We start from the raw sequence: 57,671 nt of genomic DNA on the forward strand, positions 1-57,671 counted from the left end.
GATGTTATCGCTACAAAAGTGGAACACCATGTCATGGTGGAATGCAAGTTCCATAACCGCCAGGGCTTTGTAAGCGATGTCAAAATACCACTCTATATTCAATCAAGATTTCTTGATGCGGAAAAAAAATGGCAGGATAGTGGTTGTCACGGCCCCCAGTTTCATCAAAGCTGGATAGTGACAAACGGACGCTTTTCCGAGGATGCGATACAATATGGCAACTGCATGCAAATGCAATTGCTTGGGTGGGATTTTCCAAGGGGCAAAGGCTTTAAAGATCTTATAGATCGCGCCGGTCTTTATCCGGTTACCTGCCTGGTTACCTTAACTGAAAGAGACAAAAAATTCTTATTGGCAAATGATGTTATTCTCTGTAAGTCCCTGTTGCAACGTAGCGAAATATTAGAGAAGTCGGGACTATCTGCTGCGAAGATCAGGTCAATCGTTAATGAGTGCCGTATGCTCTGCGAACCATCAAAATAGTACAAAAAATGGATGTCATCAACCATAAAGAAATAAAAACAAACTGGTATGTAATTACAGGAGGGCCATGCACTGGAAAAACTACCGTGGTGGAACTGCTGGCAAAACGGGGATATGTGACGATTGCAGAACAGGCAAGACACTATATCGATACCCAAAAAGTTGAAGGTAGAACAGTTGAAGAAATAAGGAGTAACAGGGAGCAATTCCAGTTGGAAATACTGAATCTTCAGATCAGGGAGGAATCAACACTGGACGTGAACAAAGTCGCTTTTTTGGATAGAGCACTTCCCGATGCTATGGCCTATTACGAATTTCTTGGACTGAAATATGACGATAGGCTTATTGTGATGTGCAAGAAATTTTGTTATCAGAAAGTGTTTGTACTGGACCGTCTTCCGTTAATCAATGATTATGCAAGACTGGAGGATGAACAAGAGCAGATTAGGATACATAATTTGATTATTGAGGTCTATAGCCGTTTCCCGTGTCCGGTCATCCAGGTTCCCGTACTACCTCCTGATCAAAGGGTCGATTTTATCCTTCAGCATCTTTGAGAAATATTCATTAGTTGCAGGATCAAATGAGATTATTGGGCTGTTCTTTTGTTGATTTCACAGGTGTGTGGGGTTTAAACATACATATTGGAGGACTAACAATTCAGCTAAAATGAGAAAGAACAAAAAAGCGAATAATAAAAAACCGGTTGCTCCGATCTATAGCATCAACAGGAAGTTGACACCTAAGCGGCGACCTAAAAAAAAATGGTATGCTGTTCTCAGGATAATATTCATCATAATAGTGAGTGCAATACTTATTCTTGCAATTATAGCACAGGTGAGGCATTATTACCTTCATGTTTCAGGTGAAGGGCACAAAAAAAGCGTGGAAAAGCAAAAGTAGGCTGTTACCAAGCCGCATTGTTAGGAACTTAGTGGCATTGTATTTGTCTCCATTATAATATTCATAGAATGTAAGCATATAGTATTCACTTTAAACTTAAAATGTTATGAACAACGAAGAACAAAAAAAGGAATCACACAAGCATCCTGAACACCACGAACATCAGGAACACCATCCACACAAGGAACATCATGAGGGACCGGAACATGCCAATGAGCCGGAGCATCATAAAGAAAAAGAGCATCATCCGGAGACTGAACATCATGATGAAAAAGAGCACCATGATACTAAAGAAAAAAAGTAAGCTGAAATTGGAAATTAGATTGGATCTTAGTCAGATCATAATCTAATTTCCATTTTATTTAATAATCTAACCTTCCATTTCTTATCCTACGTGATCCCTCACCATATTTTTACCGAGTTGTAGATAAACAGGCTGTATCAATGGCAGCAACAGACCGTTTTTTCTGTTTACCTATGGTAACCCAATTGCCCTGTGTCTATAATACTCCTTCCATAACCTGATATAAGTCAAGGGGGATATTGAAGATTACCGCATATACTCAACTGATCCTAGACCTTTACCCCGAATACTCCATGATTATTACGCTTAGCCGGATTGGGGCTTTCCGATAAGGCAATAGATATATAATTCCCCAAGTTGGGTTCTACTTGGGGAATATTTTCGTTTATAATTATAATTTTTGTGATTTAATTAGGAAAGTTTCAACTATAAAGTTTGCTAATCCTACAAAAATTATAAGCTATGAAATACTCTCTACAAACCATTATCCTGGAAATTCACAATAAAGAGGACAAGGTTTCCTTACAAAATAAAAGGTTAATCGATGAGGCTTATGAGATGACCTTGTATCTCCAGGAACTACTTTTTTCCGTAAAAGAGTTTGTCATTAAAGAAGGTTTTAAGGACGAAGCAGAGGAAACCCATTTCTTCCGGACAGTGAAACCCCAGATATTGGGAAAATTGATTTATTATAACAAGGTATTTCGCATAGAAACTACCTGTCCCGTAAGCAATGGAAAAATGTACTACAGTTATTTCTCTACACAGTTAGCCCATTTAAAGCGGGAATATATTGAGCACATTTGCAATACGGATTTTTACCGTTATTATCGTTCGGGTCGTACAGATCGGGACGATACTTATTTTAAGCGGGGCCATATAAATTACCATGATGGCCTTAACAGCATAGTTTTTGAAATTGATCCAGCATTTTCAACCTTCTACGACTATAAAATAGCAAGAATTATCGCAAACGAATTGCTTTATACTTATCTGCTTTCTAAGATCAATCCCGATGAAAATCCCGATATGGTCATGCAAAAGCCAGAATCAACGAAGGATGTATTCTGGACAGAATCAAAAAATGCATTGATCGAATTGATTTACGCCCTATATGCTTCCGGGGCCATTTCACATGGCAAAATCGGTATCCGAAAAATAAGCCTCATGTTCCAGATACTGTTCCGTATTCCACTCGGAGATCTGCATCATGCTTTCCACCGGATGAAAACCCGTTCCGGCTCAAAGACAGCATTTTTAGATCAGCTCAAACAATCACTGGAAGAATACATGGATAAGAATTTATAGGAATATAGCTATCCCTAAACAGAAGCAGTACGTTATCCGTGCTGCTTTTTTTATGCCCATCATTTTGCCCATATATGCCAATTGGCAAAGTCAGGGTTATAATAGACTAAAAGTGCCTCCAAAGCAAGGAAATACCTCTACAACAACGGTTTAACCGGATTGCAAAAAAAATAAAAAATCCGCCTTTTCAATTGGCATGACTTGGCAGACAACGAGTGCCAAACTGTTCAATTTTGTCCTGTGATGTTTGAATGATGTATAGACAAAATCGTAGCCAATGAGTGCGTGTAATACAGGCACCAGGCAAAACGATGATTGAGGCAAGACAAATCATGAACATAATAAACGTATCCGTATGAATATTGACAGAATGGAATTTATCGCGTGGATGGAACGCATCATGGATCGTTTCGACATTCTTAACGACCATATTAATAATATACACAAAGACCGAAATAGTATAGACGGTGAAGAGCTGCTCGACAACCAGGATCTTTTGCAAATGCTGAAGATAAGCCAACGCTCCTTGCAGCGCTATCGCTCTTCGGGGAAATTAGCCTATTACACGATCAGTGGCAAACTTTACTATAAGTTGTCCGATGTGCATCAGTTTGTCCGGGATAATTTTAATGCTCCGCTGCAAAGAACAAAGGACAATAAGTGACAAATAGTGCCACGGAAAGCCAACTACAACATACGCTTCAATGCTTCTCCTACTTTCGGACTATTACAATCTTAAATAATCAGGATCATGAGTGAACAGACTACGACAACGCCACAATATCCCGAACAGCTATCGGACATTCTGTTGGTGCTGGATAAAGAAAAAAAGAAAATCCAGGCTGTTACAGGTATCAACAAAAACGGAGAGCTGGAGACCGTGGACCCGGATAAGAAAAACCAGAGCCAGTTTATGCGGGTTGATAAGAGCGGGGACATATTCTCCAATTTCTTTTCCAATTTCTGGAGGCAGCTTAAAGACCCGACACGTTTCTCCTTCTTTAAAATTCCCGCTGCTGAAGCCATTGACGCGGCTCAAAAGATGCAGCAGCAGGTAGACCAGCCTACCAAAGAGGGCGAAGCAGTAATGGCAAAACTTGCAGTAAAGGAGCCACAGGATCAGCAACAAGAAAATAAACAAGAAAACAAAAAAGATATGGAAACAGCACAAGCAACACCGGTAACCAGCGAATACCGCTACAAACCGGAACAGATCGATTGGGAAACAATGAACAACCTCGGACTGAGCAAAGAGTATCTTGAAAAGAAGAACCTGCTCGACCCGCTATTACGGGGATTCAAGACCAATGAACTGGTTCCCGTAAGCCTTAACCTCGGTACGGCCATTACGCGTATGGATGCCAGGCTCGCACTTCAGACCAATGAAAGCGGCGATGTAGTAGTTGCTATTCATGGCATTCGCAGGGAACCAAATTTAAACTTCCCCTTCTTTGGACACGAATTTAGCAAAGAGGACAAAGAGAATTTGCTAAAAACAGGAAACATGGGTCGTGTGGTTGATTTGACCAATCCTAAAACCGGCGAAAAAATGCCGTCCGTAATCAGCATTGACAGGTTGACAAACGAAGTGATCGCATTGCGCCAGGACTGGATGAAAATACCGGATGAGATGAAAGGCATAAAACTGAACGAACAGCAGAAGCAGGCCCTGATGGAAGGCAAACCACTTTACCTTGAAGGAATGATTTCAAAAAAAGGGGAACCGTTCAATGCACCGGTACAGTTCAATGCCGACAAGCGTTTTGTAGAGTTTCTTTTTGACCGGAATGTTAACCGCGGGCAAAACCAGCAAGCAGAACAGCAGCAGGGGCAATTGCAGGAAGCACCCCGGACATTCAGAGGAAAAGAACTTACCGACCAGCAATACGATAAGTTCAAAGAAGGTCAAACGGTTTATGTGGACGGGCTGATTGACAAAAAGGGACAGAAATACCAGGGCTATATCACTTTTGATAAAGAGACAGGAAAAACAGGATTTTCTTTCAACAATCCTGATAAGCTAAAGGAGAAAATCCAGCCCAAAGAAGAAAACAAAACGCAGGTAGCTGTTAACTCCGATGGAAAGACCAATGAAGCTACCAAGAATATCAAAGAGCCTTTGAAAACCGGCCAGCAACAGCCTAAGGACAAAAAGCAGCAGCAACAGCAGGATGCTACCAAAGCTCCGGAAAAGTCCAGGGGTAGAAAAAGGTAATCACTAAAACGACTGTATTATGAAAGCAGTAATTGCAGAAAAACCAAGTGTAGCCCGCGAGATTGCAGCCTTGTTAGGCGCAACAGAAAAAAAAGATGGATACCTGGCAGGTAACGGTTACCTGGTAACCTGGGCGTTGGGCCATCTGGTGGGATTGGCGATGCCGGAAGATTATGGGTTGTTGGGGTTTCAAAGAGAATCCCTGCCCATAATTCCGGCTCCCTTTTTATTAACGGTACGAAAAATAAAAAAGGACAGATCGTATGTCGCCGATGGCGGAGCTGTAAAGCAATTAAAAGTCATTGAACAGGTTATTGGCCGCTCGGAAAGCATTATCGTGGCTACTGATGCGGGCCGTGAAGGGGAACTCATCTTCAGGTATATTTATCAATATCTGAAGTGCAGCAAACCTTTCGAGCGTTTATGGATCAGCTCACTTACGGAAAAAGCCATCAGGCAGGGCTTCGACAAACTCAAACCCGGAAGTGATTTTGATGGTCTTTACGAGGCCGGGCAAGGCCGGAGCCGTGCCGACTGGTTAGTGGGCATCAATGCATCGCAGGCATTGAGTATTGCCGCTGGCAGTGGCGTGTATTCGCTGGGCCGGGTACAGACACCCACGCTGGCCCTTATCTGTAAACGCTATCTGGAAAACAAGAGCTTTACCATTCAGAAATACTGGCAGATTCAATTGGAGCACCGCAAGGAGTTCATGGATTTCAAAAGCCTTTCCAAAACCAAATGGGATGAACGCAAACTCGCCGATGATACGCTTAAATCCATCCAGCGAAACGGATCGGCAACGGTAACGGGGGTTGATAAGAAAAACGTTTCCGAACAGCCCCCCTTGCTGTTCGATCTTACCGGTTTGCAGAAAGAAGCCAATAAAAAGCTGGGGCTTTCTGCCGAACAAACCTTAAATATTGCCCAAAGCTTGTATGAAAACAAATTCATTACTTATCCCCGCACTGGAAGCAAACATATACCGGAAGATATATGGGCCGAAATTCCGGGACTAATCAGGGCGCTGGAGGAGAAACCTTCCTGCAAAGAAGCCGTTTCAAAGGTGAAATGGGGACGGTTTACGAAACGTATTGTCAACGATGTGAAGGTTACCGATCATCACGGACTTTTGATTACGGAGAAAATCCCGCTGGGATTGACGGGAAAGGAAGATGCGATCTATGATATGATCGCCCTGCGTTTACTGGAGTCAGTTTCACATGCCTGCTCTAAAGAAATTACCGAAATCAGCTTGCTGGCACTGCACTATGACTTTTCGCTTAAAGGATGTAAGATCCTGGAACCGGGATGGCGTGCCATCAGGGGAAATTTTACGGAGGAGGATGGTGAGCCGGTACAGGAACTGCCGGAACTAAAGGCCGGTGACAAACTGAAGATCAAAGAAGCCCAGGTACTTGAAAAGAAAACCAAACCGCCGGTGCTCTATACGGAAGCCGGGTTATTGTCTGCTATGGAAACCGCCGGAAGGGAAATAGAAAATGATGCCGAACGCAAGGTCTTACAGGGTATTGGTATTGGCACACCGGCAACAAGAGCTGCTATTATCGAAACTCTTTTTAAAAGAGATTACATCCAGCGTGAAAAAAAGTCGCTGTTCCCTACTGACAAGGGGTTACAGGTGTACCACACAGTAAAGGATAAAAAAATTGCCGACGTTGCCATGACCGCAGAATGGGAAATGGCCCTGCAAAAAATTGAGAACAACGAGGCTGATGCGGCGACTTTCCTTAACGAAATGGAAGTTTATGCAACGGCAATAACAAAGGAACTTCTGAACATGAATATTGCAAAAGAAAAACAGCCGGAACTCGCCTGCCCGAAATGTAAAAGCCATGCCCTGCTTATCAGGGATAAAGTAGTAAAGTGTCCCGATGAAACCTGTAATTGGATACAGTTCCGTACCATTTGCGGGGTAACCCTTACGACGGCGGAGATTGAGAAACTGGTGAAGGAAGGTAAAACGTCTCTTATCAAAGGAATGAAAAGCAAGTCGGGCAAAAAGTTCAACGCTTATATCGTTATAAAGGATAATGGAGAATCCTCTTTTGAATTTGAAAATACTTCACAAAAAAAGTAATGACAGAAAACACCATCATAACCCGGAAGGAAATTGAAAATTTAATTTATTCAGTACGAGGCAAACAGGTCATGTTTGATAAGGACCTGGCCTCCCTGTACCGGGTAGAAACCAAAATATTGAACAAAGCCGTAAAAAGGAATATGGAACGATTTCCGGAGACGTTTTGCTTTCAGTTGACCGAAGCGGAAAGCGAAACTTTGAGGTTCCAAATTGGAACCTCAAACGCCGGACGGGGCGGGCGGCGATATTTACCTCATGTATTTACAGAACAGGGCATTGCGATGTTATCTGCCGTATTGCGCAGCGAAGTGGCCGTAAAGGTTAGTATAGAGATTATGAATGCGTTTGTTGAAATGCGAAAGATGCTGATAGGCAATGCTGCGCTGTTTTCAAGATTGGATAAAATTGAACTCAAACAACTCGAAGCCGACGGAAAATTTGAAGAAATTTTCAGAGCACTGGAAAGCGGTAAGCTCCATAGCGAAAAGGGCATCTTTTATAACGGACAGATATTTGATGCTTACGCATTTGTTTCGGATATTATACGCAGTGCCGAAAGATCAATTATTCTCATAGATAATTTCGTTGATGACACGGTGCTTACATTGCTCGGGAAGCGTATGCAGTTTGTAACTGCCACCATTTATACAAAGAACATATCCAGTCAATTGCAACTTGATGTGCACAGATACAACAGCCAATATCCACAGATCGACGTTCAGATATTTACGCTTGCACATGACCGGTTCCTCCTAATTGACGGAACAGAACTTTATCATATCGGGGCGTCCTTAAAAGACTTGGGCAAGAAATGGTTTGCCTTCTCAAAGATGAATACAGAAGTCAGTAGAATGCTAACTTTCCTGAGCGCTAACAACATTTGATTACACGAATTGCTCTGTGACATCGCTGCCCAACTTTTCAGCCCATTGTTTCAAAAATTTAAAAGCAACATTTTGGACGATCGACAATTGGGCAATCACGTTCTCAACATATTGTACATCCACTGTTACGCCGCCGTGTGCAATTTTGTTTCGTATGTCATTATTATCGTTAATCCATCTTTCATTACCGTTTACGTATTCCCAATCAATACATTCACCCCATAGAGTAATGAAGCAATCCCATATCTTATTTATAATCCCCTGCCTGGTCCGTTCATTGTCGTTACAATATCCGTCTGCTATGACACTTATCGCATTCCAGAATGCAAGAAATTTATCAAATGGATCTTCAGTATATAGCCCTTTTCTGTACCAGCTAAATGCTCTCAACAGCTTGTTTTCATTAAGATTCAAATCTCTTGCAAGTCTGAAACAAAACATAAATTCTTGCCTTTCAACAATTGCTCTTACCGGATTTCTGTCATTCACTTGATGGTATTCATTCAAACTAACATTTAGTGCCGAGTTAGTTCTTAAAGCTAAAATATCAAGCATCTTGCCTATAAAAAGAAGCGCTACTTTATAGGCACGATCCTGATCAGCAGTATAAACGGTGGACGAGATCAGAAAACCATTTTTGTGAGGTCGTATGGAAATATCGCTTTGGAAGATATTTCCGAGGTCCAATTCCTTGTCTGTTCTGAAATCTATTGTTCTCCTAATAGTTACAGGACCGGAAACTAATAATTCTACATTATATATTCTCATTGTTTGGTTTGCATTAAGACCGGGCTTTTACTTTAGCCGTCTGCTTTGTAAAAATAGAAATTAAACTTCAGGAAATATCCAATCAATAAGCCAAAAACTGCCACCCAACGCCAATGGCTACTGCTTTAGGTGTAGGGCATTGTTTCCATTATATTTTAGCCCATCATAAAATTCAAAATAAAATCTGTATGGATACACCGCAAAAAGATCTCTCCTATTTTACACTCAGGCTTCAGGAGTTACTGTACACCAGCTTTCCCGAAAAGGCACACGACCAGAAATTCATTAAGCAACGCTCCAGTTGGGCAGCCAATGCCTACGAGGGTGCCTTCCGGTCGGGAAATGCGATTGAGCAATGCGACCATATTGCTGATTACATATTATTTGAAGGACTGCACTTCTCCCGGTTTGACACCATATTCCAGGTGGTGTGTAATGAGTTCGATACGATTATGGCGGATGAAGAACTACGCCCTTTTGCCTTAAAGATGTTACCTGTATGCAGTTCGCTGTTCGCAAACTACGAACTGACGGATGATTTTGCTTACAGCGAAGCATACGGCCTGCTCTACACGGAAATAACGGGAACCATAGCAATCTGGATCGAGGAAAATGGCCTTCAGTAAGCGTCAACATCTCCAATGGAATATTGATGCCCTGCAAATAGCTTTTAAACTGGAAAAGGAGAAACGCAACGCTACCCAGGGAGAACGGCTGCTAATGAAGCAATATAGCGGATTTGGCGGTCTCAAATTCGTGTTGAATCCCGTAGAAAACCCCACAGATATAAAGCAATGGGCGGAATATGACCGGGGACTGTTTGAAATGACAAGGGAGCTGCACCGGGTGCTCAAAGAAAATGCCGGTGATGAAAAACAATACAAGCGGTATGTGGACAGTATGCGAGGCTCGGTACTGTCCGCCTTTTATACCCCACCGGAAATCATCCATACACTTTCAGATGTACTGACAGAAAACGGTATAGAAATCCGCAATTTTCTCGAACCGTCTGCGGGCGTTGGTGCATTTGTCGATCCCTTTGCTAATAAAGGAATCGTCCATGTTACGGCTTATGAGAAAGATCTGCTTACAGGTAAGATGCTGGAGCAACTCTATCCGGACAGGGAAATCCGAATTAAGGGGTTTGAAGAGCTGCCTGAAAGCGAACTGAACCATTACGATGTAGTTGCCAGCAATATTCCTTTTGGCACCAGTTCAGTTTTTGACCTTTCGTATTCGAAGGGAAAAGATCCGGCAAGGGTTCAGGCTGCCCGCAGCATTCACAACTACTTTTTCCTAAAGGGAACCGATGCGCTCCGGAATGGTGGCATCCTGGCTTTCATTACCTCGCAAGGTGTATTGGATAGCCCTGCCAACCAGCCTATCCGGGAAGCGCTGATGAGGGAGCATAACCTCATTTCGGTAGTAAGGCTGCCCAACAACCTCTTTACCGATCATGCGGGAACCGAAGTAGGCAGCGATCTCATCGTTCTTCAGAAAAACACAGGCAAGCAGGTATTGTCTGAAATGGAAAAGGATTTTTGCCGCTCGTTGGAAACAAAGAACAATACCCACACCAATGCGCTGGTATTGTACACTGACCGTGTTGTTTTCAATGAGATCATCGAATCAACCGATCTGTATGGTAAACCTTATACCATGTTTGTCCATAACGGAGGCGTTAGTGGTATTGCAAAGGATGCAAAGGAAATTCTGAGCGAAGATTTCAGGAATCATCTGGACCTGAATCTCTACAAAGGAATTTTACCCGATAAGCCCGTTGTGCAGCCAGGAATGGCACCAGCACCTCAACCGCCAGCTACTGGCATTGTTACCCAAAGAATGCAAGCGCCTGATACACCTGTTCATTCATCTGCGACAGGCAACCGTGCATCAGATCAGCTACAGGGAAATACGATAATTACAGCCAATGATGCAGCGCCACAGGAGCAGGTACAATTAAGCCTGTTCGATCTTTTTGGCGGTGCGCCGCAGGTCAGCGTTGTAGCTGCTCCTGTCACAACCACAAAAAGGAAAATTACGGTTAAAAGGACTGTACAAAGAAGGCAACCGGGGCTGTTTGATAACATTCCTGTGCGGGCGGCAAAACCGTCCAATCATACAGCCGCGTCATCACCAAAGGCGAACGGCATTCCCGCCGGACAGGGAGATCTTTTTTCCGCTATCAATGTAAATAATGACGGCGAGCTGGAAAAAACAAAACCAGTTGAGCAGGTTACCGAATCAAAAGCAACTACCGATCCGGCTCCGTATAACGGCGAAGTGCAGGCATTCCATAAGGATGACTGCCTTGCAACGGAAAATGGCTATGTAGGCTATCTAAGAAATATTAATACGTCTAAAGGCTCCGCAATTTTCCATCCTTTACCGTTGACCCCACTTCAAAAAGCAAGAACAGAAGCCTATATACAGCTAAGGGATGCTTATCAGCATCTTTATAACAATGAAGCGACGCTTCGGGCCGAACATAAGGCAGAAAGGGAAACACTGAATAACCTCTATGATGCTTTTGTGAAAAGGTACGGCAACCTGAACAGCGCCGATAATATCAAGGTGATTAAAACCGATAGCGCAGGAAAAGAAATGCCGTACCTGGAGCGTGTGGTAGGCGGTGTGGTACATAAAGCAGATATATTCCACCGGCCTGTCAGTTTCTCCACCGCAACGCTTGCTACCGACAATCCCGATGAAGCATTAACTGCATCGCTTAACAAATACGGGGCTGTTCATATCAACTATATGGCGGGGATCAGCGGGATGTCCAAAGAAGACCTGAAGAATGCCCTGCATGGCCGGATCTTTTACAACCCACTGGAGAAGGAATACGAGATCGCTGAAAAATGGGTATCGGGCAATGTGGTTGAGAAAGCAGGAAAAGTGCGGGAATACCTTTCCAGCCAACCGGATGATAAAGAAGTTGCCGAAAGCCTTAAAGCACTTGAAGAGGCCAGGCCCCGCCGCATTGAATTTGAAGAGCTGGATTTTAACCTCGGTGAACGCTGGATACCTACCGGCATCTATAACCGCTTTGCATCACACCTGTTCGATACCGAGGTACGCATTCACTATACCGAAAACACGGATGATTTTTCTATCCATTGTGATAGCAGGAACATTCACATCACAGAAAAATATGCCATCAAATCACAAAGCCGTACCTATGATGGCATTGCTTTATTTAAACATGCACTGGTCAATACCACGCCTGATATCACCAGAAAAGAGACAATAGGTGACAGGGAAGTAAAGGTGCGGGACATGGAAGCCATTCAAATGGCGAATACCAAGATCGACGAGATGCGCAAAGCATTTACGGATTGGCTCCATGCGCAGAACGATGAGTTCAAACAACGCCTTACCGACAGGTACAATGATACCTTTAACTGTTTCGTCCGTCCGCAATATAACGGCAGCCACCAGAATTTTCCGGGGCTGGATCGTAGGGCGCTCGGCATCGAAGACCTTTATCCCAGCCAGAAGGATGCTGTATGGATGATCAAGCTCAACGGCGGAGCCATCTGCGACCACGAAGTAGGTGCCGGTAAAACGCTTATCATGTGTACGGCTGCACAGGAAATGAAGCGGCTGGGCTTGGCCCATAAGCCGATGATCATCGGCTTAAAAGCCAATGTGCACGAGATCGCTGAAACCTACCGAAAAGCTTATCCCCATGCCAAAATATTATATCCCGGCAAGGAAGATTTTACACCGCAAAAGCGGCTGCGCATCTTCGGTGATATCAAAAACAATGATTGGGACTGTATCATATTAACCCATGATCAATTTGGTATGATACCCCAATCACCCGAATTACAAAAAGAGATACTACAAGCGGAACTGGATAGCGTAGAGGAAAACCTCGATGCACTGAAGGCACAGGGCAAGGAGGTTTCGCGGGCAATGCTGAAGGGTGTTGTGCTGCGTAAACAAAACCTGGAGGTGAAGCTCAAAACATTGGAGCACGACATCGAAAACCGCAAGGATGATGTAGTGGACTTCAAAATGATGGGCATTGACCATGTATTTGTGGACGAAAGCCACCGTTTTAAAAACCTCATGTTTAATACCAGGCATGAGCGTGTGGCCGGGTTGGGCAATATGGCCGGCAGCCAGAAGGCTATGAACCTGCTGTTTGCCATCCGTACCATACAGGAGCGCACCGGCAAAGATCTTGGTGCTACCTTTCTTTCGGGAACCACCATCAGCAATTCGCTTACAGAGCTGTACCTGCTGTTTAAATACCTGCGCCCGCAGGCAATGGAAAAACAGGGCATTTCCTGTTTTGATGCCTGGGCAGCCATTTACGCCCGAAAAACGACGGATTACGAGTTTTCGGTCGCCAATAATATCGTATCAAAAGAACGTTTTCGCTTTTTTATCAAAGTGCCGGAGCTGGCGCAGTTCTATTCAGAAATAACGGATTACCGTACGGCAAAGGATATTGGTATTGACCGGCCCGAAAAGAACGAGGTATTATACCACATACCGCCTACGCCGGATCAGGAGGTCTTTATCAAAAAACTGATGGAGTTTGCCAAAACCGGTAATGCAGAACTGTTGGGCAGACCTCCGTTAAGCGAAAGCGAAGAAAAAGCAAAAATGCTGATCGCAACGGACTACGCGCGAAAGATGTCGCTGGATATGCGGATGATCAGCCGAAAGTATGGCGACCATCCTGATAACAAGGCATCGCATTGTGCGGCTAATATTGCCAAATATTATAACCGGTTCCATGCACAAAAAGGAACACAGTTCGTTTTCTCCGACCTCGGCACCTATAAGCCCGGTGAGTGGAATGTCTATTCCGAAATTAAGCGTAAGCTGGTGCAGGACCACGGCATCCCTGCACACGAAATACGATTTATACAGGAAGCGAAAAATGAAAAGCAGCGCAAGGAACTTATACAGGCAGTTAATGAAGGAAAGATCAGGGTACTGTTCGGTTCCACCGAAATGCTCGGTACGGGGGTTAATGCGCAAAAGCGTGCCGTAGCTGTTCACCACCTGGATATTCCCTGGAGGCCAAGCGATCTTGCACAGCGGGATGGCAGGGCGATCCGTAAGGGTAATGAAATTGCGAAGTTCTTTGCCGACAACAAAGTAGATATTTTCATTTATGCGGTAGAAAAATCGCTGGACAGCTATAAATTCAATACCCTGTACAATAAGCAGGTATTTATCGACCAGCTAAAAACCAACAGTCTGGGCAAACGTACCATTGATGAAGGCGCAATGGATGAAAAAACGGGTATGAATTTCTCGGAATATGTAGCCATACTTTCGGGCAATACAGATCTGCTGGAAAAAGCCAAGTTGGAAAAGCAGATCGCCGGTCTGGAAAGTGAGCGGCAGGCATTCAATCGCGCCAAGTTTTCTTCCAAATATAAGCTGGAAGATATTACGGCCACATTGGAAAGTACACAAGCACGATTGGATCGGATGACACTTGATTGGGAAAACCTGCAAAAACGGATAGAGAAAAACAAAGATGGTGATATACTCAACCCGGTACAGTTAACAGGTTTACCGCCCAATGCTGATATTAAGCAGATAGGCGCAAAACTCAACCAGCTTTCGGAAAAAGCCCGTACAGGCGGGCAGTATGAGGAAATCGGCTCGTTGTATGGCTTTACATTACTGGTGAAAACAGAGGTTTCAGAAAATGACAGTACAACCCTCGAAAGGGACAATCGTTTCTTTGTTCAAGGTGAAGGCGGTATCAAATACACCTATAACAATGGCCGGATGGCGACCGATGCGAAAACTGCATCGTTAAACTTCCTCAATGCGCTTGAAAAAATACCGGGTATTGTAGAGCAGGAACAAAAGAAAATTGCCGGATTGCAGAAAGACCTGCCCGTGCTTCAGGAAGTAGTCAACGGTGCTTGGAAAAAAGAAAATGCACTGGCAGAATTGAAAACAGAACTGGCCGCAGTGGATAGAAAAATACAGTTATCTATAAAGCCGGAGTCTGAAGGCAAAACAACGGATCAGGTTGAAGAGCAAACACCGGTTTCAGACAATTCAGAACCGACCGTTTACGTCAAAGGCGCTCATTTACCTCGTAGTGTATTGTAATGATAATCAATGGATTTTTTGCCGAATACCAATTCAAATCCTAAAAAAGCGTGCTCAATCTTTCCCAACTTGGGTTTTTTATTCCTAACAATGTTTAAAATTTGTAATGCCTGTTTCACTCCATGCGATAATGAGAACACGTTGATAACAAATGGAATGTAGCAGTGACTGGAGTAGAATATTATACAAGACATAGAGAAACCAGGTAGCCTATGAAAATACCTTACTTTTTAAAATTTGAAGATGAGAACTTAATACCATTGCATCAGTATTCCCAACTTCCCGACTGGTGCAAATACCCGTTGCATTTTGCCCTGGAACGACGTTACTTTAAGCAACCACAAATAGAGCTGATAAGCCAGCAGTTAAACCAGGAGCCGTTTTTTATAGACCTGGTTCAGATCAACGCAAAAGAACCTGCTTATATCCCTTTCGATATTAACGACAGGCAATTGTACCTGTACTTTATGCTCAAGGGCAGGTTGCTGTACACAACAGGTGATTACCGGCCCATTATACGCACTCAGCCTAATACTTTTTTGATGTCCTATTATGACATTGGACACTATTTTGCTTATGCCCCGCAAGGAATGCATATAGCATTTGTAGTAAGTATCCTTCCGGAATGGATCGAAAGCATGTACCAGGAATACGATAATCTGAAAGACATCCTGCATCGTTTTAAAAATGAGAACAAGACTTATGATACCATGTATCAATGCCGGATGGATCGGAAGATCCACCGATGGTTATATAAGATTTACAGCTACTCGCAGGCTAATATTGGTGCTATAGACGGTAACCTGCGCAAGTACATTAGTTACCTGCTGGAGCATTACGACCAGGTGATCCGGGAGCAGAACGGCGACCTGGCTTATAAGATCAAAGCGTATATAGAGGAACACTATTGCGATGCGGGACTGAGCGTAAAATTTCTTACAGATTATTTTTTCCTCACCGAGCGTACGCTCCTAAACGTTTTTAAGCGGCAATATAACATGAGCGTGCAGGAGTTTTATACCGAGTTACGCATGGGCCATGCGCTGCTCCTTATGCAGCAAAAAGGTATTGGCATAAAAGATGTTTATATGGAAGTGGGATATACCGATGAACGCACCTTTCGCTCCGCCCTGGAACGGTACCTCAAACGCCGGTAACACAATTTCCCGCAAATTGTCAAAATCGGAAAATTTCTTACACAAATTTGCTCAATTTTTACCGATTTTGACTTTCCAACGCTGAGCGCATTGATGAACTTTGTCTTAACAAGATGGTGAAAACCATGCTAACGACAAAGGAAATGGATAAAGCCCTCAAATATCAGAAAAGAAGCAAGATTGCATTTAAGATCATAATGCTCGCTTTGTTGGCCCTATGGATACCCGTAGCTATTGATAAGCTGACTGACTTTGAAACCTTTAAAAGCGGCATTTACAATCAACCCTTTTCAGACAGCTTGGGCAATGTGCTGATCTATACATTACCTGTATTGGAATGTGCTACTATCATTTGCCTGATCTACGAAGGCTGGCGCAAAGTCGGCCTGATCCTCTCCACAATGCTGATGACGGCCTTTACCGGATATGTGGGCATTGCGCTTTTAGGAGCCTGGAAAAAACTGCCCTGCGGCTGCGGATCGGTCATTAGTGGCATGAGCTGGGAGCGGCATTTCCTTTTCAATCTATTCTTTTTGTTCCTGAGCCTATCAGGACTTTATCTGTGGCGCAAATTACGAAGCGGTGACGCGGGAAGCGAAGCTGCCAAGGGCGGGTCGGCCAAAAGACATATTAAACAATATTCTTTAACTTCTAAATTTTAAGAAGATGAAAAAATTAAAATTAAACCTGTTTATGGTAGTTGCTTTAGCGATTGCGGCAGTTACCATGTCATTTAAGATGGCAGGTACAGCTTCAACCTTTCATTATGCAAGTGAAAGTACGGCTGCCGGAGCATTTGCGAACCCTGACAATTGGGAACCCGGAACTTCACCTACGAATTGTGTAGGGACGGCGAAACCTTGCCAAATAACTGCCGAAGACGAAGCAGATTTGGAAAGCAAATTAGCTGGCAAAACCAATCCGCAGGTATTAAGTATTGTTGATAGCAAGCGAAATTAATTTTTCGGGTATAATTAAATACACAAAGTGGGCATTTTTAGCCCCTTTGTGTATTATAGTTATCTTGGATTTTGCTGTATCCCACCCACTTCTATTATAGTCTCGGGAATAGCAATGGCATAGCGTAAATCATTTGGTGGTAATGTTATGGTTTGCCCGTTAACAGTCCGTGTCAATGTTATATTAAATCCGTCCCGGTTCAACCGCTTAATATCAGACCAACGAAGCCCACGAAACACCAATTCCTTTCTTCTTTCAGCTAAAATGGTATTCAGCGCTGTGTCTTTATTTGTAAACGAGTAAGGCGTAAATTGAGCAACATCCCATCGTTTTATCAGTAATTTATTAAGAGCATTTGCAGCATCAGCAAGTTTATCCAGTCGGGCATTACATTCAGCAATAATCAAGAGCAATTCATTTGTCGTAATACCTGTAATAAGTCCTGCATATCCCATGTGCGTACCTTTAAACCTATAATCTCCATCATCGCCCTTTCTGAAATATATAGTCTTTCTTAAATCTCTATCATTATAAAGGTCATAAAGAGCAGGTGATATTCTCGCCATATCAAGATTATTTAGGTCGGTAGGAAACATGCTTGTTTGAAAGATAACTTCTGAACTTAATTGATTTATTGAGGGAATAGGGAAATCTGCATTGGGGTCTAACCCATTAAAGTCTATGAGTTGACTATTAAACGCAAATGCCTTTTCAGCGTTTTCCAAAGCATCGGCATAATTTCCCATAATCAAATGTGTTCTTGCTAATAATCCGTAGGCTGCTGCTTTAGTTGGTAACGTTGCGGCAGCACTTGTATTTGGTAATAAAGGAAGTGCATCGTTGAGGTCTTTCAATATCCGGTCATAGGTTTCTTGTACGGACGACCTCACCGACGGAATATTCATATCGGGGTCTAAGCGTAGCACCATTCCTAAATCTGTATTGGCAGTTTGTTTATAATAAACTGGCGCCCATATCAGTACGGCGTCCAAAAAGCGGGATGCCCTAAAAACCAGCGCTTGACCCTTTAGGTTGTCCGCTATATTTCCGGTCAAATAATTATCTTCAATGCCTTTTAGAACGGAGTTGCAAACATAAATTGCACTGTAACAATAGTACCATTCATCACCCGCCGATGACAATGGTTTTGTAACAAAGTCTGGCTGCCATGTGTACAATCTTTTATCGCTTTCATAATAAAAACCATCGTAATCCTCATCTTTCAAAAAATAGTCAATGGTACTGGCTTCGCCTGCCGAGCAAAAATTAGAATTAAGAGTTTCCCAATTATTAACTAAGGCTTGAAAATCTTTTAAAGTTGTAGGTATAGCCAGTTTATCATCTGATTTTTCTTCAAGAAACTTTTTACATCCCGAAGAAAGTATTATTAGCAATAGCATCAACGCTAATATTGGAGTGTTCTTTTTCATTGTAATATTCTTTTATAATTTGGCTTTAAGACCAAGTGAATAATTTGCAGGTGTTTTAAGAATATTATAACCTAAGCTAAAGTCAGGGTCAATGCCTGCGTTATTGGCTTTCCATAATATCCCAAGATTATTTGCATTAAAAAATAATTGCAATCCCTTAATCCCCTTTGCTGACAATTTAAAATCATAAGCAAGGTTAATATACTGGAGCCGGATATGGTCGCCCTTTTCTACCAGCACACTGGAACCACTATAAAAGGCATCTCTGTTATAGTTAGTTCTATACTGATTTACAGGAACATCTGTATATGCTTCATCCCCGGGCTTCAGCCAACGTAGCGCATAATCTGAATGTCCCCGCCAACTGTTAAACAGGTGTGTGTAATTAATAGAATTGCGCCTGAACCAATACCCGAATTTGAATGAAACACCTAATTGTAAGCTGATATTTTTATAAGATACTGCATTGATTAACGAACCGAATTTTGTTGGAATAGCAGAACCAAAATATTTTAAATCTTCTACTTTAGTTTCAGTACCAATAATGCTGTAATAGTCCTTGCTTACCTCACCATTAAGGTATCCTTGTGCTTCACCTGTATTGGGGTCAAGTCCAGCCCATTGATAGGCATAGATAGCATATACAGGCTTTCCATTAACACCGGATATGGGTGGCGAAGAAACATTGACATATTCTTGTGCCAATGTCCTTTCTAAATAATAATCAACTATTTCATCTTTATATAGACTGAAATTCAGTATGGTACTCCACTTAAATGAACGGTCTATATTTACACTTCTTAACTGTATATCCCAACCGTTTCCTTTCATGCTGGCTACATTTCGCAACATATAGGGGTCAACTCCTGTGGTGTAATCCATTGGAGCCATACCAAAAAGATTAATACCTTTTTTGTGATAATACTCTATTGAACCTGTCAAACGTTCATTTCGCAAACGAAAATCTACCGCAAGGTTCAACATCTTGGAGGTTTCCCATTTTAATAATGGGTTGTAGTAATTATTAAAACTTGCGTACGGAGTACCAGTAAAAAAGGATGTATTTGGAAGAAATCTAATCGTGTTTACTGCAACCATAGCGGGGTCAATATTGCCACTAAAGCCGTAGGTTGCCCGGAGGTTGAGATAAGGCAAAAAATCAACCTTATAAAACTTTTCGTTTGAAAGTTTCCATGCAATGCCCGCCGACCAAAAAGGGTTCCATTGGTCGTTAGTTTTTAAGCCGAAAAGGTTGCTGGCATCCCGGCGGGCGCTTGCTGAAATCACATACCTATTGTCAAATGTATAGGCAGCATTGGCGAAGTAGGACATAAATCTTGTACTTGTTTCACCGAGATATTGACCTCTTTGAATATAGTCTGCCCCACCATTAATAATGCTTGGATATGTATTTGTATAGTCCACATTACCCGTAGTTAAATTATTAGGGTTGTAGCCATAATAACGTTCTTGATTTGATTGTGTATGAGCCGACCGTTTTTCACCTCCAATTAAGGCAGTTATATTGTGTTTACCGTATGTATTATCAAAGTTTAATTGTCCTCGTAAATTATTTGCATTTAAAACACTATTGGTTTTGTCCAAAATATCACCATTGGGAACAATGTAAATGACGCTTCCGTTTACGATTTGGGAAAAGCGATTGATATAGTCCCTTGCCATAAAACTATTTTCATCAGCCAAATTGGTACTTAGTCCAAATTGTCTTTCATATTGATAGTTTACAGTTGCGTTCAGCCCTTTAATAATTCGATATTCGAGATTAGCCGTTGCCAATACATCGGATACGTTGCTATTTGATGTTTGGTGCTGCCAATCTGTAAGCGGGTAGTAATTCCAGTCAAGCAACTTTCCGTCACCGAGATTTTGGACATAGCTTTGATTATAGTTCTTTGCTACTGGCAGCGCATTCCCGTTTGCATCCGCCATTAGCATATAAGGCACAAAGGCACTGCTTTTCATAGATACATTATTGTACCCATACCGACCTGACTTATTTTGAGTTTGTGAATAATACAAACCCGTAGTAAGGGAAAGTAGTTTAATAGGACGATAGGTATTTTGGAAACGGATATTAACACGCTGATAAGTAGCCTCTAAGTTGCTTTTATTGTGGTCGTAACCTACCGATGATGTCCAAGAAAATTTGTCTGCGCCACCCTGCGCACTTAAAAAGTATTGCTGATTGACTAATGGCTTATACATATACTCATTAAACTGCGCTCTTGCATCTACATTTCTAAATGCGTCAATTTGCTGTTGTGCCTGCTCCTGTGTCATTGCACCTGTACGCACCTTATTCAAAAGGTCAACAACCGGACTGATTACAGGGCGGCTCGATGAATTGATTTGACTGTTGTAAAAGTTTCGATTAAACAATTCCTGCTCCATATCAATATAATCACTGGACGACATCTGACGGATATAGCCTAAATCGGGCTTTGCTCCAATAGTGAGGTTAGAATTAAACGATAAGGTAATCGGCTGATTAAAACGTCCGCTTTTGGTGGTGATAACGATAACGCCATTTGCCGCCCTTGCTCCCCAAATGCTGGAAGCGGAGGCATCTTTCAGTATAGTTATATTTTCTACAATGTTGGGGTTAATATTGGTAATATCTCCATCATACGGAAAATTATCTATAATTATTAAGGGGTCTTTCTGTCCGTTTATTGTACTCAATCCCCGTATCATCATTTGGGAACTATATTGGCTTCTGCCCGCATCCATCACCATGCTATTAGCAATTGCTGGAAGTCGGGACAGGATGTCCGTACCAACCTGCTGGTTAAACAGTTCGTTGCTTACCGTAGCAAACGAACCTGTTGCCCGCTCTTTAGGTATTTTCTGATACCCTGTTGATACTACTTCCACTTCGTCCAACAAACGGGATGAGGCATTTAAACGGATTTTTAAAGTATCTGTTTGCGGGAGGTTCACGGTTAGCATAGATGGCTCGTAACCTACATGGCTAATTGTCAAAACAGCGATATTTCCATTTGCTGTTTGTATAGTAAAGTAACCCCTGCCGTCGGTACTTACTGTTGTATTTGTCCCTTGCAAGGAAATACTCGCTCCCTCGATAGGCATATTATCATTACGACTAATCACCTTGCCCATAATTTGTCGTTGGGCATACAATGTGCCTGATATGATAAGTAATGTAATAAGAGGTATAAAAAATTTCATTCATCAATTGAGTTAAATCGTAAAAAAATGGAAGCAGTTATTTGTCCTTTATCACGAACATATTGAGGCTTCTTTTTGCTGGTATTAGGTCAAGGTCGTACCTGTTCAATTCTTTCTTAAAACTCGCTAAATCAGTAACCGCTGAAACCTCGATATCCACATTGGAGGTATAGCCAGTTTCGTCAACTATGGGTAGCGTAATAGGAGTATCATCACTAATCATATTAATCATGTTACTAAGTTTTTGATTAATTATTATGGAAGGCGATGCCGGAAAAGTGTTCTTTGATTTTCCTCCTTTGCTTTTTATTTTGTCCTTTTTAGAGGTTCTAACTAAAACAAGACAGTCAACCATTCGCTTCTCAATTGTGCCGTTATAGTCCGAATAGCGGTTAAGGTCTTGTAGCATATAATAGAATAGACTGTCGGCTTTGTCTTCAGGAACAATCATTTCATAGTTATACTGGTTAGACTTCTCATATTCGCCATTATCTTTCTTTATTAAACTTAAAAAAGCAGGTTTTTTAACCTCCACTATCATGCGACTTGTAGAGAACTGTTCACCATTTCGATTAAATAGCTCGTCCACTGTAGCATGATATATATTCATCATTGAGGTATTGGTGATTTGTCTGCCATATACTTTACCATCTTTGGTTCTTCTGAAAACATTTCCCCCCGGAAGTCCGGAATACTCACCTTTGGTAAAAATGGAAAATGCCTGTATCTGTAATCCGTCTATGAGGTATTTGGAAAGGAACAATGGCGTATTAGGGTCAATAAGTTTTTTGGTCACCATTTGTGTATTTTCGTTATCTACAACAGCTTTTATATTAGCATGGGTTACCTCATCCGCACGGGTAGTATTTAATAATTTGCCAGCGGGGTTTATCCATACTATATGCGGAACGCCGATAAATGGAAAGTATTCAGAAAGAAAACTATCATTAATAACCGAATTGACGTAAGTGTGTCCTTTACCTGCACCAGTTTTAAAAAACCTGGTTATTTTATCTGTATCCTCTTGGGTTACTGCCAGCACTTTTATTTTGTCGCCAAATTCATTTTGTAAGGCATGTAGTTTTGGAAAGTTTTTAATACAGGGTGAGCAATAGGTGGCCCAAAAATCCAGTATGATCAGCTTATCCTTGTACTCGCTTAGGGTAATGGTCTTCTTGCCCTGGGGATGGTTTACCACTTGCAAGGGCAGGTTCCAAAGTTCATCGGGGATCTTGTCGCCGATGGCAAGCGGGGTGGGTTTAAAGGTGTTAGCAGCCTTAGCAGAAGCCACTTGTGCGTGGCTCTGCTGTTGGATGGCTGCATACATGAGAAAAACCAGTAGCAAAAAATACTTGCCGGTTCTGCTCACAATCCTACCAAACGTTCCCAGTGCTAAACGGCGGCAAGTAATTGAAAAAAAAATCTTGTTACATAGTGATACGCTCATCATTAAGTGATATAGTTAGGTTTATAAATAGTAAATACTCCATGAGGTGTATCGCTACTTTAAACCGGACTTTTAATGATGGTGCGAAGGTTGAATTTAAGGGAGAAAAATAAAACAACGGGCTTGCCTTGTCCAGCTATGGAAAAGCAGCAATATTGTTTATACTTGTCCGTCAATCTTATCATCTTTATTGGTTGTTATACAAATAACCGATGATTACGGGAGGTTGCACCTCTGGATTGTACAACCAATTAGGAAGAATTTGTTCCATATTGGAAGTTTTACTATATTTGGTAAAATAATAAGCATTGGAATATGAAAATCGGAAGTAACATTAGTCAGCTAAGGACCGCTCAAAAGATCGAAAAAACTTTTATGGCGCAAGAGCTAAATATCAGTGTAGAAGAATATGAAGCTATCGAAAGGGATGAGAGGGACATAACACTTTCTATGCTTGAAGCAATATCACGTTTATTATCGCTTGAAGTTGCCGATTTGATTACGCTCAATAAACCAATTACAGGGATTAGGAATTTCTTCTTTAATCACAACGGAAATTCGGGTGTAAATATTCATGTGCAGGGAATAGACCAGGAGAAGATTAGGCAGGCATACAAAGAACTTTATGCAGAAGAATTAAACAGGATACCCAAACTGGAAAAACTTTTGCGGCAAAATAATATCGAGTTTGATTTTTGAAACGCTTGTATTTATGAAAATCGGTGATAACATACGCGAGATTCGAGAAGTTGAAAAAAACTTTAAGAGAAGCTATGTTGCTGAACGGTTAAATATGTCAACTCGCGCTTACGCCAATATAGAAAACAATCGCACAGATCTTTCAATGAAAAAACTGGAGCAAATTGCGGAAATTTTTGAATGTAGTCCCCAGTACATTCTTACATACAAATCTTCAAAAAAGGAGTTTTATAACTATTTCCATAATTACCCTGAGAATAAAGGGGTTAACATTATGCACCAGAATATTGAAACGAGCGTAGGCAGTATGCTTAGTAATAAGGAAAAAATTTATGAGCTACAGCAGCAGCTTTTGGAAAGTGAACAGAAAAGAATTGCTTTATTGGAAGCTTTACTTAAAAAAAATAATATTGATTTCTAAAAAACTCTATAAATATGAAAATCGGAGATAATATTCGTGATATCCGCGAAAAAGAAAAAAAGCTATCAAAAGAACAGGTAGCAAAAGCATTAGGAATAACCCCAAAAGCTTATAGTAACATAGAAAACAATGTTGCTGATGTGTCTGTGTCCAGGCTATATGAATTGGCAGAAATTTTTGAAGTTGCTCCTGAATACATTCTAACTTACCAAGAGAAATCTGCTTTCACAAATCATTTTAATAACTATGAAGGAAATCAAGGAGTAAATATTATGTATCAGGGATGTACTGCCGATCAAATTAAGAACATTGAAGATCAGATAAAAAAAAGTAAGCAAGAGGCCAGTCGCTTACAGGCAAAGACAAGGAATAACTAACCAATGGATAATAGGTTTGAGGACATTGTAAGGCTAATCAAACAGTCAAGGGCAAATGCTATCAGGGTTGTTAATGCGGAACTGATCAGCCTTTACTGGAATGTGGGCGCATACATTAAGCAAAAATTGTCTGCCGCCGAATGGGGTGATAAGACTGTTGAAGAATTGGCAATTTTCATTCAAAAAAACAACCCGGAACTGAAGGGCTTTAACAGATCAGGGCTTTACAGAATGGTGCAGTTCTTTGAAACCTATGTGTCTTCACAATTTGTCGCCTCACTGCGGCAACAAACACAACATATTGATAATGAGGAGAATAAAATTGTCGCCCCGGCGGGGACACAATTTGAGCCGCAGGACATCAGAAATACTGTTTTGGTACAGTTGAGCTGGACACATCACCGCACTATTTTCTCCCGATGCAAAACGGATGAAGAAAGGCAGTTTTACATTCAGGTAAGCGTTAAAGAAAATTATAGCGTAAGAGAACTGGACCGGCAGATTTCCGCAAGCCTTTTTGAACGCACCATGCTTGGAAACAACAAGCTCTCGCAAACGATAAAGGAAGCCCATGCAGATATAACCAATACATTGAAGGATAGCTACGTTTTTGAGTTTTTGAACCTGCCTGAACCACATAATGAGGGCGATTTACAAAAGGGGCTGGTAAAACAAATGAAAAACTTTATCCTTGAACTGGGCAGAGATTTTCTTTTTATTGGAGAAGAATATAAAGTGCAGGTAGGTAACAGCGATTTTTATATTGACCTCCTTTTTTATCATAGAGGTTTGCAATGCCTGGTGGCTTTTGAATTAAAAGCAGATAAGTTTAAACAGGAACATTTAGGGCAACTCAATTTTTACCTGGAGGCGTTGGATCGGGATGTAAAAAAACAAAATGAAAACCCAAGCATCGGTATTTTGCTTTGCAAGGACAAAGACAGTGAAGTGGTGGAGTATGCACTAAGCCGCAACCTTTCACCAACAATGGTGTCCGAGTACAAAACACAATTGCCGGACAAAAAAATATTACAGCAAAAATTACATGAGCTGTTTGAAAACAGTGAAGATGATAAAAATTAAACAACCATCAAGGAAGATAACGTATTAAAATGGAAAAATTATTTAACTCTACTTTGTCAAATTTAGTTCTTTGATTTTTTTAGGGACGAAACGCACGCCGGACGCGGAATTCACGTAATTTAGCGGTCAGAAAAAAGACACACCCCACGAGTAGAAACCCACGGGGTGTAAATAAAAAAAACTATGGGACGAAAATATATAATTTCCGACTCGTAGAGAGTCGGTTATTGAATTTTCTTCTCCGTTTTGAGTTTCTTTTTTTCACACTCACCCGTAAGGTATCGGGCAATGCCCTGGTTTATTTAAAGGGACTGCTCCTTTGTCGTCGCCGCAATTGCCAGCAGATGGCCATGGAACTTCAGGAGTCGAATCAACAACGCTTACATCATTTTATCACGCAGTCTAAATGGAACGTCCGCCAGGTGATGGATGTAGTGACGGTGCAGTTTTGGAAACTTATCGAATCCCTACATCTTACGGAAGATAGTTGTCTGATTATCGATGAAGCCGGAAATCCTAAGAAAGGACGCCATTCTGCAGGGGTGAAACGTCAATATTGCGGCCAGGTAGGCAAACTTGAGAACTGTCAGGTAGGTGTTTTTGGTGCCTTGTGTGCGGGCTCCCTTGTGAATCTCGTACAAGCCTCTTTATTTGGAACAGCCACTAATGGCAGCAAAATTGAGCAGGCTAAACACCTCATCCGGCATGTAATGAAGGAGCTGAAACTACCCGTTCGCTGGGTATGTTTCGATGCCTTTTATGGGCGGGATGCTGCACTCCTGGCGGATTTGATTAAAAACGAGATGGAGTTCGTAGCCGATGTACAGGACAATTTACACATCTGGCTAGAGCCTTTTCAAATGCGTGTTCCCGTTCAGCAGCCGGGTGCAAGAGGCCGTAAATCGAAGCTTGCAAAACCGAACCGGCCGTCCGTCTCTATAAAAGCATATGCTGCCAGTTTGCAGCCAACCCAATGGAAATTTATTACCGTGCGGCATCAAAGCGGTGGAAAAAAATTGCAGGCATGGTTCCATTCCAGAGAGGTCTATATTATAAATCCGCTGACCAATCGAAAGCAATTGGTAAGTTTATTGATCAGGGAAGACAAAGATGGAACCATAAAATACAGTTTTTGTCATTGCCCGGGTGCCTCGATACAAGAATTGGCATACCGGCAATGCAAACGCTACTTTATAGAAAAAGCTTTCCGGGAAGGAAAAAAAGAACTGGGGTTGAACGAATACCAAACACGCAGTGAAGAGAGCTGGCTAAAACATATGGCCATGATTATGCTGGCTCAATTATTCTTAAACCAGGAAAAACGAATACACTATGAGCACGAGAAATTGTGGTTAACAACACAGGATGTTATTCAAACAATCAAATCTTCGCTTCATTTTGTGAAACGAAGCCTCGAAGATTTATTGGATCACATCCTATCGAAACAACCGCCAGACAAGCGTTTGGTCAGAAGATCACTGTATTTACGAATTTGACAAAGTAGAGTTAAACATAACGGCATCGGGCTTCAGCCTTTTGTTGACGAAGATGGACAGGATACAAATTTTGCCTATACAGATAAGCTGCTGGCACTAAATGTCCTTATTGAATTTTACACGGCTGTTACGGATGATACGGAAGAGAATTACGAAGAGGAAACAGTGGTTTCTGCGATCACTTATACTGAAAACAGATCTTATTCATTTGCACTCTTCCATAGCACGAATGTAATAGGGCCGTTAGTTTTATATAGAATTGTAGCGGATGCCATTCATTTTCTTGAACAATCCGGCAAGGCCACTTTGCTGGAAGACCTGGAGGAAATTTCAACCGGTGGTACTACCTCTGATGTGATGGAAAACGAGACGGATCGGAAAAGGGTGTATGATAGCGATGTTTGGAAGTTTACCTCCGTGCTGGATCTGATAAAAGAAAGGCGGTAGCCAAAAGATTGCAGATCGCAAATCAGGATGAGGGATATTTTCCTATAATTGAAAATTTAAAAGCTTGGATGACATAACAACAGCGCTATTTAGTTCTGTTATTTATACCCATACGCTTCCTGGATTTCCTGAATAAGATCTTCGAAAGATTCGGATATGTGAGTTGTCTTGTATTTGTTAAACTGCCATATTTCTACGCACCAATACCCGATGTCATCATTCCACTAGACTACACCAAAATAGTCCCACGCTGTTAAAGCTGCTGAAAGCGGTTTGTATTTAATGGCTTCCACTACCAGGTAATCAATCTCATTGGTCAGGTTGGAGAATATGCCATCACTTCTGTATTCGGTAAAATTATCCGGTAGCCGTATTTCTGCTTTCATACGATAAAAATATAAAATAGCTATCTTTGAGGCAACCATTTCGTATATTTAGTTCTCCATAGGATAAGGTTAAAGGTTAGGGATCATCTTTTAGTAGTAACCCATTAAAGAAAAGCAGTTTCCATTCATGAAACTGCTTTTTAAATTCATAAAACGTAGAAAATTAAACCATTACCTCAATTGGTAAAGTTGGTATAAAGCCCCGTTATCTCTCGTCCTGCTCATCCATCTTCTTAATGAGCGCATCCCGTAACGCATCAAGGAACTTGGTGCGGTTAATTTTCCTGTTCCGAATTTCGAGATAGGTATGGTAAAAGTTTCCCAAATCAATATTGAAAGCTCTCTCAAAATATTCCGCAATCAACCTAATATCACTATTCCCGTTATCAAAAACACCCTGATAGTGGAGCGAATAAATAAGTTCTATCATGGCAGCTTTACTGGCGGTCCAGTTAAGAGCTGTGAGGGATGGCCGTTTCAATAACAGGTGCTTCTTTATGTGATAAAGCTGGTCTTCGAGGTATAGCTGTATTAAGTCGTTCGCCATTATCTTAGCCACCTTGTAATCGTGTGAGGTTGAAAAGGTATGGTCGGACTGAAAATAGTAAGTATCCAGGCATAGCGTTATATCATGCTTACCCCGCACAAAGAACTTCTCGTCAAGAAAGGAATAATTGTTGCGATAATATTTATAAAAATCGAGGTTGCTGTCAAAGAACCTTTTGAGCTTTTTCAATTCTTTTTTAAGATGTTTTCTTATAGCCTTTGCCCCGTGCGGTTTTCTTATTTCAATTTTATAAATAGCATTATAGTATATCAGTTTGGAAACAATAAGCGGCTTCTGATATTTGAAAAAACGAATCTCCGCATCTATATTCGTAAACCCTTTTTTAAGGACAAAATCTTTTACATCGGATAAGTATTTAATAATAAGCTCTATTACAGCTTCTATCCGCTCTATTGAGCAATCGGCTTCAATCTCTAATTCTTTGATTTCTGTTTCCAACTTCTGAAGCGTTTCAGTATAAAATTTTTCCATACGGTTATTTTGAATTTTCACTGGAGGGTAGTAATGAATGGGTGTCACTACATAGATTTACTATTTGGTAATTATTTCATCCATCTATTTTTTAATGATTGTTTTGCGGCGATTAAGGGCTAAAACGGCAATGATCGCTAAGACCAACGTGAGGATACCACCATACAAAAATTCTCTATCGGGGAATTTCGTGCCTAAAAAACCGGCTATCGGATAAGCTATTGCCCACCATAAATGAGAGAACGCGAAATGTGCACCATATACTTTACCCTGGTCCTGGGGTTCGATATTTTCGCCTATCAGCGTTTCGGAGGGCATGTCGGCAAGTGTTTGCCCGATACCCGCCAACACCCATAAAAAAAGCAACCCGCTGTACGGAACGAAGTTGGCAAGGCTGATAGCTATACCAATTAAAACAGCACCGCTTATCAGTGATTTACTGCGTGTTTTGCTCTTATCCAAACTACCCAGCAAAAATGCTGTAATGACCGCGCCAACACCAAATACAGACATTATCCATCCATAATGCTTATCATCCAATTGCAGGGATGTTTTTACCAGGCCAACGGTATTAACCAATACCATTGCTCCTGCAATGGCCGATATAAATTCGATACTCAAGGCGAAACGCACAATCTTATTTCCGAACAGTAAGCGAATACCTTTCAATACTTCGCCCCACGTCTTTTTGGGCATTGCATTATCGGCAGTATTGATCCCCTTCTGCAATGATGTCTTAGGAATGGTGAGAATAAATAGTATCGCAATTAAAAGGGTTGTGCCGTTTACAAAGAATATCTGTTTCGCGCCTAACCACACTGCCCCGATCCCTGCCAGTGCCGGACCAAAAACACTCAACAACTGGAATGTAGCCATTGACAGACCGTTGGCTTCCCTGTATATATCTTTGGCTACTATCTGCGGAATAATAGCCCTGTATGTTGGCGTGAAGAACGCAGCAAATACATTGAGCGAAAATATTAATACGTACACCTGCCATTCAGCGTTGACAAAAGGAAGCATACACACGATTGCCATTCTTGCAAACTGCGTTATCAGCAATATTTGTTTGCGCTGAAACTTTTCAGACACTACACCTGCAAAGGGCGAAAAAATGATATACGCCGTAACCCGTAATGTAAGAGCCGATGCCAATATAGCGGCAGCGTTACCGGGATTGATTTCATACGTAAGCAACGCCAGTCCCAACCAGGTAAAGGCATCCCCGAACAGGCTTGCGATCTGGGCAAAATAAAGCCTTGCGAAAGTGGTATTCCGCAATGTTTTAAAAGGTTCTGTAAATATTTTTAGTAAAGGTCTTTTTTCCATTATACCATGTTTGTTTAAGTTGCTACCAAAGGCAATCCTGAAAATCGGTTGCCATGTGAAACAATAGACCAAGTGCAATAATTCTGATTATCTTGCTTCCGAACAGCAGTAACAATCCATACACAACTATTGCATAATACGAATGCAGGAAGTGAAACCCGATACTGCATCTGTTTGGGTCGAATATCGGCTCTGCAAATAGGTGATCCATATCAACAAGCATTGTAGTTAATAAGATCATCCAAACCCGCTTCCATTCCTTTTTGAAAAATACAAAGGCGACTAAGCCGGGAAAAAGGAAGTGTAAAGAGTAGTGGACAATATTTTGCATTACGGATAAGGACATTTTTGGGTTACAATAGCTTTTTTTTGGTTTCTTTTAGTTGAATTTGAAAGATTGTAATAGCGTCATTAGCTATAGATTATCAAACAGTATTTGTCTTAGATAAATAAAGCCCTGAAGATATAATCCTCAAAGCCTTATTGGTTTTTCACTACAGCCATTAATCACTGTAATGGTTTATTGAAAAATTAATGCTGATGGCCGTGTGCTTTGTCAGCAGCAGAAACCTCATTTTTAAACTTTCCAACTAATTTCTTGCCCTCAACAGTTATAGTAACGGTGCAATTTGTATGAATGCCGTTTTTAGGTAATGCAACTGTTAGTGCTCCATTTTTATCCGCTTTAAGATCTGAAGTTGATTTTGTGCCATTTTCAAAAGCAAACTCTACAGAGCCGGTGGCGGGCTTACCTAATGTTTTAGCATTGGCATCCAGCACATAGAAGGAAAGCAGATTGTTTCCTTTTACCATTTCGATATGGTACTTGTCAACATCTACCATTTTTCCACCGTGAGGAGCAGCGCCGTGACCTGTCTGTTGAGCCATTGCTGAGTTAACTGCCAAAGTCGTCATTGCAAGCATTAATGACATTCCAATCAATCTGATTTTTCTCATTTTTTTTGATTTTTAAAAGTGAATAAATAAACGATAACTAAATTTTTATTCTTAAAAGCTTAATTGAATTTAAAAAGACCAATGTATCGGGTAACAGGTGAATAATGGCAGCCTGCACAGGTCCCAATACACCAAGAAGCACGAGTGTAATACCCACGACATGAACAATGCCCACCCCGCCAATAATGTTTTCCTTGATAGTCCTGAATGCTTTTTTACTGATGGCCTTAGACCTGGCTATTTTCTCCAGCTTATCTTCTACTAAAACAATATCAGCAGCTTCCATTGCGGCTTGTGTACCCACCATCCCCATTGAAATGCCCACATTTGCCTGCACCAAAGCAGGGGCATCGTTAATGCCGTCTCCCACCATCGCCACCTTTTCGCCATTGGCTTGCAGATCCTGTATTGCACGGATTTTGTCTTCGGGCAACATATCCGCTCTGAATGACGTAATGCCTAACTGCTGCGACACATGCCCGGCGGTCTGCTGGTTATCGCCTGTGAGCATAATGATGTTTTTTACACCGCTTCTCTTTAATTCCTCAATCATTTCTTTTGCGCCGGGGCGTATAGCGTCTGACACATAAAACACCGATGCTGCACTGCCATCTACTGCCATGTAGATGGCCGTATCGGTCTGGTTCTTACTATTGACGGATACGGGAATCGTATGGTCGTCCATCAGCGTTTTATTACCAATTAATACCTTTTTGCCGTTTATGACTGAACTGATACCTTTTCCTTTGAATACATCGAAAGCCGTAGGCTCCGATAGTGAAACACCCAGATTTTTCGCAAACATCAGTATCGCGTTGGCAAGGGGATGACTGGAACGGTTTTCGGCTGAAGCCGCCAACTGCACCAAGTCCCTCTCGGTAAATCGATCATCCAATATTTCAATTTGGTTAACAGTCGGTTTGCCTATGGTCAATGTGCCGGTTTTATCAAAAACGATGGTTTCTATCTTTGCCAGTTCTTCCAGGAATTTACCGCCTTTAACAAGGATACCCTCTCTGGCAGCCCTGGCTATGGCTGAAATGGTTACCAAAGGAGTAGCCAGCCCTAATTCAGCAGGCGAAGTGAAAATAAGCAGGGCAATGACCAGCTTTACATCTTTAGTAACTAAGTAAACGCCTATTACAAAAAGGAAAACAAATGGTATCAGCCATGCGGCTACCTTATCCGTCAATTTTTCAATCGGGGCTTTACTACTTTCCGCTTCTTCTACCAAAGCGATGATCCTTGAAAATACCGTGTCCTTTCCCGCTTTGGTCATTTCTACGTCCAAAGCACCTAACTCCAGTATCGTACCCGCAAAAACATCTATCCCGGAGGTTTTTTCCACGGGTACGCTTTCGCCTGTTATGGGGGCCTGGTTTACTGATCCCGAACCGGCCAGCACCTTGCCATCAACGGGTATTTTTTCACCCGCCTTTACTACCAAAACATCACCTACCGTGAGCGATGCAATGGATACGGATTGCTCTTTGCCGTCTTTTTTTAAAATGGCTGTCTGTGGTACAGAGCCGATCAGTTCCTTGATGGAGGCTCTGGCTCTTTCACCGCTTGCACTGGCAATATATTCAGCAATCAGGATGATCATCAACACCACTGAACCCGCCAGGTATTCTTTACCTATGACAGATACAATGACTGCAATAGAAATAAATAATTCCGTCCCGATTTTCCGCTCTCTGATAAGTTCCAGTACAGCAGTTTTCAGTAATGAGTATAAACCAAAAGCCGTTGCTGCCAGCAGGACAGGAAGTGGTATGATTTCTAAATAATACAGAAGGCTGGCAATGCCCACTGTAATGATGCGTATGATTTCCCAAAAGAATTGCCGGGAAAAAAAAGTTTGTAAATAATTCATATTATCAGGATTTTAATGAGTGTGTCCTGTCCCTATGTTTGATATAACGACTGATACTATTAGTAAAACTATAAGCAGAATTATTCCAAGAGCAATCAGAACGTACTTCAATATTTTTGACGAACGCCTTTGATTTATACCTCCTTTCTTTGGGGGCGGAGGTACAAATCTCCTTTTCCTTTTATTCTTCTTCCTCGGCATTTCTAATTGCGGATAAAATAGTATAAGCGTTTTTGACAACAACAGTGAGCTGCCCTGCATCGACTGTTGATGGCAATTCAATAGCTGTATAGCCTGTCTGCTCTACACCTTTTGAAACCGGGATTAATTGGAACGTGTGGTTGCCTTTTTCCTGTTTTGTCTCAACAATAATATAGTCCGTTCCCTCCAACTGGACGAGGGCCTCGGATGGAACTGCGCTCTGTTGTGCCGTACCGGTTTCAAGTAATGCCTTTACATACATGCCCGGAAGTAAGCCGGATTCCTGGGTAAAACGGCAATGCACAGGTATCATCTTATTGTCGTTAGCAGCCTGTCCAACGAGATATACCTTTGCTGTTCTGTCATATTTGTTTTCGTTGGATAAGGAGAATTTAACCGATTGTCCTATACGGATCTTACCTAAATCTTTCTCAAAGGCATTCAATGCAAGATGCAGGTCGCTTGTTCCCATAATTTCAAAAAGTACATCGGTGGATGCTACATATTTTCCGATGTCCACATTACTTGTTTTTACATATCCGGATATAGGGGCATATATGTTTGCCGTTCTTGAAATGCTGTTGCTTTTCTTCAAAGCCGAACTACTGATCCCTATCAAAGCCATCTGCTGTTCCAATCCCGAAATTTTGGCTTTCATTACTTTCAGGTCGGAGCTTACCTGCTGGAAAGTTTTGGTAGCGTTGACATCTTCCTCCCTTAGTTGCTGTTGTCTTTTGTATTCCTCATCTAAATATTCAAGCCGACCTATGCTCTCTAAGTATTGTTGCTGGATAGAAATAAATTCAGGGTTTTCCAGTGTGGCTAATACCTGTCCCTTTCTTACCTGCTGTCCAGGTAGTAAACCGGATGTTTTAATGTATCCGCCTAAAGGCGCTGATACAGAGGCAACACTTCCGGGTTTAGCATTGATGACACCTGTCATTTTTATAATGCTACTGAGGTTGCGGCTTTCGACTGCCCCTGTTTGAATATCGGATAACTTAAATTGGTCGGCTGTAAACGTGATGGTTTTAACACCATTTGCCGCGGTGTCGGTCGTCGCCTGTTCGGGAACTTCTTTACCTTCCGTGTTGCCCTCCTTTTTGTCTTTGCAAGAGGATACTGCTATCATTGCGAAGAGCAGTAGCGGCAAATATTTTATTGATAATTTTGTCATTGCTTAAAAAATTTTGATTACTTGTTTCCTAAAATCGCTTCTATTGAAATCACTATCTGGTTATAGTTATACAGGTTATCCAGGTATTCCGAATGGATATTGCTGGATAGGGTGAGGTTCTGCAAATACTGGGTATAAGAAATATCACCGCTCCTGAAACTTTTATCGGAGTTCTTTATAATCAAATCAGCCTGCGGCAAAGCCTCTTGCTGATAATAGGTGAGCGACTTCTGGTATTTGGTGTACTCCTGCACCAGCTCTCTCAGTTTTCCGTTCAGGTTCGTAGCAGTAAGTTCCACTTCTGCCTTTGCCTTCTGCTCACTGATCCTGGAGGCGTTTACCCTTGATCTGTAACCGCCCGGAAATAAAGGAATGGCTGCTCCAACCTGAAAAAAGTTAAACCTGTCTCTTCCCGTAAAAGTTCGCTCAGCACCGTCTATGAATTGTGTCCCTCTGTATGTTTGACTGCTAAATCCAAGAATAATGTCGGGCAACATTTTACTTTTCTCCAAAGCCGTATTCCGTTGGTTTACCGCAATTTCCTGTTGCAGATAGCTTAACAATGGGTTGTCCGCAGGCGAAACACTTTGCTGCGGCAACGATAGCTCTTTTGCAACCAGTACGGTATCAGCAATGGTAATATCGTCCGTAGTGTTGAGAAGTGTTTGGAGAAGCTGTTTGGCGATTTTAATATCGGCCTCACTTCTTTCAAGTTCATTTTGGATCTGCTTGGACTGAACCGATGAGGTAATGTTCTCTAAACTGGTCGATTCCCCTGTTCTATACCTTGAATTGCTGGCCTTGCTTAGTTTTACATAGATACTATCGAGCTGCACCAAAAGTGTTTTTCGTTCCAATGCGTATTGGTACTGAACATACGCCAGTTTCACGCTACGTGCCAGGTCATTTTCTGTCACGGCTTTATATGCCTGGCTACTCTTTATTTTCTCTTGCGCCAGCTTCGACTGGTTGCCGTACACCGTTGGGAAGTCTATGCGTTGTCCGACATTGAGCAGGTTATCCGTTATAGTGGGATTACTGACGACACCCTGTGTATAAGACAATTCCGTCTTGGGCATTGTAACGCTGCCTTTTTTGAGCGCCTGCTGTAAATTGATATCGTAATTAGCAATTCTTACCTGTGCGTTATTCTTCAAGGCTTCATCAATGGATTGCTGCAAGGTCAATGCTCTTGTTGGGGTTTGTGCATTGCCGAGCATCGGCAACAGGAATAACCCGAAAAGTAAAATTGTTACAGGTACGGTTTTCATCTTCTTGTTTTTAGGAGGACGGGTAAAATAGATGTATAGCACCGGCAACACGACCAAAGTCAGCGCCGTAGCTGTAATCAATCCACCTATTACTACGGTTGCCAATGGACGCTGTACTTCCGCACCTGATGATGATGATAATGCCATTGGCAGAAAGCCCAATGAGGCCACCGTTGCCGTCATCAACACGGGTCTAAGCCTTACACTTGTGCCAATACGCACCCGCTCATAAATGTCCGATATACCGTCTTTCTCCAGTCGGTTGAACTCTGCAATCAATACAATACCATTCAAGACGGCAACTCCAAAGAGCGCGATAAATCCCACCCCGGCAGATATACTGAAAGGCATATCCCGTATAAGCAATGCGAACACGCCACCGATAGCCGATAATGGGATGGCACTGAATATCAGCAATCCCTGCTTTAAAGAATGGAAAGTGAAATATAAAAGCACCAAAATCAGCAGCAAGGCTACGGGTAACGCAACTGCAAGCCGGGCATTGGCTTCTTCGAGGTTTTTGAACTGTCCGCCATAGGTCACATAATAACCCGCAGGCATTTTTACCTTGGCAGCAATAACATCCTGAATATCCTTTACGATACTCTTAACGTCGCGGTTACGGACATTAAAGCCTACCGTGATCCGTCTTTTAGCGTTATCCCGTTGTATCTGCACAGGGCCTGGCTTAAAGCTGATTTCTGCAACTTCGCTTAAAGGGATTTGTTGCCCATCCGGTGTACTCACAAACAGGTTCTGTACATCGGTAATATCCACGCGGGAAGCACTGTCGAGCCTGACCACCAGATCAAACCGGCGCTCTCCCTCATAGACCAGACCTGCTACCTCGCCCGCAAATCCCGCTGAGATAGCACTGTTTACATCTTCTACGTTCATTCCGTACTGCCCGATCTTATCGCGGTTGAACTTGATGTTGATTTGTGGCAAACCGGTTATTTCTTCTACATACAGGTCTTCAACGCCCTCAATGGACTTGATTTTCCTACCCACTTCAGAAGCCAAATCGGATAATACATCCAGGTTCTCTCCATAAATTTTCAATACCACATCCTGTTTTGCACCGGTTAAAAGTTCGTTGAAGCGCATTTGGATGGGCTGCTGGAAGCTGAACGTCGCATTTGGGATAACAGACAGGGATTGCTGCATCTTTTCAATAAGCTCTTCCCGTGTTTCTGCACTTGTCCATTCTTTCTTAGGCTTTAACACTACCATCATATCTCCCGCTTCAATCGGCATGGGATCAGTAGGGATTTCACCGGAACCTATTTTATTGACCACCTGTTTCACTTCGGGATAATTCTTCAGCAAGATGGTTTGTGCCTTTTGGGAAACGCTTATCATCTGATTTATCGAACTTCCAACGGGAACCCTTGTTTCCACGGCAAAATCACCCTCGTCCAACTGCGGGATAAATTCACCGCCCATTCTGTTGAAGGTGATGAGCGTGATAACAAACAGTGCAACCGCAATGGATACCACCAGAAGTTTGCGCTTCATTGCACCATTGATGATCGGAGCGTACACTTTCTGTATAGCCTTCATCATCCGGTCGGAAAAGTTTTGCTTATGCACGGTTTTCTTGCTTAACACCAAAGCAGACATCATAGGAACATAAGTAAAAGAAAGGATAAAGGCTCCTAAAATGGCGAAAGACACCGTTTGAGCCATTGGCGTGAACATTTTGCCCTCCACGCCAACCAATGCCAACAGTGGGAGGTAAACGATAAGGATAATGATTTCGCCGAATGCAGCAGCCGAACGGATTTTGCGTGAGCTTTCATAGACCTCTTCATCCATCTGGTCCTGGGTGAGTTTTTCCACCCCACCATAACGGGCTCTGCTTCCGGTTATTCGGTGCATGACTGCCTCCACTATGATAACTGTTCCATCGACAATGATCCCGAAGTCAATCGCTCCAAGGCTCATCAGGTTACCGGAAACACCAAACAGGTTCATCATACAGATGGCGAAGAGCATTGCCAAAGGAATGACCGATGCGACCACAAGCCCGCCACGAAGATTTCCCAGAAATAAAATCAGCACAAAGACCACGATCAAAGCTCCCTCAATAAGATTGGTCGAAACCGTTGAAATAGCCCCATCTACCAGTTTTTTGCGGTCAAGGAATGGTTCTATTTCAACGCCTTCCGGAAGACTTTTCTGTATTTCAGCGATTTTCGCCTTTACGTTGGAAATAACTGCTGATGAATTGGCTCCTTTCAGCATCATAACGATACCCGTAACCGTTTCACCCTGTCCGTTCCTGGTAGCTGCACCATAGCGGGGGCCGATGCCAAAACCCACCTGGGCAACATCGCGGATGAACACGGGCGCACCACCTTCTTTTTTAACAACGATGTTTTTAATTTCTTCAATGTTCTTTACCAGGCCCTCACTACGGATAAAATAAGCGTTCGGCCCCTTGTCAATATACGCTCCCCCGGTGTTCTGGTTGTTCTTTTCCAGTGCTGTGAATATATCGGATATGGTAATATTCTGACTTGCCAGCTTATCAGGGTCTACTGCAATTTGATATTGCTTTACAAAACCTCCAAAGCCGCTCACTTCGGCAACTCCCGGTGTTCCCAATAACTGCCGTTTGATAATCCAGTCCTGGATGGTTCTGAGTTCAGTAGCATCATACTTATCCTCATAACCTTTCTTGGGGTGGATCACATACTGGAATATTTCGCCCAACCCTGTGGTAACAGGGGCCATTTCCGGCGTTCCAACTCCCTCTGGAATATTCTTTGAGGCTATGGTCAGGCGTTCCTGCACCTGCTGTCGCCCCCAGTATATATCTACCCCTTCGTTAAAAACAATGGTAACAATGGATAGTCCGAAACGTGAAAAGGAACGCATGTCCTTGATCCCCGGAATACTGACCATTGTCTGTTCCACAGGAAAGGTTACCAGTTGCTCCACTTCCTGTGCCGCCAATGTAGGCGACACCGTGATGACCATAACTTGATTATCCGTGATATCAGGTGTGGCATCTATCGGAAGTTTGGTAACGGAATAAGTACCCCAGCATATCAATGCCAGGGTAAACAGACCTATTACCAACTTATTCTTAATTGAAAAATGAATGATTTTATTTAACATGTCATGATGTTGTTATGATTTTATTGTTTAGGGAGATACTGTCCTTTCAATTTTATTTTGACAGGAATATCCTCATTGGAATTATTTTTAAAATACCAGCCATGTGGTCCCTCAAACGGAGCGATGAAAGAGCCTGCCACGTTATTGGAATAAGCAATGGTGTAGCTTTCAAAATAATTGCTATTGCCCTTAACCTCTCCGTGAAAATCAAAGTACAATTCCCCTTTGTCCGTAATCCATGCGTATTTGAGGGAGCCATATTTTTGCATGTTTACTTTGTGTTCAAGTCCCCTTCCTGCGGGTATGACCACACTGACTTCATCGGTACGCTCTGCAAGCGGTGTAGCAGGAGCCGGGTTATCCGCCGCCGCAGGTTTGGGTACATCTGCACCGGAGCCAACGTTCTCAAGTTGCAATACTTTATGCGGTCCCGAAGCCAATGTCTCCGTACCAGCATCGCCAACATACAACTTGCTAAATCCTGTTGCCTTGCCAATACCCAAAGGATCTATCCCATATTCTGCCGGAAGTACGGCACTTACCAGGAGTACCGCTCCAACAACCAAAGCAATAACTACCTGCTTGACTATGGATCTTTTATCTAATATTTGATGCGTTATTTCTGCCATTTTGATTTTTTTTAAGAGTTAAAATAACCGACCAACTGGTAGCCGAACAATAGAAAACCTGCTGCCATAAGCAGGGTATTGGTGAGGGTAGAAAACTTCATGAAACTTGGTGACCGCCTCCAATTGGTGATGATAAAAAGCACAAGGGCTAAGGCTATAAACTGACCTATTTCCACGCCGATATTAAAGCCGATGAGGTTTGTCAGAAGTCCTGTCCTGTCAAAATTTAATTCCTGTAATTTACTGGCTAACCCGAAACCGTGGAAAAGACCGAAGATCAGAACCGCTGCTTTGGTATTGGGCTGATAGCCCAAAAAGCGTTGGAAACCGCCCAAATTGTCGAAGCCTTTATACACGATGGACAATGCAATGATCGCATCAATCAGGTAAGCGTTGATGGCCATGTCTGCCAGCACTCCCAGCAAAAGGGTTATACTGTGTCCAATGGTGAAAAAACTCACATAAAGCAATACTTCTTTTGGCCGGTACAGGAAAAAGATGACACCTACCAAAAACAGCAGGTGATCATAGCCGGTAAGCATGTGCTTTGCCCCGATATAAAGAAACGGCACAAAAGCTACTCCCGAATTTCCGCTCAGGAATGCCTGGGTATCCCCGTCAACTCCGTGGGCATACACCGATCCTGTTATCAATAATAACAAGGTTATTGATAAAACTATTTTTATATATCTCATTTAGAACATTGAATTTAATCGGCACAAACTTCGGATTACTTATAGGAATACGCACAGGCATATTATAGCGATAGAACGCTAAAATATAAGTGGTAGAAGAATGTGCCGGGGATTAATTAATGCTTATGCCCGTGAGCTTTGTCAACACTGTCCTGATTTGCAGCAGGTGCAGCCTTACCCACACTGTCCTGATTCACCGCTGGTGCATGATTACCTGCCGGGTCATGGGAATGTCCATGAGCCTTATCAATACTATCCTGGTTAACCGCAGGAGTGGCTGGAGATTGTTCAGAATTGGAGTTGTTGTCAGACGAAGATTTTTCGTTGTTATTGCAAGCTGTAAAAGCAAAGGCAGCGAATGCCGCTATTATGAATGATTTTCTCATCGTTTTTTAAAGATTGATTGTAAAAAGAAGCTATTTGCCCTGATATGAAGGGCATAAATCAAATTCTAACTTTCAGAGGGTGAAAGTTAAGCAACGATGAAAGAGGGAGGACCTCGGAGGGAGTAGGCGCTATAGTGCGGTGATTGGTGAATTATGTTCCTATCCGGTGGAAAGGTATGCTGCTGATAAGCAACGATATATTCAATGGGGTATCGATAATCAAAAATGACAGCATTAAACGGTTGGGACAATTCCTTTGCCACCGATACATCTGTTCTGTCATTAGTGAATGTTATCTGCTCTCCTGTATGTTGAATATGGGAAAATAAGTTTCCCAAATCCACGCAGCCTTCGTGCGTATCGTGGGACTGATGACTATGGCTGTGTGCCGTGAATTTTTCGTGATGATGATGCGAAATAACGCCGTGTCCAAGTAATACTACCTGGGCAATAACAAAAAACACTATGGCTAAGTTCTTACGCAACATCCTCGCAAATATATAAAAAAGGTTCGGGATAGACAATAAAGGGTAATAAATTGAAAAATAGACGCTTAAAAGTGCATCGCATTCTTCCTTTACGTCAGTCGGGCGGTTTAATTCCTTCTATATTATCAATCCAATTTACCTTACTGCCGATCGGCTTCCGTTTTGAGATGGCAGTCACCGGTTTTTCAACATAACCAATATACAAAAAGCCCAAAAGCTTATCCGCTCTTTCTAACCCGAAATGGGATTTTGCCTCTTCAAAGTACGTGATACCTGCCGTTGTCCAATAACATCCCAAACCGTAAGCGGTAACAGTTAGGAACATATTCTGGACAGCACAGGCTACGGCTTCTACTTCTTCAATTTCGGGCAGTTTATCCGCCCCGCTCCGCTTCATCCCGATAGAGATAACGTGGGAAGACATTAACGGATATTCAATAAGTTTTTTATACCTGTCCTGTTGGTAACTGTCTGCTGCAAATTCCCTGTAAATACCAGCCTGTAATTGCCCAAAATATTTCAGGCCCCCGCCCGAAAAAACGCAAAATCGCCACGGCTCTGTTTGCTTATGATTGGGCGCTCTGTTTGCATTTTCGAGAATTTGCCAAATGATGGCATCGGGAATGACTTTGCCCTTTGCATACTGATAGGGGTATATGCTCCTGCGGTGCAGGAGAATTTCATTGAACTCTTCAATATTATATCGCTCCTGCATTATCTCAATAATCTTAATCCACTTAAAATAACCAGCACTGTACTGCCTTCATGACCAACAACTCCTTCAGGCAGGCTTATTTTACCCTCACCTATAAAATTGAGCGTAATGAGTGTTAATGCCACTGCTATGGCGAACACGATATTTTGCTTGATAACACTGCTGGCCCTGCGACCAAGATTAATCGCAAATGGAATATTTTCGATATTATCAGCCATCAGGATAATGTCTGCGGTTTCCATTGCAACATCCGTTCCTCCGCTTCCCATTGCAATACCGACCGATGCAGTAGCCAAAGCGGGCGCATCATTGACACCATCGCCTACCATTGCCACCTTGCCGTATTTTTCTCCCAGCTTCTTAACAGCGTCCACCTTTTGATCGGGCAATAGTTCTGAATACACTAAATTGATGCCGGCCTGTTTACCTATCGCTTTGCCGGTTATTTGGGTATCACCGGTTAATAGGACGGTTTTAATACCTTTTGATTTTAATTCTTCAATGACTTTTCTTGCCTGTGGGCGAATCGTATCTTCCACGGAGATCAGACCTATGGCATGACCGTCGGCAGCAACAAAAATCACGGTTCTGCCTTGCTCTTCTATACCGGTGGCTCTTTTCTGATCTTCATCAGTAATATTTATATCTTTAAGAAGATCCCTTTTACCGATTTTATATTCTTTACCATTTAAAATACCATGAACACCCAGACCATGAATGGCTTGCAGTTCCTTTGGTTTGGAAAGATCCAGTTTCTTATCCTTCGCTTCACGAACAATGGCCTTTGCTATGGGGTGTTCGGACAGCGTTTCTACTGAAGCGGTAATTTGCAGCAAATCATCCGTGCTCATTCCCGAAAAAGGTACAATATCTATCACTTTAGGTTTGCCGTAGGTTAAGGTTCCTGTTTTATCAAAGGCAACTACTTTAACGCCTCCAATGTTTTCAAGATGAACACCTCCTTTAAATAGCACCCCTTTTCGTGCAGCATTGGATATACCGGAAAGAATTGCGGGCATAATAGACGACACGAGCGCACAGGGTGAAGCCACTACAAGAAAAATCATTGCCCTATATATCGTATCGCTCCAGGTCCAGTTAAATAAATACGGAGGGAGCACCATCAATAAAATAGCGACCAATACCACAACTTTTGCATAGATGCTTTCAAAGCGTTCAACGAATAGCTGACTGGGCGGCTTTTCATTTTTTGCTTCCTGTACCAGATGAATGATCTTGGAGAGAACGGTTTCTTCTGACGGTTTGGTTACTTCTATTTCCAATGCACCCTGCCCGTTGATCGTTCCAGAATAAACTTCATCCCCTTTTTTCTTATCTGCCGGAATGCCTTCTCCGGTAATGGACGCTTCATTGATGGCAGAATATCCCCCGGTAATGATGCCGTCAGCAGAAATACGATCACCTGGCCGAACCAGGATAACATCCCCCTTTTTAAGTGCTTCTACCTTTATTTTTCTTTCAACGCCATTTTCGAGTAAAACAGCTTCTTCCGGACGAAGTTTCATAATAGACCTGATATCCCTGTTCGTTTTTTCCATTGTGTAATCTTCCAATGTACCGCTTAGTGAAAAAATGAATATCAGTATCGCCCCGTCCATCCAATAGCCGATGGATGCTGCACCGATTGCTGCCACAACCATCAGGAGATCCACATCCAAATCTTTTTCTTTAAAAAGTGTTGTCAATCCCTCTATGGCTTTCTGATGACCACCAACAACGTAAGCCAGTATAAAGAGGATAATTTCAGCAGTAGGCATATTTTGCTTGCCCGCCCACCAAGCCAATAGAATGAACAGCAAACATAATGCTGTTATAATTGCCGCTCCGTGTTTCTCCCATATATCGGAAAACGACCATCTTGCTCTGTCGTTGGGTATGGCTAATTCTGTCATAATTTTATCTGTTGAGTATGTATTTTTTAAAAACGCTTCCTAAATCTTTTTCCGAAAACCAAATATCATCGGGGTGCAGATGCAGAACGGGCGCATTGCTGCACCTGTCGGTACAGCCCATTGTCCCAGTCTGTACCTTTTTCTCCAGTCTGTATTTTTTGATATAATGTCCCAATAGCTTGCCTTTCTTCTTGCGGCAATTGGGCCCTATACATTGGTAAAATATGATCTTGTCGCCGGTTGCTTCCAAATTTGCCATTCACTTTTCTTTAATTGATCTTTCAGCGGAAATGTCGCCCGTCCCGGGAAATGCGGCTGCCTTACAAATATTATATAGCACGGCACAACTTCATTTTTTGCAAAGGTAGATAAGGAAGAAAGGGTAAAACAGGTAAAAAACCGACATTTTTCAGTAGCTTTACTGCATGAAATCGTTGCAGCTATTTACAGATAAGGAAATCACCGTGAAGGAATTGGCATCTAATAATTCCGGCTTGCATAAACATCATTTTTTTGAACTCATATATGTTTTGGATGGCACCGGAATACATAATATTAATAACAACCGATTTGAATTTTCAAAGGGTGATGTTTTCCTGCTTACGCCGGAAGATGCGCACACCTTTGAAATAAGCACACCCACCAAATTCTGTATAGTAGATTTTACCAAAGGCTTTTTTGTGAAGAACCGCAGGGTTGGTGAAACGAAAGCCAATATCAGCGAATTGTATAAACAACTGGAATTTATCTTTCATAATCATCATAACGTTCAGGGCAGCATTGTATCCGATCCTGACAAACCGATATTCAAAGCACTGATCAACCAGTTGATCAAGGAGAAGGGCAAAAAACAATTCTTTGATGAGATCATTATCCAGGATATCATTTTTCTGCTGCTTCATTTCATTGCAAGAAATATACAGCAGAACATTTCACTATTTTCGAAAAGGGAAAACCCCAAAAGCAGGGTACATGAAATTACGGCATATATACAGCAGCACATTTACGATAGTGAATTACTAAAAATCAGCAGTATAGCCACTCATTTTGGCAAATCGACCGACCATCTAAACAGATATTTTAAGGCTGAGACGGAAAGCACGATTAAAGACTATATTATTCGCTACAAACTCAATTTAGTTACAACAAGGCTTAAATTCAGCGACTTGACCATATCGGAGATAGCAGGTGAATTGAATTTTACGGATGAGAGCCATCTAAACAAAATGTTTAAAAGCGCATTTGGTAAAACTGCCAAACAATATAAGAATGACCACAAACATTAAGTTCTAATGTTTGTGTGACAACATTTTTTATTGTTGCACCAGGTGCTGCAAATCAGGATCGTTCTTTATACGGTCCAGCTCACTTTCGATCACCTGCACAATATCTGCTTTTACCTGCCGGTAATTAGCTTCGATTTCCTGCTTCATATTATCCGCTCCGTTCTCATCGGTAAAGGATAATATCTGCGGTATCTTTTTGTATGCTTTGGTTTCTGCCGTAACCTTTTCGTTATTCACTACAATTTCTGCATGAAAGATCTTTTGCTCAATGCGTTCATCAAAATTGTCGGACACGGCCCCTACGAACATACCCTGTGTTAAGGTAGAAATTTTGGAAGCCGGTATCAGGCTATCCATTTGTGTAGATATGGAAGTGGACTTATCATTGCGATTGATGGTCATGCTCTGGCGCTTCTGCAATACTTTACCGAAGCGTTCTGATAAGTTTTTGGCAGTTTCACCCACTACCTGTCCGCTGAAAATATTACCAACAGTATTCTGTATTACCTTGCTTTCTTTATCGCCATAATCGCGGGTTAACTGCGAATAATCCTGGAACCCTAAACATACTGCCACCTTGTTTGATCTGGCAGTTGCGATCAGGTTATCAAGTCCCCTGAAGTAGATCGTGGGCAGCTCATCTATGATAACGGAACTCTTTAACTGCCCCTTTTTGTTGATGAGTTTTACGATGCGCGAATTGTATAATCCTAATGCCGCAGAATAAATATTCTGACGATCAGGATTATTACCTACACACAATATTTTCGGCTCTTTGGGATTGTTGATGTCCAGTGAAAAATCATCGCCGGTCATCACCCAATAAAGCTGCGGCGAGATCATACGCGATAAGGGTATCTTGGCCGATGCTATCTGCCCCTGTAACTGATCCTGCGCCCCTCCCTGCCAGGCATCCATAAAAGGAGACAAATAATTTTCCAGGTCCGGGTAAGAAGTTAAAATCGTGAAAACATCCGCATACTTTTTATTCAGCAATTCTATTGCGTGTGGGAACGTGCAGTATTTGCCGTTTTCATAAATTCTCAAAAACCAAATAATGGCAGCTAATAAGATAATTGGGCTATCCACAAAAAAATCGCCTTGCTTCTGAATCCACGACCTGTTAAGATTGAGCATGATGGTATAGGCGGATTCGTAAGCATCGGATATATCCGTCATAAACTCAGGATTGATAGGATTACAACGGTGGCTCCTTCGCGGGTCGTCAAAGTTGATGACGTAAAATTTGGGCTTTACTTTATACTTGTTGGTATGTTTCAGCAGGTGATTGTAGGCAATGGTGGAAAGGTCATCGAACTTGAAATCGTAGATATACATACTGAAGCCCTTTTCAATATGTTGCTTGATGTAGTTGTTTACGATAGCATAGCTTTTACCGGAACCCGGAGTTCCCAATACGATTGAGGCACGAAAAGGATTGACTACATTGATCCAGCCGTTGTTCCATTTGCCTTTGTAATAAAACTTTGTAGGGAGGTTCACCGAATATTCATTCTCCATCAACTGGGTTTCCTGCTGGAAGCTCTCGTTCTCGTTGTTGAAAACATCATCCATCAGGTTATTGCGCAGTAAGCGGCTTATCCAAAGGCCCGCAACCATTAGAGCGATATAGCCTAATGAGGTGGTCAGTATGTAAAGCGTAGCGGCAGTCTCTGCGGGTAACTTTAAAAGGGGGATGTTTAGAAAGAATAGGATAAAACCAATGACCAATACGGTATTGATTTTTGTCCAGGTAATCTTTTCATTTTTTACGCCTTTAGTACCCAGACAGCTCAGCGCCAGTAACACCAGTGCAAAAATTTTGGTGTAAAGCGTATTTGAAAAAAGCCCTGCGGTGCGGTTGAAATTGGTCAGTATCTTACCGATGATTTCCAGTGTCCAGCCACGCCCGGCAAAGAACCCGTAACAGAACCAATAAAAGTGCATCAACACAATGATGATGCTTACCGCTCTCATAAAAGCCATGATTTTGGCTAATCCTCTCAGATCGTCTTCTCCCTGCATAATTCAATAAATTGAAGTGATGCAGGTGAATTTATAAGTTGTGATTATCGGTTGCCAGGGAGTGGCGGCAGATGGCTTTTAGTGGCAGTATTTGGCGTGTATAGAATCATTTATTAGATACTGCTGGAGCTGACATGCGCATCAATTAAATGGCAGGTAATCGGAGCAGTTTTAAATCCTTCAATAGAATCAGATTGATCTTACATTCGACGTTTCCCGTTTCCAAACAATTTGCTAAGCAAGCCCATAGCAATAAGTGTCTATGTGTTTTTTTTGCTGTAAAATAATTAAGGAGCCAAAATTGGCTCCTTAACAAAACTGGTGCAGTTTATGGCGAGTTATACCGAAAGCGCTTACGCGTTTTCAATTCCGGTTTTTCTCAAAAAATAACTTTTACAGTTCCGCTCCCGTGTAAGCAGGCAAATATCAAAAGCCCTAAGCCACATTTCCCGCATCCGGTTTAAAAATGCGAATCATCCGGATATTACCTTAATTGGTAAGTGGGCTATTATGTAATGCGGGCACGCGCTTTATCCAGGCGCGGGTGAGCGAGCTTCCCTTCACAGGCCAACAGCTCCTCGCTCATATCCCGTAGCCTGAACTACCTATGCCGCAGTGACACCTAAAATCGGTGACAACACCGGCTGTCCGGAATATTTTCTAATTTCATCCAATAGCAAAGTAACATTGGATAAATTGACTACTTGCCAAAAATCATTTTCCTGATTTCTTTCCTGAACGCTTCCGTGCCAATTTCCAATCGTCTGTTGTAGAGTGAAAAGGCATCTTCCCCTGCAAAATAGCGCAACTGATCTTTCTTGTCGGTTGCTGCCTCATAAACCACCTCCGCAATCTGTTCCGGTGTAGCGTATGCATCCGGGTGTGCCAATGCATGAACTTTCTTTGCTGCTTCATCATAAACAGGGTGCGGAACTATCTCCATAGACCTGCCAAAATCTGACCTGATACCACCTGGAACAATCGTTTTTACACCGATGTTGAACAGTCCCAGCTCATACGAGAGGCTTTCGCTCCATCCTTCCAATGCCCATTTGGTGGCATGATACGTGGAAACGAACGGAAATGCAACGAAAGCGCCGATTGCAGTCGTATTCAGGAAAAGGCCGTTATTCCTGTTTCTGAAATAGGGAATAAAGGCTTGGGTAACACGAATAGTACCTAAAAGATTCGTATCGATCTGGCGTACGATTTGTTCATCCGAAAGCGCTTCCAGAGCGCCGGACAACCCGTAACCTGCATTATTAAACACCACATCAATATCATGCAGTTCAATTGCCTGTTGGGCAACTGTTTTGATCTGTTCGGGATCTGCAATATCGAGCTGCAAGAGGCTTACGTTTTCCAACTGCGAAAGTTCAGTTTCCTTTTCAGGGTTGCGCATGGTGGCAATGACATTCCAGCCTTTTTGCTGGAACAGTTTGGCCGTGGCTTTCCCTAAACCTGTTGACGCACCTGTGATGAAGATAGTTTTCTGATTATTCATTTTGTAAAAATTTAGTTGTTTGCTTTAAGACATTTTTTCCTTTTCTATTGCCTGTGATAATAATTCAAATGACTTTAACCTGCCCAGATGGTTGCCTGAAATAAGCTGTATCATTATTTCTTCCAAGCCGAATGCTGCCTGCATTTGTTTTAATTCTCTGGCAACGGTTTCAGCTTTGCCGATGAAGTGCCTTGGGGGTTTGTTGGGATTAGTAAGGCGTTCCAACGTATAAGAGCCATTAAGCAATTCCAATGCTTCCTTTTCAGGAATAAAGGATTGGTTGACGGCTTCCCTTCTTCCCGCGTTAAGCAATTGCATAGAATACAATGAGGGCGCGGCAAGTTCCAATGCTAATTCGTCATTTTCGTGGGCATACACATATACTGTCAGCGTCAAACCCGGTGCTTTTCTTCCATAGGGCTTATTCGACGGCTGGAAATTTTCAATGTAATGGCGGGTAATGTCAAAAGTTCTTTGCTGGTCTGATGTTATAAATGCGGCAAAGACATAGGCCAAACCCAAACGGGCTGCCGCCTCAGCGCTCCAATCGCTTGTGCCCAGCAGGTAGACATTCGGTAAACTACCATCATTGTTTAGTTTTACCTGGCTGAATGGGTGGTTGGAAGGGAAATCATTCGTGAGCCAGGCCAGTAACTCCACCAACTGTTCCATTGAGTTATCCGCTTTTTGCAATGATGTACGGTTGCTCTGCAAAGCAAAGTCGGAATACTGTCCCGTGGTAGCACGGCCGATTCCTAAATCAATTCGTCCAGGATAAAGCTCGCATAAAGTAGCAAAGACCTCCGCCACTTTATAGGGGCTGTAATGGTTCAATAAAACGGCTCCCGAACCTACGTGAATACGCTTTGTATTGGCTGCTGCCGCAGCAGTCATGACCTCCGGCGTGCGTCCGGCTATGTGACCGATGTTATGATGCTCCGCAAACCATATACGTTCATATCCCAAATCTTCTGCAACTTGTGCGGTCTCGATGGTGTTTTGCAATGCTGTCCTACGGTTGCCGCCATAGGGTACATACGATATGTCCAATATTGAAAGTTTCATCCCGCTATTTGATTTGAACAACAATTTTTCCCTGTGTATGTCCCTTTTCTATTTCCAGGTGGGCTTGGGCCATATCCTCAAAGACAAAAGTTTTGGAAACGTGCGGTATAATTTTTTCTTCCTCCAGAAGCCCTGCTACAAACTTCATATCATCGCCACTGGCCTGCACCACATTATAAACGGCATGTACGCCAAGCTCTTTTGCTTTTTCCATCTGTTCCTTAGGAAGCTCTGACCAGAGACTGACCAGTGTACCACCCTTTTTCAATACTTCAAGACTGCGAAGTATATGGTCGTCCTGTTTCACTGCATCCAGCACATAATCAACATCCTTTACAACATCTTCAAAACGTTGTTTTTTGTAATCAATAAACTCATCGGCCCCTAAACCTATGACGAAATCTCTTTTGTCGGTAGAAGCAAGGGCGATAACATACGCGCCGTATAATTTTGCAAACTGGACACCAAAATGCCCCACACCACCACCTGCGGCAGTTATGAGAACACGGTCACCCTGTTTGATGCCTAATTTGCGGATGGCTTGCAGCGCGGTGAGTGCAGCCATTGTGGAAACCGCCGCCTGTTCGTGTGAGATATTTTTGGGTTTAACAGCAATCTGTGATGCAGGAGCAGCGACGTACTCTGCATAGGTTCTGCCCACACCTGGCAAGCCGATAAGCCCAAATACTTCATCTCCGACTTTAAAATCCAACATCACTACCGATCTCTACGATTTCACCGGAAGCGTCCCACCCTAAGATAATGGTGGCATTCTCAAAATAAGCCTTCTTCATTTCATTTCTCACACGGGCATCCGCCGGATTAATACCGATAGCCTTTACCTTGATCAATACTTCGTTTGATTTTATTTCAGGTGTCGGGATGTTTGCCAGGGCAAAGTTTTCTACCCCTCCCGATGTTTTTAAGATTATTGCTTTCATCTAATTTTACTTTAAACAGGTAAAATTACGTATCAAATGGTATAACTTTGTAACCACTATAACGGATGATACCAAAAAACAGCTATGGCAAAAAAGATTAATCAAGAGGAGCTGGCCGCAAAGACAAAGGCTTTGCAGGACACTATTTATGTCATCGGGGGCAAATGGAAACTTCCCATTATTCATTCAATATGTAATGGAAATAAACGTTTCAGGGATATTGAGCGCAGCATTCCGGGAATTACTACCAGAATGCTATCCCGCAATCTGAAAGAGTTGGAAGACAATAAACTAATTACCCGAACAGTGCGCACAGATGCACCGGTTACCGTTGAATACGTGTTCACAGAATATTCCAAAGAATACGGAAACCTAATTACTCAAATGATTGAATGGGGTAAAAAGCATCATAAAATGATAGTAGAAAAGTAAGCTATTGTTTGCCTGTAATTGGCAATGGCAGGTCTGTTCAAAACAATTTTCTGCTCCTAAGTTGTTACTGTTTGCCCTGTCTTTTGCTTTTCTTCTTTTTCCTCATCCGGTTAGCAAAATCCTGTTCCTCGTAATCTTCTCCCTGGGCTTCAGGCAATAACCCACCTAACCCATCTATAAGTCCTAAGTCTTCATTGAGGTAGGCAGGCTGTTCTTCGTTCAGAAAATCAAAAAGCTCATGGGTTTCGTCTGACGCTTCCCCGACATTTTTACCAGTGGTTGGCAATGGCGTGTTGATCCTTGCATCGTCGGCGTCCTGACGATGTTCTGCAAACTGCTCTTTCCACCAATCGTTAAAAACATTGGCTGAAAGATCTGTATCCAGTTGTGATCCATTCCAAACCGTACGGCTTTCATGGTCTATGAACGTCATGCCATAAATGCGCCCCTCCCCGGTGCGTCGTACAACGGTGTTAATGCCTTGCTCCATCAGTTGCTTTTTAAAATCGGCCTCGGTGCCGGTAAGGTGCATTGCCGCTTCAATGGTATTTTTGAGGATGGCTTTTGCTGGATCAGTCTTCATTTTTTTCTTGGCCTCGATAAAATGCTGTTGCAACGTGTCCCATCCGGCATCTTTACCAAAAAGGGATGACTTAAAAGGGTTACTGGCTTTTTCTCCGTGTTCGTTCAGCGCAAAATACACGATGCCGTGCCTGGACTGTCCATGTAGTTCTCCCTTTACTTCTTCAGCGGTAATATTGAACATCGAAAGCAGGGCATTGTAGGCTCCAAGCGTTTGGTACTGGTAATACTTTGGCAGGTGCCGCACTACGGATGCGATCTGGCTCTTAATGTCCCCGGCATTATAATCAACCGGGCGGAATAGCTGATCATTGCCGGTGCGCTGTTTCTCTGTTGCAGGTATGAGGTTATACTTTTGCTCCAACGCCCTGCAAGCATCCATCGAGCGCAGCTTCTCAAATGTGTCGGGTATCTTCTTGCCGTACCGGTCAACACAGGTAGACACAATATGGATATGCGTGCGTTCAATGTCGGTGTGCTTAAAAACGACATAGGGCTGTTCTCCGTAGCCCATTCGCTCCATGTAGTCTTTGGCAATCTGCCTGAAATTTTCATCCGTTACTTTATCACCGGGATCGGGATTGAGCGATATATGCAATACGGGCTTTTCGGTTTTTTTATTTGCGATGAGGTAAGGTTCAAAAGAACGGTATAACTGAGCTACCGAATAGCTGCCATCCGGTGTTTCCATAATCCTTTGTGTTGCTAAAACCTTCCCGTTTTCCTTGTCTACTTTAAGCTGATTGTAAGAAAGTGCACCTGTCATATTTACACCATGACCAATTTTCGCTATCATTTCTCCCCGCTTTTGTTCAGGTGTTTGACTTCAAACTCCTTTGTTAGCTCCATAATATCCCGGCATAATTTTGCGAGTTCTGCCGTTTGTTTTTCCAGTTTAAAGAGATAAGCGGCGGCCTTCTTCTCCGAAAAATTGCGGTAAAGGATCTTCACGACCTGGTTATAATTAATCCCAACTGCCCTGAACTGGCCGAACAACGCGGTTAGTCTGGTATAATAATCCATTGCGGCCATATCTACTTTCACACTCTTTACCGGTTTATCAAACAGTAAAGAAGTAACAAATTGCGCCTTGTTATCTGCTCCAGAGGCTTCAAAGAGCGATAGGAATTTTGCATTTTCTTCGTCCGTCAAACGAAATACATAACGGTGGATGCTTGGGTTTGCTTTAGGATTACGACCACCTTTGTATTGTTTCTTTTTCTGCTGTTCATTCATAACTATATAATTTTTAAAACGAGCGTCAGCGAGCTGATCGTTCAGTAATCCAACAAAAACCCCGACTTCGGAGGGTGTTTTCCGGCCCCCTGCAAGGGCAAGTTGTTTTGAGGCACGGAACAGGTTCCGAGTGCCTCAAAACACAACTTGCTCTGTTCGGGTGAACAGAAAAATCCGCCCTGCGGGACGGATTAGATAAAGCAGAAAAAAACGGCTGCGAGCCGTTCCACCTGTTACCTGTATGTTGTAATGTTCTTTCCATTTACCCATAGCATTGGAGCTATTACAAAGTAAGGGCTGCTTTGTCAAAGCATTACAGTGCTCCACACTGCCAAAGACTGCCACTGAACGCCAATGACTACCACATTCTAAAATATAGCTGCCCGAGGTATTTTCTTTGTTTCAAAGTTGTACAGGAGCACTTACAGAAAAAAGTGCGGAAAAGAAAAAAACAAAATGTATGTGCTGTTTCAAGCACATACAGAAAACAGGAAAAGAACACAGGTTTAAAAATGCAGGGGTGTAAAAGTATAAAGTTTTAAAACCATAAAAACGTAAAAGCAGCAATGTTTACAGAAACAAACCTTTACGGGTTTTCAGATTTAAGCAAAAGCATATAACAGGGAAACTGTAAAAAAACACAACGGTACAGCAACCCGGAAAAATGGTAAAGCAGAAAAGCGGCAGTACAACTGCACAATTTATCAAATGGACAATTTTAAATTTTAGAAAAATGGAAACAGTAAAAAAAACTTTAAAAATCAGCTTCTCCACACAAAAAGGCGGCGTGGGAAAATCAACCATAACAACCCTGCTTGCCAGCTTGCTCCATTACCGGCTCGGATTTAATATAGTGGTACTGGACTGCGATTTTCCCCAGCACAGCCTAAGCAAAATGAGGGAAAGGGATCTGAAGACCGTTATGCAGAACGACTATCACAAAAAAGCTGCAATGAAACAATTCCAGGCTATCAATAAGAAAGCCTATCCCATTATCCGTTGCAGGGCAGATGAAGCGCTGGACAAAGCGTTGGAGTATGTGCAGCAATCGACGGCACACCCCGATATGATTTTTTTTGACTTGCCGGGAACGGCAAACACAAAGGGCGTGCTGACAACGCTGAAAGCAATGGACTTTATTTTTTCGCCGCTCACTGCGGACCGGTTTGTAGTGGAAAGTACGCTCGGATTTGCAAAAGCATTTCTCCAGCTTCCTGAAATTGAAAACGCCAATAAAGAGCAGGTATTCTGGTTGTTCTGGAACCAGGTGGACGGCAGGGAGAAGACGATGCTTTACGATGCTTACCAACAGGTGATCGGACAGCTTGGCCTTTCCATTATGGATACAAGAATTATGGACAGCAAGCGCTTCCGCAAGGAAACGGACGATACGGGCAACTACATCTTCCGTTCAAGCCTGCTTGCGGCAGAACCGGGCCTGCTGAAAATGACTAAAATGGATCTCTTTGTACAAGAGTTCTTAAAAATTGTTCATTCTTAAATCAGTTGTGATATGGATACAGATAACATAAAGAAAGGATTTGAGAAGCCCAACGTGGATGAGGATTACCTGATGAACATTATGAGCGGCGCTGAACCTGCTCCGGTAACAAAGACGGATAAGGATCAGGCGGAGCATAAAGAGCCTAAAGCCCGTGAAAAAACAAAGTCTGCTTCATCAAAGAAAATTGACTACGAAGATGTTTTCTTGACCAATCGTTACCCTTCCGGAAGAAATGGGAAAGTGGTATATATCAGACCGGAGTTTCACGAGCGGCTGCTGCGGATCGTTCAACTGGCAAGGGAGGATAAAACGACACTCTATTCCTACATAGACAATATTCTCGAATATCATTTCAGGGAATTTGGCAACGAGATAACGGATTATTTCAATGACAGGTATAAACCCATTTTATAGTAAAACAAAACCAATGAAAAAGAATATTAAAAACGCAAAGACCATACAGGCAGGTAATGGCTCCGTTAAAAAAGAAAGCTACGGAACCCAGTTCCTGAAACAGCACGCAATGGCGTGCCGGGGTGAAAAATCGATCTACATACGCCCCGAATACCATGAGCGTATCGTTAGGATTGTTCACGTCATTGGAGATGATAAAATCCCGTTGTACGCTTATCTGGACAATATACTTAAACATCATTTCGAGCAGTTCGAGCAGGCAATTACCAAGGATTTTAATGAAAAGTTTAAACCCATTTTTTAAAGTATTGGATCATGAAAAAGACAAATCAAAAACAAAGGAACACGTTACGCATTGCCGAATATCAATCGGCATTCTTAACACCTACCGGTTTTTTGGCAAAGGACGGGAAAACGGTATATGTCAGCCCGGAGTTCCACGAAAAACTGTCCCACATTGCATTTATACTTGGTGCGGGAAAAATTACCATTGCTGATTATCTGCATAGTGTTCTGAAGCACCACTTCCAGGATTTTGGCCAGGAAATAAAAACCATTTATAACGACAAGAACAAACCTATATTTTAGTTATGGAACTGCTGATTTTAATATGCCTGCTCATCGTCATTGTTCTGCTGGCGAAGGACAAAATTACCATTAAAAAAGTGGAGCGGAACAATCGGCAACAGCCTCCTGTAAATCCTGATTTACCGGAAATAATGGGCCAGCCAAAGCCGCCTGTACGACAAGCAGTGCCAAGTAATGCCACCCAACGCCATTTAGCTAAACCGAAGGTTACGGCTGATAATTTTGAAACAGAAACCAGTGAAAAGGGTTTCGCAAGGGAAATTCCGCAGGAAGAGCTGGATGAAGTTTTTGGGGACGGCCCCAACCTTGAAGAAGAGGAAGAAGAATGGAATGGATATGGTTATCCGAACGGCGATGACGGTTTTGCCACAGGGGTTACCTTCGACGAACTGAGTACCGTGGGGGCCTTGTTACAGCAAGAAGTGCTGGAACCGGCCTTGCAGCAAAAAGCGGTGGATATAGTTCAAAGGATACAGGGAACCGAACTATTCAGCCTTTTGGAAAACTCAATGGAAGGCGCTTCCCGAAAGATTGCAGTATTATTGGACAGGAGCCTGCCGACAGGAATGGATTCCGGTTCTTCCGATTTGCGGAAAAATGATCTGAGTGACTTTGACATTGGGGAGTTTGTCTGAAAAGACAGCTCCCTTTTGTTTTTCAAAATTAAAGGGAGATGGAAAGAACATTGCCAAGTATCCAAATTGAAGGAACGGAGTTTATTATAGATGTTCTCAGAGAAGAACTAAGGGAAAAGAATAATCCGCAAAATGTAATGCCCATAACTGATATGCGGTACACAGGAAATAACAATGGCTATTTCTTCTATTATGATTTGGGTACAAAAAATATTGTTGACGAAAGTAAGATCGTTGATCTTAGTTATATAGATGACTTTCCGAGGGTGGAAATACCCGAACTGACCCGCATTGACCCATTAGGTATGGCGGAGAAGTATAGGCGGCCATTGAAAGAGGTGATCGGAAAGTCCGATCTCGATCTGATGATTGCGCCGGGCAGCCCGCTCGACTTACGGTTAAATAAAGGCATCCTGCCCACGCTGGATATTGCGGGGCATACCTTTTATGTAGACCTGCAAATGTATAAACTCCGCCCAAAGGATGACTTCAGATCCAAAGGCATAGGCTTTGACCAAATACAGCAATATTATGATGACGAACGGCAAGCGTATGTAATACCTTATAATCCTGCTACACGAGAGTTTCAGCAGCACAATACTTCCGCCCTGACTGAACTCCCGAAAGATTTTATTATGGTACGGTTTCCCCATGCTGCCGAAATGGATGAACCGGGCTGGGCAAAAAAATACGGTTTCAGTCTCCCCAACTTCAAAAGCCTGGAGTCTTTCCAGATGCATCATGAAGCCCGCATCCTGCCCTGGGAGGAAACCGATGTGCCGATGCACATAAAGCGGAATACCGCCGAGCAATTAAGACCAAAAGAAGAATATGAAGTCAATGATATGCGTACGGATATCCCTTTTAGGCTACCCACCGATACGGCAAGGGCACTTCCAATACTCAACATACATGGGACGGAATTTATCGTGGATGTGAACCGTTTGGAGCTGCGGGAGAAAGCCAACCGGCAAAATGTTATTTCCTTTTTGGACATGCGGGAGCTTCCCGGTTCAGGATATGAGTTCCCTTACAGCCGAAAAAGTAAAGGCTTGCCCGGAATAGATCAATGGGATTATACCGTTGTCCAGATACCTGACTTCGTAGAGCTTGACCCGGCTGGTATGGCAAAAAAGCATGGCGTACCGGAAAGTGAAATACAGAATATGTCCGATTTTGATCTGATGGTAGATCAGACTGTCATTAATAAGCTGGAACAACAACAGATGTTGCCTACTATTGATATTGCGGGCCATACTTTTTATGTTGACCTTGCAAGGGACAGGCTCCGTCCCAAAGATGATATATGGTCACGCGGTATCATCTTCTCTGAACTTGAATATTACTACTCGCCGAAAAACGAAACATATACCATTCCCTATAATCAAAAAACACATACGTTCCAGGAAGTAAGTCTGAGCAGCAAAGAAATCCCGAAAGATGTAATCGTTGTCCAGATACCTCATGAAGATTGGC

Annotated in this window: 51 protein-coding genes (2 of these 51 only partly in view); 27 read left to right on the forward strand and 24 right to left on the reverse strand. The window is 42.4% G+C overall.

Features of this window, described 5'->3' with window-relative positions; genetic code table 11:
• The 8 genes from ACMXI2_RS09430 to ACMXI2_RS09465 all read left to right on the forward strand — a co-directional run.
• Window positions 1–483: the 3' portion of a restriction endonuclease gene (locus ACMXI2_RS09430; RefSeq protein WP_298939052.1), read on the forward strand. Its footprint begins 372 nt before the window's first position; the window shows 483 of its 855 coding nt (coding positions 373–855); its start codon lies off the left edge, out of view; it ends in the stop codon at window positions 481–483.
• Between the two features lie 8 nt (window positions 484–491).
• Window positions 492–1,040: an AAA family ATPase gene (locus ACMXI2_RS09435; protein ID WP_298939051.1), complete on the forward strand. Its 549-nt coding sequence runs from the start codon at window positions 492–494 to the stop codon at window positions 1,038–1,040.
• 452 nt (window positions 1,041–1,492) lie between these two features.
• Window positions 1,493–1,690 (forward strand): hypothetical protein, encoded by a 198-nt coding sequence (locus ACMXI2_RS09440; RefSeq protein ID WP_298939049.1) that lies wholly within the window; start codon window positions 1,493–1,495, stop codon window positions 1,688–1,690.
• Window positions 1,691–2,152: 462 nt separating this feature from the next.
• Window positions 2,153–2,998 carry an RteC domain-containing protein gene (locus ACMXI2_RS09445; RefSeq protein WP_298939048.1) on the forward strand — a complete coding sequence of 282 codons (846 nt, stop codon included), beginning with the start codon at window positions 2,153–2,155 and terminating at the stop codon, window positions 2,996–2,998.
• 355 nt (window positions 2,999–3,353) lie between these two features.
• Window positions 3,354–3,662, forward strand: coding sequence for a helix-turn-helix domain-containing protein (locus ACMXI2_RS09450; RefSeq protein ID WP_298939047.1), 309 nt, complete (start codon window positions 3,354–3,356; stop codon window positions 3,660–3,662).
• An 87-nt stretch (window positions 3,663–3,749) separates the two neighbouring features.
• Window positions 3,750–5,213, forward strand: a complete 1,464-nt coding sequence (locus ACMXI2_RS09455) for a DUF3945 domain-containing protein (protein WP_298939046.1) — start codon at window positions 3,750–3,752, stop codon at window positions 5,211–5,213.
• A gap of 19 nt (window positions 5,214–5,232) precedes the next feature.
• Entirely contained in the window at window positions 5,233–7,314 is a 2,082-nt protein-coding gene (locus ACMXI2_RS09460; protein ID WP_298939045.1) for a type IA DNA topoisomerase, read from the forward strand.
• Entirely contained in the window at window positions 7,314–8,201 is an 888-nt protein-coding gene (locus ACMXI2_RS09465; protein ID WP_298939044.1) for an ORF6N domain-containing protein, read from the forward strand. The genes ACMXI2_RS09460 and ACMXI2_RS09465 overlap by 1 nt, the downstream gene beginning before the upstream one ends.
• On the opposite strand, the gene ACMXI2_RS09470 is transcribed toward ACMXI2_RS09465, so the two are convergent.
• Window positions 8,202–8,969, reverse strand: coding sequence for a methylamine utilization protein MauJ (locus tag ACMXI2_RS09470; RefSeq protein WP_298939043.1), 768 nt, complete (start codon window positions 8,967–8,969; stop codon window positions 8,202–8,204).
• Between the two features lie 188 nt (window positions 8,970–9,157).
• Between ACMXI2_RS09470 and ACMXI2_RS09475 the strand changes: the two genes are divergently transcribed.
• The 5 genes from ACMXI2_RS09475 (at window position 9,158) to ACMXI2_RS09495 (ending at window position 17,185) form a co-directional block, all read left to right on the forward strand.
• Complete coding sequence (locus ACMXI2_RS09475) at window positions 9,158–9,595, forward strand: DUF1896 domain-containing protein (RefSeq protein WP_298939042.1); 438 nt, start codon at window positions 9,158–9,160, stop codon at window positions 9,593–9,595.
• Entirely contained in the window at window positions 9,582–15,068 is a 5,487-nt protein-coding gene (locus ACMXI2_RS09480; protein WP_326991509.1) for an N-6 DNA methylase, read from the forward strand. Before ACMXI2_RS09475 ends, ACMXI2_RS09480 begins: the two co-directional genes overlap by 14 nt.
• A gap of 212 nt (window positions 15,069–15,280) precedes the next feature.
• Window positions 15,281–16,225, forward strand: a complete 945-nt coding sequence (locus tag ACMXI2_RS09485) for an AraC family transcriptional regulator (RefSeq protein ID WP_298939040.1) — start codon at window positions 15,281–15,283, stop codon at window positions 16,223–16,225.
• Window positions 16,226–16,368: 143 nt separating this feature from the next.
• Window positions 16,369–16,887 (forward strand): MauE/DoxX family redox-associated membrane protein, encoded by a 519-nt coding sequence (locus ACMXI2_RS09490; protein ID WP_326991508.1) that lies wholly within the window; start codon window positions 16,369–16,371, stop codon window positions 16,885–16,887.
• 4 nt (window positions 16,888–16,891) lie between these two features.
• A complete protein-coding gene (locus tag ACMXI2_RS09495) occupies window positions 16,892–17,185 on the forward strand; it encodes a hypothetical protein (RefSeq protein ID WP_289034711.1) in 294 nt (97 codons plus the stop codon).
• 59 nt (window positions 17,186–17,244) lie between these two features.
• Here ACMXI2_RS09495 and ACMXI2_RS09500 read toward each other — a convergent pair whose 3' ends face one another.
• Genes ACMXI2_RS09500 through ACMXI2_RS09510 form a run of 3 tightly spaced genes read right to left on the reverse strand, consistent with a single transcriptional unit; the run spans window position 17,245 to window position 23,152 of the window.
• Window positions 17,245–18,615, reverse strand: coding sequence for a RagB/SusD family nutrient uptake outer membrane protein (locus ACMXI2_RS09500; RefSeq protein WP_289034709.1), 1,371 nt, complete (start codon window positions 18,613–18,615; stop codon window positions 17,245–17,247).
• A gap of 12 nt (window positions 18,616–18,627) precedes the next feature.
• Entirely contained in the window at window positions 18,628–21,825 is a 3,198-nt protein-coding gene (locus ACMXI2_RS09505) for a SusC/RagA family TonB-linked outer membrane protein (RefSeq protein WP_483781430.1), read from the reverse strand.
• Window positions 21,826–21,862: 37 nt separating this feature from the next.
• A complete protein-coding gene (locus ACMXI2_RS09510; RefSeq protein WP_339071768.1) occupies window positions 21,863–23,152 on the reverse strand; it encodes a TlpA family protein disulfide reductase in 1,290 nt (429 codons plus the stop codon).
• Window positions 23,153–23,587: 435 nt separating this feature from the next.
• Between ACMXI2_RS09510 and ACMXI2_RS09515 the strand changes: the two genes are divergently transcribed.
• The 6 genes from ACMXI2_RS09515 to ACMXI2_RS09540 all read left to right on the forward strand — a co-directional run bounded on the left by ACMXI2_RS09515 (window position 23,588) and on the right by ACMXI2_RS09540 (window position 27,795).
• On the forward strand, window positions 23,588–23,971 hold the full coding sequence (locus ACMXI2_RS09515; protein ID WP_289034705.1) for a helix-turn-helix domain-containing protein: 384 nt from the start codon (window positions 23,588–23,590) through the stop codon (window positions 23,969–23,971).
• A gap of 13 nt (window positions 23,972–23,984) precedes the next feature.
• A complete protein-coding gene (locus tag ACMXI2_RS09520; protein WP_289034704.1) occupies window positions 23,985–24,392 on the forward strand; it encodes a helix-turn-helix domain-containing protein in 408 nt (135 codons plus the stop codon).
• A gap of 14 nt (window positions 24,393–24,406) precedes the next feature.
• Entirely contained in the window at window positions 24,407–24,769 is a 363-nt protein-coding gene (locus ACMXI2_RS09525; protein ID WP_289034703.1) for a helix-turn-helix domain-containing protein, read from the forward strand.
• A gap of 3 nt (window positions 24,770–24,772) precedes the next feature.
• Window positions 24,773–25,852, forward strand: coding sequence for a PDDEXK nuclease domain-containing protein (locus tag ACMXI2_RS09530; protein WP_298939037.1), 1,080 nt, complete (start codon window positions 24,773–24,775; stop codon window positions 25,850–25,852).
• Window positions 25,853–26,079: 227 nt separating this feature from the next.
• Complete coding sequence (locus ACMXI2_RS09535) at window positions 26,080–27,348, forward strand: IS701 family transposase (protein WP_326991507.1); 1,269 nt, start codon at window positions 26,080–26,082, stop codon at window positions 27,346–27,348.
• A gap of 165 nt (window positions 27,349–27,513) precedes the next feature.
• A complete protein-coding gene (locus ACMXI2_RS09540) occupies window positions 27,514–27,795 on the forward strand; it encodes a hypothetical protein (protein WP_326991506.1) in 282 nt (93 codons plus the stop codon).
• A gap of 224 nt (window positions 27,796–28,019) precedes the next feature.
• On the opposite strand, the gene ACMXI2_RS09545 is transcribed toward ACMXI2_RS09540, so the two are convergent.
• From ACMXI2_RS09545 to ACMXI2_RS09605, 13 genes are all read right to left on the reverse strand, one after another.
• Window positions 28,020–28,181 (reverse strand): hypothetical protein, encoded by a 162-nt coding sequence (locus ACMXI2_RS09545; protein ID WP_298939035.1) that lies wholly within the window; start codon window positions 28,179–28,181, stop codon window positions 28,020–28,022.
• Between the two features lie 205 nt (window positions 28,182–28,386).
• Window positions 28,387–29,220, reverse strand: coding sequence for an RteC domain-containing protein (locus ACMXI2_RS09550; protein ID WP_298939034.1), 834 nt, complete (start codon window positions 29,218–29,220; stop codon window positions 28,387–28,389).
• Between the two features lie 84 nt (window positions 29,221–29,304).
• Window positions 29,305–30,549 carry an MFS transporter gene (locus ACMXI2_RS09555; RefSeq protein WP_298939033.1) on the reverse strand — a complete coding sequence of 415 codons (1,245 nt, stop codon included), beginning with the start codon at window positions 30,547–30,549 and terminating at the stop codon, window positions 29,305–29,307.
• Between the two features lie 22 nt (window positions 30,550–30,571).
• Window positions 30,572–30,895, reverse strand: coding sequence for a DUF6122 family protein (locus tag ACMXI2_RS09560; RefSeq protein WP_483781431.1), 324 nt, complete (start codon window positions 30,893–30,895; stop codon window positions 30,572–30,574).
• Between the two features lie 185 nt (window positions 30,896–31,080).
• Window positions 31,081–31,506 (reverse strand): hypothetical protein, encoded by a 426-nt coding sequence (locus tag ACMXI2_RS09565; RefSeq protein ID WP_298939031.1) that lies wholly within the window; start codon window positions 31,504–31,506, stop codon window positions 31,081–31,083.
• A 37-nt stretch (window positions 31,507–31,543) separates the two neighbouring features.
• A complete protein-coding gene (locus tag ACMXI2_RS09570; RefSeq protein WP_326991504.1) occupies window positions 31,544–33,382 on the reverse strand; it encodes a heavy metal translocating P-type ATPase in 1,839 nt (612 codons plus the stop codon).
• Window positions 33,383–33,563: 181 nt separating this feature from the next.
• Window positions 33,564–34,760 carry an efflux RND transporter periplasmic adaptor subunit gene (locus ACMXI2_RS09575; RefSeq protein WP_298939030.1) on the reverse strand — a complete coding sequence of 399 codons (1,197 nt, stop codon included), beginning with the start codon at window positions 34,758–34,760 and terminating at the stop codon, window positions 33,564–33,566.
• A gap of 17 nt (window positions 34,761–34,777) precedes the next feature.
• The gene (locus tag ACMXI2_RS09580; RefSeq protein ID WP_298939029.1) at window positions 34,778–39,157 is read right to left on the reverse strand and encodes a CusA/CzcA family heavy metal efflux RND transporter; all 4,380 of its coding nucleotides are present in this window, start codon (window positions 39,155–39,157) and stop codon (window positions 34,778–34,780) included.
• 20 nt (window positions 39,158–39,177) lie between these two features.
• Window positions 39,178–39,786: a hypothetical protein gene (locus ACMXI2_RS09585; protein ID WP_483781432.1), complete on the reverse strand. Its 609-nt coding sequence runs from the start codon at window positions 39,784–39,786 to the stop codon at window positions 39,178–39,180.
• Between the two features lie 11 nt (window positions 39,787–39,797).
• Window positions 39,798–40,439: a HupE/UreJ family protein gene (locus tag ACMXI2_RS09590; protein WP_326991503.1), complete on the reverse strand. Its 642-nt coding sequence runs from the start codon at window positions 40,437–40,439 to the stop codon at window positions 39,798–39,800.
• Between the two features lie 158 nt (window positions 40,440–40,597).
• Window positions 40,598–40,867 carry a hypothetical protein gene (locus tag ACMXI2_RS09595; protein WP_326991502.1) on the reverse strand — a complete coding sequence of 90 codons (270 nt, stop codon included), beginning with the start codon at window positions 40,865–40,867 and terminating at the stop codon, window positions 40,598–40,600.
• Window positions 40,868–41,449: 582 nt separating this feature from the next.
• On the reverse strand, window positions 41,450–42,070 hold the full coding sequence (locus ACMXI2_RS09600) for a nitroreductase family protein (protein ID WP_298939025.1): 621 nt from the start codon (window positions 42,068–42,070) through the stop codon (window positions 41,450–41,452).
• Window positions 42,070–43,983 carry a heavy metal translocating P-type ATPase gene (locus ACMXI2_RS09605; protein WP_298939024.1) on the reverse strand — a complete coding sequence of 638 codons (1,914 nt, stop codon included), beginning with the start codon at window positions 43,981–43,983 and terminating at the stop codon, window positions 42,070–42,072. The genes ACMXI2_RS09600 and ACMXI2_RS09605 overlap by 1 nt, the downstream gene beginning before the upstream one ends.
• A gap of 425 nt (window positions 43,984–44,408) precedes the next feature.
• On the opposite strand from ACMXI2_RS09605, the gene ACMXI2_RS09610 reads away from it, so the two are divergent.
• Window positions 44,409–45,269 (forward strand): AraC family transcriptional regulator, encoded by an 861-nt coding sequence (locus tag ACMXI2_RS09610; RefSeq protein WP_298939022.1) that lies wholly within the window; start codon window positions 44,409–44,411, stop codon window positions 45,267–45,269.
• A gap of 27 nt (window positions 45,270–45,296) precedes the next feature.
• Here the strand turns inward: ACMXI2_RS09610 and mobC are convergent, their stop codons facing one another.
• From mobC to ACMXI2_RS09635, 5 genes are all read right to left on the reverse strand, one after another.
• Window positions 45,297–47,294 (reverse strand): conjugal transfer protein MobC, encoded by a 1,998-nt coding sequence (gene mobC / locus ACMXI2_RS09615; RefSeq protein WP_434363121.1) that lies wholly within the window; start codon window positions 47,292–47,294, stop codon window positions 45,297–45,299.
• 700 nt (window positions 47,295–47,994) lie between these two features.
• Window positions 47,995–48,798 carry an SDR family oxidoreductase gene (locus ACMXI2_RS09620; protein WP_298939020.1) on the reverse strand — a complete coding sequence of 268 codons (804 nt, stop codon included), beginning with the start codon at window positions 48,796–48,798 and terminating at the stop codon, window positions 47,995–47,997.
• A 24-nt stretch (window positions 48,799–48,822) separates the two neighbouring features.
• Entirely contained in the window at window positions 48,823–49,863 is a 1,041-nt protein-coding gene (locus tag ACMXI2_RS09625; RefSeq protein WP_298939019.1) for an MsnO8 family LLM class oxidoreductase, read from the reverse strand.
• Between the two features lie 4 nt (window positions 49,864–49,867).
• Entirely contained in the window at window positions 49,868–50,578 is a 711-nt protein-coding gene (locus ACMXI2_RS09630) for an NADP-dependent oxidoreductase (protein ID WP_326991501.1), read from the reverse strand.
• Window positions 50,565–50,804, reverse strand: a complete 240-nt coding sequence (locus ACMXI2_RS09635; protein WP_326991500.1) for an alcohol dehydrogenase catalytic domain-containing protein — start codon at window positions 50,802–50,804, stop codon at window positions 50,565–50,567. The genes ACMXI2_RS09630 and ACMXI2_RS09635 overlap by 14 nt, the downstream gene beginning before the upstream one ends.
• An 84-nt stretch (window positions 50,805–50,888) precedes the next feature.
• Between ACMXI2_RS09635 and ACMXI2_RS09640 the strand changes: the two genes are divergently transcribed.
• Entirely contained in the window at window positions 50,889–51,236 is a 348-nt protein-coding gene (locus tag ACMXI2_RS09640; RefSeq protein WP_298939017.1) for a winged helix-turn-helix transcriptional regulator, read from the forward strand.
• Window positions 51,237–51,300: 64 nt separating this feature from the next.
• On the opposite strand, the gene mobB is transcribed toward ACMXI2_RS09640, so the two are convergent.
• Window positions 51,301–52,614 (reverse strand): conjugal transfer protein MobB, encoded by a 1,314-nt coding sequence (gene mobB, locus ACMXI2_RS09645; RefSeq protein WP_298939016.1) that lies wholly within the window; start codon window positions 52,612–52,614, stop codon window positions 51,301–51,303.
• Window positions 52,611–53,054: a conjugal transfer protein MobA gene (gene mobA, locus ACMXI2_RS09650; RefSeq protein WP_298939015.1), complete on the reverse strand. Its 444-nt coding sequence runs from the start codon at window positions 53,052–53,054 to the stop codon at window positions 52,611–52,613. Before mobA ends, mobB begins: the two co-directional genes overlap by 4 nt.
• Before the next feature lie 733 nt (window positions 53,055–53,787).
• Between mobA and ACMXI2_RS09655 the strand changes: the two genes are divergently transcribed.
• The 6 genes in view from ACMXI2_RS09655 to ACMXI2_RS09680 are tightly spaced (at most 38 nt apart) and all read left to right on the forward strand, a layout consistent with a single transcriptional unit that may run on beyond the window.
• Window positions 53,788–54,555, forward strand: coding sequence for a ParA family protein (locus ACMXI2_RS09655; RefSeq protein WP_326991499.1), 768 nt, complete (start codon window positions 53,788–53,790; stop codon window positions 54,553–54,555).
• A 12-nt stretch (window positions 54,556–54,567) separates the two neighbouring features.
• Window positions 54,568–54,972, forward strand: a complete 405-nt coding sequence (locus ACMXI2_RS09660) for a DUF3408 domain-containing protein (protein WP_298939012.1) — start codon at window positions 54,568–54,570, stop codon at window positions 54,970–54,972.
• 13 nt (window positions 54,973–54,985) lie between these two features.
• Window positions 54,986–55,276, forward strand: a complete 291-nt coding sequence (locus tag ACMXI2_RS09665) for a DUF3408 domain-containing protein (protein WP_326991498.1) — start codon at window positions 54,986–54,988, stop codon at window positions 55,274–55,276.
• Between the two features lie 11 nt (window positions 55,277–55,287).
• Entirely contained in the window at window positions 55,288–55,560 is a 273-nt protein-coding gene (locus ACMXI2_RS09670) for a DUF3408 domain-containing protein (protein ID WP_298939010.1), read from the forward strand.
• 2 nt (window positions 55,561–55,562) lie between these two features.
• Complete coding sequence (locus ACMXI2_RS09675; protein WP_326991496.1) at window positions 55,563–56,195, forward strand: conjugal transfer protein TraD; 633 nt, start codon at window positions 55,563–55,565, stop codon at window positions 56,193–56,195.
• Window positions 56,196–56,233: 38 nt separating this feature from the next.
• Window positions 56,234–57,671: the 5' portion of a hypothetical protein gene (locus ACMXI2_RS09680; RefSeq protein WP_298939008.1), read on the forward strand. 248 nt of this gene lie beyond the right edge of the window; the window shows 1,438 of its 1,686 coding nt (coding positions 1–1,438); its start codon is at window positions 56,234–56,236; the stop codon falls past the right edge of the window.

Source organism: Chitinophaga sp. G7 BAM 1005 (assembly GCF_057126945.1).

Coding starts and splice junctions, on each gene's coding strand:
- ACMXI2_RS09490 (WP_326991508.1), top strand. CDS start 16,369: ATGGATAAAGCCCTCAAATATCAGAAAAGAAGCAAGATTGCATTTAAG.
- ACMXI2_RS09595 (WP_326991502.1), bottom strand. CDS start 40,867: ATGAGAAAATCATTCATAATAGCGGCATTCGCTGCCTTTGCTTTTACA.
- ACMXI2_RS09525 (WP_289034703.1), top strand. CDS start 24,407: ATGAAAATCGGAGATAATATTCGTGATATCCGCGAAAAAGAAAAAAAG.
- ACMXI2_RS09460 (WP_298939045.1), top strand. CDS start 5,233: ATGAAAGCAGTAATTGCAGAAAAACCAAGTGTAGCCCGCGAGATTGCA.
- ACMXI2_RS09635 (WP_326991500.1), bottom strand. CDS start 50,804: ATGAAAGCAATAATCTTAAAAACATCGGGAGGGGTAGAAAACTTTGCC.
- ACMXI2_RS09585 (WP_483781432.1), bottom strand. CDS start 39,786: ATGGCAGAAATAACGCATCAAATATTAGATAAAAGATCCATAGTCAAG.
- ACMXI2_RS09605 (WP_298939024.1), bottom strand. CDS start 43,983: ATGACAGAATTAGCCATACCCAACGACAGAGCAAGATGGTCGTTTTCC.
- mobA (WP_298939015.1), bottom strand. CDS start 53,054: ATGAATGAACAGCAGAAAAAGAAACAATACAAAGGTGGTCGTAATCCT.
- ACMXI2_RS09570 (WP_326991504.1), bottom strand. CDS start 33,382: ATGAATTATTTACAAACTTTTTTTTCCCGGCAATTCTTTTGGGAAATC.
- ACMXI2_RS09450 (WP_298939047.1), top strand. CDS start 3,354: ATGAATATTGACAGAATGGAATTTATCGCGTGGATGGAACGCATCATG.
- ACMXI2_RS09440 (WP_298939049.1), top strand. CDS start 1,493: ATGAACAACGAAGAACAAAAAAAGGAATCACACAAGCATCCTGAACAC.
- ACMXI2_RS09470 (WP_298939043.1), bottom strand. CDS start 8,969: ATGAGAATATATAATGTAGAATTATTAGTTTCCGGTCCTGTAACTATT.
- ACMXI2_RS09580 (WP_298939029.1), bottom strand. CDS start 39,157: ATGTTAAATAAAATCATTCATTTTTCAATTAAGAATAAGTTGGTAATA.
- ACMXI2_RS09545 (WP_298939035.1), bottom strand. CDS start 28,181: ATGAAAGCAGAAATACGGCTACCGGATAATTTTACCGAATACAGAAGT.
- mobB (WP_298939016.1), bottom strand. CDS start 52,614: ATGATAGCGAAAATTGGTCATGGTGTAAATATGACAGGTGCACTTTCT.
- ACMXI2_RS09495 (WP_289034711.1), top strand. CDS start 16,892: ATGAAAAAATTAAAATTAAACCTGTTTATGGTAGTTGCTTTAGCGATT.
- ACMXI2_RS09510 (WP_339071768.1), bottom strand. CDS start 23,152: ATGTATGCAGCCATCCAACAGCAGAGCCACGCACAAGTGGCTTCTGCT.
- ACMXI2_RS09575 (WP_298939030.1), bottom strand. CDS start 34,760: ATGACAAAATTATCAATAAAATATTTGCCGCTACTGCTCTTCGCAATG.
- ACMXI2_RS09500 (WP_289034709.1), bottom strand. CDS start 18,615: ATGAAAAAGAACACTCCAATATTAGCGTTGATGCTATTGCTAATAATA.
- ACMXI2_RS09455 (WP_298939046.1), top strand. CDS start 3,750: ATGAGTGAACAGACTACGACAACGCCACAATATCCCGAACAGCTATCG.
- ACMXI2_RS09625 (WP_298939019.1), bottom strand. CDS start 49,863: ATGAAACTTTCAATATTGGACATATCGTATGTACCCTATGGCGGCAAC.
- ACMXI2_RS09445 (WP_298939048.1), top strand. CDS start 2,153: ATGAAATACTCTCTACAAACCATTATCCTGGAAATTCACAATAAAGAG.
- ACMXI2_RS09630 (WP_326991501.1), bottom strand. CDS start 50,578: ATGTTGGATTTTAAAGTCGGAGATGAAGTATTTGGGCTTATCGGCTTG.
- ACMXI2_RS09530 (WP_298939037.1), top strand. CDS start 24,773: ATGGATAATAGGTTTGAGGACATTGTAAGGCTAATCAAACAGTCAAGG.
- ACMXI2_RS09505 (WP_483781430.1), bottom strand. CDS start 21,825: ATGAAATTTTTTATACCTCTTATTACATTACTTATCATATCAGGCACA.
- ACMXI2_RS09435 (WP_298939051.1), top strand. CDS start 492: ATGGATGTCATCAACCATAAAGAAATAAAAACAAACTGGTATGTAATT.
- ACMXI2_RS09475 (WP_298939042.1), top strand. CDS start 9,158: ATGGATACACCGCAAAAAGATCTCTCCTATTTTACACTCAGGCTTCAG.
- ACMXI2_RS09520 (WP_289034704.1), top strand. CDS start 23,985: ATGAAAATCGGTGATAACATACGCGAGATTCGAGAAGTTGAAAAAAAC.
- ACMXI2_RS09555 (WP_298939033.1), bottom strand. CDS start 30,549: ATGGAAAAAAGACCTTTACTAAAAATATTTACAGAACCTTTTAAAACA.
- ACMXI2_RS09640 (WP_298939017.1), top strand. CDS start 50,889: ATGGCAAAAAAGATTAATCAAGAGGAGCTGGCCGCAAAGACAAAGGCT.
- ACMXI2_RS09600 (WP_298939025.1), bottom strand. CDS start 42,070: ATGCAGGAGCGATATAATATTGAAGAGTTCAATGAAATTCTCCTGCAC.
- ACMXI2_RS09550 (WP_298939034.1), bottom strand. CDS start 29,220: ATGGAAAAATTTTATACTGAAACGCTTCAGAAGTTGGAAACAGAAATC.
- ACMXI2_RS09485 (WP_298939040.1), top strand. CDS start 15,281: ATGAAAATACCTTACTTTTTAAAATTTGAAGATGAGAACTTAATACCA.
- ACMXI2_RS09620 (WP_298939020.1), bottom strand. CDS start 48,798: ATGAATAATCAGAAAACTATCTTCATCACAGGTGCGTCAACAGGTTTA.
- ACMXI2_RS09655 (WP_326991499.1), top strand. CDS start 53,788: ATGGAAACAGTAAAAAAAACTTTAAAAATCAGCTTCTCCACACAAAAA.
- ACMXI2_RS09465 (WP_298939044.1), top strand. CDS start 7,314: ATGACAGAAAACACCATCATAACCCGGAAGGAAATTGAAAATTTAATT.
- ACMXI2_RS09675 (WP_326991496.1), top strand. CDS start 55,563: ATGGAACTGCTGATTTTAATATGCCTGCTCATCGTCATTGTTCTGCTG.
- ACMXI2_RS09670 (WP_298939010.1), top strand. CDS start 55,288: ATGAAAAAGACAAATCAAAAACAAAGGAACACGTTACGCATTGCCGAA.
- ACMXI2_RS09565 (WP_298939031.1), bottom strand. CDS start 31,506: ATGAGAAAAATCAGATTGATTGGAATGTCATTAATGCTTGCAATGACG.
- mobC (WP_434363121.1), bottom strand. CDS start 47,294: ATGCAGGGAGAAGACGATCTGAGAGGATTAGCCAAAATCATGGCTTTT.
- ACMXI2_RS09660 (WP_298939012.1), top strand. CDS start 54,568: ATGGATACAGATAACATAAAGAAAGGATTTGAGAAGCCCAACGTGGAT.
- ACMXI2_RS09610 (WP_298939022.1), top strand. CDS start 44,409: ATGAAATCGTTGCAGCTATTTACAGATAAGGAAATCACCGTGAAGGAA.
- ACMXI2_RS09515 (WP_289034705.1), top strand. CDS start 23,588: ATGAAAATCGGAAGTAACATTAGTCAGCTAAGGACCGCTCAAAAGATC.
- ACMXI2_RS09665 (WP_326991498.1), top strand. CDS start 54,986: ATGAAAAAGAATATTAAAAACGCAAAGACCATACAGGCAGGTAATGGC.
- ACMXI2_RS09560 (WP_483781431.1), bottom strand. CDS start 30,895: ATGTCCTTATCCGTAATGCAAAATATTGTCCACTACTCTTTACACTTC.
- ACMXI2_RS09480 (WP_326991509.1), top strand. CDS start 9,582: ATGGCCTTCAGTAAGCGTCAACATCTCCAATGGAATATTGATGCCCTG.